Source organism: Streptococcus sp. SM5 (assembly GCF_027497975.1).
In genome coordinates, this window is record NZ_JAJNSC010000020.1 from 1 (window position 1) to 57671 (window position 57671).

Consider the following 57671-nt stretch of genomic DNA (forward strand, 5'->3'; position numbering starts at 1 on the left):
TCCATTGAGCTGTTGTCGCAGCAGATGTGATAGTGATACCACGTTCTTGCTCTTGCTCCATCCAGTCCATTTGTGACGCACCTTCGTGAGTTTCACCGATTTTGTGGATTTTACCAGTGTAGTAAAGAATACGCTCAGTAGTTGTTGTTTTACCAGCATCGACGTGAGCCATGATACCGATATTACGAGTTTTTTCAAGTGAAAATTCGCGTGCCATGAGGTTTGTTTCTCCTATTTATTTTTGATTTCTATTCTATTATAACACGATTTTAATAAAAACGGATAGGCAGGACCTACCCGTTCTCAATGTTTTCATGCTATTGTTGGTTTCAACTTGTAGATTTACAAGTTGAATTGAACTCGGGCTAAAGTTAATTAGCCGATTTGAGCCAGAACGGGATGCTGTGTGAAAAAGATAAACTTCCTTGTATTCGTCGAATACTGCGTCAGTTTCCTATTTTCACCTTGCATCCTTATCGTTCCTAGCATCATGATTTAGTTGAGCTCAAGCTAAAAGTCTGGAGAAAAAGATGAATCTCATTGGTTGCAATCGCAACCTGCTTTGATTCCCTATTTTCTCTGGGACTTTCTTAACGCTTTCGCATCCTATATTACCAACGGAAGTGTGCGAATGCACGGTTAGCTTCAGCCATACGGTGAGTGTCTTCACGTTTCTTAACTGCTGCACCAGTGTTGTTAGCAGCATCCAAGATTTCTTTTGCAAGACGGTCTTGCATTGTGTGTTCACCACGAAGACGAGCGATTGTTACCAACCAACGAAGTCCAAGTGTTGTACGACGTTCTGGACGAACTTCAACTGGAACTTGGTAGTTAGATCCACCAACACGACGTGCACGTACTTCAAGTACAGGCATGATGTTTTCCATAGCTGTTTCAAATACTTCAAGTGCATCGTTGCCAGTAGCTTCTTTGATTTGCTCAAAAGCACCGTAAACGATTGAAGCAGCTGTACCACGTTTACCGTCAAGCATAACGCGGTTGATAAGACGAGTAACTAATTGTGAATTGTAAAGCGGATCTGGCAATACGTCACGTTTTGGAGCTCTATTTTTACGACTCATTTCTCTTTATCCCCTTTCCTTATGCTTTTGGACGTTTAGTACCGTATTTAGAACGGCCTTGTTTACGATCGTTAACACCTGCAGTATCAAGTGCACCACGGACAATATGGTAACGTACCCCTGGAAGGTCTTTTACACGTCCACCACGAAGAAGCACCACGCTGTGCTCTTGCAAGTTGTGTCCGATACCTGGGATGTAGGCAGTAACTTCGATAAGGTTGCTCAAACGTACACGAGCGAATTTACGAAGGGCTGAGTTAGGTTTTTTAGGTGTCATTGTTCCAACACGAGTTGCAACACCACGTTTTTGTGGTGAAGAAACGTTTGTTTGAACTTTTTTATGACTGTTGTAACCAACGTTCAAAGCTGGTGATTTAGATTTTTCTACTTTTGATTTACGCGGTTTGCGAACCAATTGGTTAATTGTAGGCATCTACATTCTCCTGTGTTTTTTTATTTTTGGTGATGATACACTTGGTGACAGCTATCATCTGTGTGTACTTTTGCAACATTTGTCAGCACGTCCCTGTACACTCTTGAGAGACCAAAAGTAAAAAGTACCGTCTATTATTGTAACAAATTTTTCCCTTGCTTGTCAAGATATTTTTCTTTTTTATTGTTAATTTTAGCTCTTTTGTACTGCCCCCAAAAGAAAGAAAAGGAGGAATAAATCCCTCCTAAAGTTAGGTATTGTTTCATTCAATCCCATCATTTTTAACACATAATGTTCAGAAAAATATTATATCATCACAACCAACCAGATTCTTTCGCGATATTAGCTGCATCTGTTCGATTACTAGCATCTAGTTTCGAAAGAATATTGGTGACATAATTTCGGACGGTTCCGTTTGATAAATAAAGTTGATCTGCAATTTCTTTATTGGATAAACCCTTAGCAACTCCCTTTAAAACTGCGATTTCTTGCTCTGTTAATGGATTAGGATGCGTCATCACCACTTCCATCAATTCAGGCGAATACTCCTTGCGTCCTTCGAGGACAGTATGCAAAGTTTGCATGAGGTCTGCAATGCTTCTTTCTTTCAAGACATATGCATCCACTCCAGCCTTGATCGCACGTTCAAAATAACCAGGGCGCTTGAAGGTCGTTACCACAACCACCTTTGTTTCTAGCTTTTCTACTCGTACCCATTCCAGCACTTCGAGACCTGTCTTAACGGGCATCTCTACGTCAAGGATGGCGATATCCACAGACTCCTTTTCTAATAGTTGGATTGCTTCTTGCCCATTCTTGGCTTGAAAAACAGACTCTACATCCGGTTGAAGCGTGAGCAACTGGCACATGGCATCTCGCAACATACTTTGATCTTCTGCGACTAATACTTTCATCTACTTTCTCTCCTTATAAGGTAGTCGAACCTGCACTTCCGTTGGATGTTTCTGACTGATTACACTTACTTCTCCTGAAAATGGAAGAACACGATCTCGGACTGTATGGAGGTCATCCCCCTTTATAGAAGTAAAGCCACAGCCATCATCACTTACTGTTAAAATGAGTTCCTTCTCTGTCCGTCCTAATTTTAAGTAAACTTTAGACGCTTTGGCATGTTTGATGATATTGGTCACCAACTCAAGCAAAATCATGGAAGCCGTTGACTCCAATTCCTGAGTAAGGCTAGCAGTATCTAGTTGGTTATCCGTTTCCACCTCAATTCCAGCAATTTCTAACATCTTTTTCACAGTCTCTAGTTCGGATGTCAAAGTTCTAGACTTAAGATTTTCCACAATGGTTCGCACTTCATTCATGGAATCCTTACTGATCTGGTGAATTTCTTTTAATTCCTTTTCCACCTGTGGATAAGCCTCCATCTGAAACAACTGCAAGGCTAAATCTGTCTTGACACTCAACATAGCAAAGGTATGTCCCAAGCTATCATGCAAATCTTGACCGATACGACTGCGTTCATTTTCAGCAAGCAATAGATTTATCTTGGCATTTTGCTTAGTCTGCGCTTCTTTCAAATCCTCCACAATCCGAATCCGAACCAATCCAAAAGTCATTAAATCGACAAAAGCAAGAATTACAAGTAGATAGAATAGAAACTCAACTTCGATTCTCTGAAAAATCAACAGTTGGCCCACAACAAGGACTTGAGCAAGAAGAAAAGTCCGGACATGTAAAGAATTAAAACTACGTACGCCGAAATGATAAATTAAGAGATTGGCAAGGAAAAAGAAGAACCAGATATAATTTACACCAACAAAGGCGGTATTCCCAGCTACATAGGCTAGCATGATAACCCAACAGAGCCAGGATAAGCGCTGACTCTTGGTGGTTAAAACGCCTAAGTAAGCCACCACAAATAGAATATCAATCAACAAATGCCAGCTAGGTAGCTCCCCAGTCACTACAGGAACGATGGGAAAAACCATAAAAATCAAACTGGCCCAATACATATAGTCTATGCTTTTCAGTCTTTCAAGCATTAAGAATTCTCCTTATGATCTTGAAGGTAAATAGTCAAACCAAATAAAACTGCTGAAAAAACAAGTAAATATACTGTCGCTGATAGATTAATGCCACCCTCATTTAAGAAGGTCTTGATTAATTCCATCAACTGATAGCTTGGTAGACGCTTCCCGATTGCTTGCATCCAGTCTGGAAATAAAGAGATGGGCATCCAGAGTCCGCCTAAAACAGCCAAGCCAAAGTAAAGAAGATTGCCCACGACAGACATCAGCTGACTAGTCGGCAAGAGAGTCAAGGTCAAGCCAAGCGCTACAAAAGCAATACTTCCCGCAATCAGCAAAATCGCAGCTCCAACCCAGCTTCCTAGAGGCATGTCCACACCTCTGACTAAGTGCCCGACTGAGAATACAACTAGGATTGAGACCAAATAATCAACCATCATACTTGTTATCTTTGATAGATAATATTCTACCATATTTACAGGGCTATGACGTAATGTTTTCTGCCAGTTGTTAATCTTGTCAGTATGTAAGACAGCTGGAAATGAAAACATAGCAGTCGACATCATGGAAAAAGCCGTCATGGAGATGAGGTAATCACGCATAAAATTAGCTGGCCCACCTGGTGTGTCCTGATACATGCCTGAAAAGAATAAATAGAAGGCCGTCGGCATCCCTACTGACAATAGATAAGTTACTAATTGTCGTTTGGTCAATAGAAATTCTATCTTGTTTAGTGCGATCAATCGTTTCATCTTAGTCATCTCCCTTTTGTGTTTCTTCAAAGATTGTATCCAGCAAACTGCGATTATTGACTTCAATTTCTTGAATCCTACATCCTGCTCTGACTAACAGTTCCCAGAAAGCATCTGCTTCGCGTGTGACTACTTGCAGGGCATCTTGTTTTTGTGACCAGTTTTCAACCAAGTTAGACTGTTCGACAACTTCCTTGTAAGCCAGAGGTAGGATAAAGTGCTTTTCAATCTCCTCACTGCGCATGGCTAGAGGTGTCGTATCACGAACCAACTCTCCCTTATTTAAGACCAAAATGCGATCTGCGGTGTGTTCTACTTCCTCAATATAATGGGACGAATAAAGAATGGTGGCTCCTTGCGCTTTTAACTCCTGAATAATCTCCCAAAAACGTTGACGAGTTGAGGTATCCATGGCCGAAGTAGGTTCATCTAAAAAGACTAACTTTGGTCGCCCAATTAGAGTTAAGACAAAAGAGAAAAGACGCTTTTGACCGCCTGATAATTTTTCTGCCAACTGTTCTTTTTGTTGCTTGTCAAACTGCAATAGTTGATCAATTTCCTGCACACTCAAAGGATTTGGATAAATACTTTGAAAGAAAGCAATCAACTCCTTAACCTTTAATTTCTGTACAATCACATTCTCTTGAGGAAGGTAAGCCCTAGTATAATCTAACTTAGAACTCGTCACTGGTAAACCTTGAATAGATACTTGACCGCTTGTGACCAGTTTATCTCCGAGCAAACATGCCAAAAGTGTCGTCTTCCCAGCACCATTGGGACCAATCAAGGCAACACATTCACCATCGTTGATTTCAAAAGAGATGTTCCGCAAGATCTCCTTGTCTTTTATTTTCTTACACAATTTCTCAACTTTAATCACAGTCATGAGATTCTCCTTTCAACCACTCCATTCCCATAGGGAAAACGACGAAAATCATAAATCCAACCCCCAAAGCACCACGAATAAATTGGCGAAGTAAGTTTTGGTCAAACCAACCTGTAAACATTTCTACCAACCATACCACTAGTGATAGTCCAATAAAAAGATAGAGAAACGCTTTTTTCATTTTTCAAACTCCTTTTTCACATCTGAGACTAATTTCAAACCTTCTCGGATAAGCCAGGACATCATTCCAAATCCTGCAAATAGCTCCCAAGGAAAATGATAGAAATCTTCATCCAATCCTGAGAACATGAGATAAGTCATGACTCCTGCTGCTACTAAACTCATTGCGACAATTACTTTATGTTTCATTTTTTCTTCCTCCACTTGATGCATCTAGTATAATTCTTTGAAGGTAGAATCACTAGAAGCTTCTGTCATGAGGAGATATGACAAATGTCATAAAAAAAAGAAAGTTGCAAAATCAACTTTCTTTTTAATCTATTAAATTTTTATTCCACACTAAATAAGTATGGGTAAACTGGTTGTTGGCCTTGGTGAATCTCTACTTCAACATCTTCGAATTCTTCTGCGATTTCTTGGGCAATTTCATTGGCAAGTTCTTCGCTTCCGTCTTCACCAACATAGAAGGTTACAATTTCACTATCTTCATCCAACATATGTTTCAAGGTTTCAGTCAAGGTTTGGTGCATATCAGGGTTTGACACGAGGATTTTCCCATCCACCATACCTAGATTATCGTTTTCATGGATTTCTAAACCATCAATGGTTGTATCACGCACAGCTGTTGTAACGCTTCCGCTAACGACATCGCTAAGAGCAGCTGTCATACGCTCTTGGTTTTCTTCGATTGACTTGCTTGGATCAAAGGCAAGAAGACTTGTCAAACCTTGAGGGAGAGTGCGAGCTTCCACCACTACTGCTGGTTGTTCCAAAACTTCTGCTGCAGATTGAGCTGCCATGAAGATGTTCTTGTTGTTTGGTAGGAAGATAATGTTACGAGCGTTGACCTGCTCAACAGCCTTGATAAAGTCTTCTGTTGAAGGGTTCATAGTTTGACCGCCTTCGATAACATAATCCACACCTTGAGAACGGAAGATATCTGCTAGACCTTTACCAGCCACTACAGCAATCAAAGCATACTCTTTTTCTTCAGCAGGCTTGCTAACTTGGGCAGCTTCTTTTTCAACCTGTGCTTCGTGTTGGTTGCGCATATTGTCAACTTTCACCTTGACCAAGCTACCATATTTAAGACCTTCTTGCATAACAAGTCCTGGATCTTCTGTATGGACATGGACTTTGACAATTTCATCATCGTTGACAACAAGGAGAGAATCCCCGAGTTCATTCAAGTAGTTACGGAATTCGTCGTAGTCAAAATCTTTGGCATAGGTTGGACCTTGCTTAAGAGCTACCATGATTTCAGTACAGTAACCAAACTTGATGTCCTCAGTCGCCACATGACCAGCCACAGACTTATGATGCTCTGCATTGATCATCTCACTCATGTTGGCAGGAGTCGCTACAAAGTCCTCAGATGCAATATATTCACCAGTAAGGGCTGAAAGGAAACCTTCGTAAATGAAGACCAGTCCTTGACCACCCGAGTCCACAACGCCAACTTCCTTCAAGACTGGAAGCATGTCTGGCGTTTTAGCTAGTGCTGTTTTAGCACCTTCCAAGGCTGCGCGCATGACTTCAACAGCGTCATCTGTTTGCTCAGCTTTTTTCTTAGCGCCGATAGCAGCCCCACGAGAAACTGTCAAAATCGTTCCTTCAACTGGTTTCATAACGGCCTTATAGGCAACTTCCACACCTGATTGAAAGGCAAGAGCCAAATCTTGACCTGTTAACTCGTCTTTATCTTTGATGGCTTGTGAAAATCCGCGGAAAAGCTGAGAAGTAATAACTCCTGAGTTCCCACGCGCACCCATCAAAAGACCTTTTGCAAGAATGCTTGCTACCTCTCCAACAGTAGAAGCTGGCTTGTCTGCAACTTCCTTAGCTCCATTTTCAATGGTCATTCCCATATTTGTACCAGTATCTCCATCTGGAACTGGGAAGACGTTTAATGAATTGACATATTCAGCTTGCTTATTCAAGCGAGTTGATGCAGCCTGCACCATTTCTTGAAATAAGCTAGTAGTAATTTTTGACACGGTTATTCTCCTACAACTTTGATATTTTGAATGTAGACATTTACAGTCTGAGCAGTAATTCCAAGTTGGTTTTCCAAACTAAAACGAACACGCTCTTGAATGTTTTTGGACACTTCGCTAATCTTTGTTCCGTAGCTCAACACGGTATATACATCAACTGCAATGCTGCCATCTTCGGCCGCCTTTACGACGACACCTTTGGAATAATTTTCCTTACCTAGAAGGGCTTGGAAATTATCTTTGAGGGCATTTTTACTAGCCATACCGACCACACCAAAAATCTCAGTTGCTGCTCCACCTACGACGGTTGCAATCACTTCATCTGTTAGTTCGATTTGACCATCTTTTGTATTAATTTTTACAGTCATCCTTTTTACCTCAACTAGTTGATACTCTATTTTATCATATTTCAGCCCAAGTGTAAAAGCAGAATACTGTATCAGCGGATATTTACTCTATTTTTAAAATGATTTTACTCCTACAATAAAAGAAAAAAGACCCTGAGGTCTCCTTACTTTTATTATTAAACGCGTTCAACTTTACCTGATTTCAAAGCACGAGCTGAAGCCCAAACTTTTTTAGGTTTACCATCGATAAGAACAGTAACTTTTTGAAGGTTTGGTTTTACGGCACGTTTTGTTTGGTTCATCGCGTGTGAACGGTTGTTTCCAGATACAGTCTTACGACCTGTAAAGTAACATACTTTAGCCATTGTATTTTCCTCCTATTAGATCTAATATAGCGGATGTGCTAGCACCACATACCGTACTATGTTATCACACTTTCTTCTTTTTTGCAAGGGAATTGGAAGATTTTTTTATTTGACGTAGACAACACCGAGTTTACCAAAAGCCACTTCCCCGCGAATAATCAAGGTTTTGCTTGTTGGCGCTACAGGAGCGTCCGCCTTGGCTGCACCAAAGGATGTTTCTACTTTCAAATCTACACGCCAGTGTTGGGGAACATAGACAGTTGCATTACCAAAAGCTACTTCAATATTTAAAGTTGCAAAATCACCTAACATCTCTGCATTGTCATAATATATTTTAGCATCCCCAAAAGCAACTTCCACTTGATCCTCTACCAATTCTTGCTCTTGCTTATAGAAAGTACCACTACCAAAAGCGACTTCTTTATCCGTGACGACTGTTCGCTCACCGTTGTACCACCATTTTTTCCCATACCAAAACTTACTTGAGTGAGTGAGATAGCCAACACCTAGCACTGCTAAGATACTAGCCCAAAATAGAGACTGATTTGGGATAGGCAGAATGTTATAAAAATGATTTGCAATCATTACTGCTACTAGAGCTGTAAAAACTGCTGATGTCAGGTGACGACGAAGCAAAGATTCAACTGACTGGTAGGCAAAAAAGACGATACCAAGTAAAGGCCATATTTTACCATCCAAAGAAGGAATGCCAAAATTTCCTTGCAACAAAATCCATACTGCTAAAACCAGCAACACAATACCAAATGCTTTCTTTTTCATGTTCTTACCTCATGTTTCTTAGATTTTCTTTTAGGAGGGATTGGTAATGTCGTGAGACATGAACCTCCTTGTGGGTCTGGTAAAAGGAAATGGTGCCTGTTCCTGAAAAGGACTTGTCCACCGAATAAACCTGACGGATATTTGCGATCGTTGACTTGGATACCCGACTAAAATAGCGAGGAAGGATAGCCTCTAATTCATAGAGTTTAAGCCGAACTTCATAGGCATCTTTCTGAGTATGGGCATAAATCTTGTTCCCTTCTGTCTCAAAGAAGAGAATTTCCGACAGATCCAGATAATATTCACCCGTCCCCTTGTAAAAAATTAACCTAGGAGACTTGGACTCTTGCAAGAGTCGCTGTAATTCCGCAATCTCATCTGTCAAAGCTGTCGCCTTGATGACAATTTCAGTTTCCTCTAAATTGCTGTCAATTTCGATTCGTAACTTCATTCCATCTCCTTTCTGACTCTACTATATCAAAGCTAAAATAAGAAAACAAGAGCAAAAAAGCAAGTGGTTACTTTAGCCCCGTAAGTGGTTCTAGGACCCCCTTAACTTACATGTCAAAATAGAAAGAAAATCACACCCCACACAAGTCCGCAAGCATAACCAACCAAGACATCCTTGGGATAATGCACTCCCCCTAAGACTCTCACTAGACCTAGGATGGCTGACAAGAGCAACAAGATAACCCCTACAGCTAGACTAGCATGTAAGCAAGCCATGGAGATAATGGTTGCTGAAAAGACATGACGACTAGGCATAGACTGACCAGGACTATCTCTGTCTAGTAGAGGTACAATTTCCCAAACTTCATAAGGCCTAGGAGCATTGATTTTCTTACGGAGAAAGGACAAAATCACAAAACCTGACGCTGGAATAAACAGGTAGATCCAGACCTGTTTCCCTAGTCCTTCTTGGAGATAGGTAATTACTAACAAGATTAGATAAACTATAGGCATGACTACTGTCATCAACCGATTGAAAGCTCTTAACAAGCTCAGAAGAAAGGGCTTATTTTTAATCTTACCAGCGATGTGGTCATACCATTCTTGATAATTTTTCATATATTTTTCTCATCTCTTACTCAAATTTTGCTTATAGGGAAGCACTTGTCTTCTAGTATAGTGCAGAAAAAGAAGGCCGTCAAGCCTTCTTTGGGTTTATTCTTCTGCTTCGTCTTCTGTAAATTGACTGTTATAAAGGTCAGCGTAGAAGCCTCCTTGTGCCATCAACTCATCATGATTGCCTTGCTCAATGATATTGCCATCTTTCATGACAAGAATCAGATCAGCATTTCGGATAGTAGACAAGCGGTGGGCGATGACAAAGGAAGTTCTTCCCTCCATCAATCGGTCCATGGCTTTCTGGATCAATTCCTCTGTACGGGTATCAACCGAAGAGGTCGCCTCATCCAAAATTAGGAGTGGCGCATCTTTCAGCAAAGCACGAGCAATGGTCAAGAGTTGTTTTTGTCCGACAGACAAGGTCACTGTATCATCCAAGACGGTATCGTAACCATCTGGTAGAGTCATGATAAAGTGGTGAATCCCTACAGCCTTGCTGGCTTCAATCACACGCTCATCACTAATCCCCTTTTGGTTATAGATGAGATTGTCACGAATGGTTCCTTCAAAGAGCCAAGTATCCTGCAAGACCATTGAAAAGGCATCGTGTACTTCCGAGCGCTTCATCTCCTTGGTATCCACACCATCAATGCGGATACTTCCCTTATCAATCTCATAAAACTTCATCAAAAGATTGACAATGGTTGTCTTACCAGCTCCTGTCGGCCCGACAATGGCAACCTTTTGACCTGCATGAGCAGTTGCAGAAAAGTCATGGATAATGGTTCGCTCTGGTGTATAGCCAAAGGAAACTCGATCAAAGACCACTTGACCTTTCATGTCGCTCAATTGTCTTTCTTTATGAGATTCATCTTCCATTTCCTCTTCACCTAAGAATTCGAAGACACGCCCCATGGCTGCGCTAGCCTGCTGCAAACTAGTAATCCCTTGAGCAATTTGCGAAAGGGGCTGAGAAAAGATACGAACGTAGGCCATAAAGGCAACGATAATCCCGATACTAATCTGCCCATTCAAGGCCAAGGCTGCACCGACGATAATCACTAAGGCATAGCTAAAGTTCCCAATAAACATCATTATCGGCATCATAATCCCTGAAATAAATTGAGATTTCCAGATACTATCATACAGACGATTGTTTAATTTCGCAAATTCTTCTTTGGTGCTCTCGATAGCATTGTAACTGGTCACCACATTATGGCCAGAGTACATTTCCTCCACATAGCCATTGACAGCCGCCAAATCCTGTTGCTGACTCTTAAAGAATCCCTGCGATTTGCCCATAAAGACGGATACGAAGGCAAAGCCAACAAGAGTTGACACAACCGTCACCAAGGCTAAAATCCAGTTCATCCCAAACATGGTTACCAAGACGGCCACGACCAGTAAAGTGGATGAAAGAACTGTTCCCAGACTTTGATTGAGGGACTGGGCTGCAGTGTCAACGTCATTGGTTACACGAGACAAGGTATCTCCTTGAGAATGTCCATCAAAATACCCCAATGGAAGACGATTAATTTTCTCTGCAATCGCTGTTCTCAAACGCTCTGAAAAACGTTGTATGGCTGTTGTAAACAGAAAGGCTTGCAAATAATTTGATAGAAGCCCAATCACATAGATGACGGCCAAAAAACTACCAATAGCTGCAACCGCCGCGACATCCACACTTGTTTCCAAACCACTGGCAATAATATTAGTCATTTCCTTGATGCGGGTTGGACCATAAACAGTAATGATATTGGATAAGATTGTTGCTAGAAAGGCTATAAGAAGGGCAAACTGGAGACCTGCAAGATAGGGTTTACTCTGTTTCCAAAGAGACATTTTCTTATTTTCCATGTTCCAATTCCTCCTTCGATAGTTGTGAATAGGCAATTTCTTGGTAAACTTCGTTATTAGCTAGAAGTTCCTTGTGGGTGCCTTGTCCCACTACTTTTCCTTGATCCAAGACCAAAATCAAATCTGCATCCATAATGGTTGAAATGCGCTGTGCAACGATAAGCTTGGTCATAGACTTGGTTTTCTCTGCTAGCTCTTGGCGTAGGACACGGTCTGTCTTGTAGTCCAAGGCTGAGAAGGAGTCATCAAAGATGAGGATTTCTGGCCTCCGAGCCAAGGCACGCGCAATGGCCAGACGCTGTCTTTGGCCGCCTGAGAAGTTGGTTCCTCCTTGGGCCACTTCTGACGATAAGCCCGCTTCCTTGTCTTCGATAAAGTTTTTAGACTGGGCCAATTCCAGAGCCTGCCACATAGCCTGCTCACTAAGCGGTGTTTCTTGACTCTGTCCAAAGTCTAAATTGCCTTTGACATCACCTGAAAAGAGAACCGCTTTCTGAGAAATATAACCAACCTTGTTGCGCAAATCTTCCAAGTCATAGTCTTGAACATTAACTCCGTCCACTAGAATTTCTCCTGCTGATACGTCATAAAAACGTGGAATCAGATTGACCAGAGTTGATTTACCAGAACCTGTTGACCCTATAAAGGCCACTGTTTGACCAGCTTCCGCTCTAAAGCTAACATGCTCGATAACTGGCTCCGAATTTGCCGCATAGCGGAAAGTCACATCCTTAAATTCGACCTGACCTTTGAGATTTTCATCAGCCAACTGCACTTGAGCAGGATTTTGGATAGAAGAATGCAAATCTAGAACCTGATTAATCCGCTTGGCAGAGACCATAGTTCGGGGAAGAACGATGAAGAGCGCCCCCATGAGAAGGAAGCCCATAACAACCTGCATGGCATAAGACATGAAAACAACCATGTCACTAAAGAGAGGCAGACGCGCTGTCGGAGCAGCATCGTTAATCACATAGGCACCAATCCAGTAAATCGCCACACTCAAACCACTTGAAATCCCCATCATGATGGGATTCAAAATGGCCATGAGACGATTGACAAACAAATTCAAGCGTGTCAGTTCATCATTTGCTGCTGCAAATTTTTCATCTTGGTACTTTTCAGCATTGTAGGCACGAACAACGCGAATACCTGTTAAACTCTCGCGAGTGATACTGTTCAGTTTATCAGTCAGACTTTGAATCAAGGACTGTTTTGGAAAGGCTAGTGTCATCAAAACGGTCGTCATCAAAACGTTGACAATCACTGCCACAAGTACAGCCCAGAGCCAGTATTCTGAATGACCTAAAATCTTCCCGATAGCCCAGATAGCCATAATTGGACCACGCGTAACCACTTGCAAGCCCATGGTGATCAGCATCTGAACTTGAGTAATATCATTAGTGGTACGAGTTAGGAGACTGGGAATAGAGAATTTCTTAATCTCTGTCTGTGAGTAGTCTAAAACTCGGTTAAAAATATCACTTCTCAGCCTACTAGTGTAAGAAGCAGCCACTCTGGATGCAAAAAATCCAACTGCGACTGCGGATAAGAAGGCTAGAAAGGACATGCCCACCATCATACCTGCTGGTTGCCATAACTCATCCAAATTGGTAGCCTGAGTTCCCAGTAAATCCGTGATTTTAGAGATATAGGTCGGCACTTCCAACTCTAGATAAACCGAAAAGCAGGTAAAGAGAATGGCTAGTAAAATCATCCCCCATTCTTTTCTACTAATTCGTTTGGCTAATTTCTTCATTATCTCCTCCTATTCTCTTGATATTTTCCTGTAGTTGATTGAGGACTTTCTCAAAAATCAGTAATTCATCTCCATCAATGTCTGCCATCAACTGGTTGTCAATGCGTTCAAAGAAGGCTTTAACCTGCTTCATTCGAGAACGCGATTTGTCCGTCAGACGAACAAACTTGGCCCGCTTATCGCTAGAACTCGCCTCCAATTCTACCAGACCATTTTGCACCATACGCTTGACCAAGTTACTAGCAACAGACTTGCTAATATTGAGTTCCTTCTCAATATCTTTAATCAAGACCAAGTCTTGGTTTTCCTCACGGATATCCAAAAAACGTACAACCTGACCTTGCGGTCCACCCATAAATTCAATACCACAACGTTTTGCTTCCCTTTGTACCATCAGATGAATCTGATGACTAAAACGCTTAAAGACCAACATCGGTTTATCCATAATTGCTCCTTTCTAACCCTTGTATTTAGTTCTCCTAGGAACTAAATAAGTTTTCATGAGAACTATTTTACCATTTTCAGAAAAGATGTCAAGAAAAAAGTTTTCATGAGAACTATCTTAGTTTAAATTGACATTAGGCAATATCTTTTATATAATAAGCGCTAACTACTGTGGATAGAAATCCATTCACTCAATGAAGGGAGAAAACTTTCAAATGAAACCAGAAGAAGAAAGAGTTTTAGGAATCTTAGCAACCATTTTTGGAGCCATCGCACTTTTAGGATCCTGGATCCCGTTTATTAACTATCCATCGTTGTTCATCGGCATCGTCGCATTTATCTTGGGGATTATCGGCCTTATCGTCAACCTCAAAAAACGGAAAACAATGGCTATTATCGGAACATCCCTGGCAGTTGCCTCTGTTGTACTTTTCTTTACGAGTCAGGCACTATACGCTGATGTCTACAAAGAGTATGCCAAGGAGTTTAACCGTTCCTACATGGATACGAGTGCCTCAATGGAACGCGAAGAAAAAAGCGGCTTGACAGACGATACCTTCGTCTGGACCCAAGAACAGTTCGACGCCTTAATCGAAGGCGACCTTGACAACAAAGGAAAAGGTGGTACCAACTACGAGGATATTATCTACAAACACGGAAAGCCAGATTCCGAGTTTGACTTCACTCTTGGGGGTTACAATACGAAAAAAATCACCTATATCTCTATTGGAGACAAGACTAAGACTGTTACCTTAACTTTTGCAAAACAGGACAATGGACAGCTCTTGCTCGTCCAAAAACATGCAGTCGTCTAGGTCTAGAAAAAAGCAAGCAACAAAACGATTCTTAAACCTGAGTCTAAGTTCAAATATCAAAAAAACGAACAGCTAGTAAAACTGTTCGTTTTTCTATTAGAATCCATCTACGTTTGTGTAGATCTTTTGTACGTCTTCGTCGTCCTCAAGAACGCTGTAAAGTTTTTCAAAGGTTTCAAGGTCATCCCCTGACAATTCTACTTCTGACTGAGGAATCATTTCCAATTCTGTCACTTGGAATTCTTCGACACCTGACTCACGAAGGGCAACAATAGCCTTGTGAAGGTCTGTTGGAGCTGTGTAAACAGTGATTGTTCCTTCTTCTGCTTCTACATCATCCACATCAACATCTGCTTCAAGCAATTGCTCAAAGACTGCATCGGCATCTTCACCTGCAAATACGATAACACCCTTGTTATCGAAGAGGTATGAAACCGAACCTGAAGCGCCCATGTTTCCGCCGTTTTTACCAAAGGCTGCACGGACGTTGGCCGCTGTACGGTTGACATTTGAAGTCAAAGTATCAACAATCAGCATAGAACCATTTGGTCCAAAACCTTCGTAACGTCCTTCTGTAAAGGTTTCATCTGTGTTTCCTTTTGCTTTATCAATCGCTTTATCGATAACGTGTTTTGGCACTTGGGCTTGTTTAGCACGGTCGATAACGAATTTCAAAGCTGAGTTTGATTCTGGATCTGGATCACCTTTTTTAGCTGCTACATAGATTTCTACACCAAATTTTGCATATACCTTAGAGTTAGCTCCATCTTTAGCCGTTTTCTTGGCTACGATATTGGCCCATTTACGTCCCATTAGGAATCTCCTTTTTTCACATTTTAATCTTTCTTATTATAACACAAGTTTTTTCGATTTTCACTAGAGGAAATGGATTTTATTCAGCAAATCCAACTAGGATGACACTTTTGTTGCCAAGATGGCCTTGCCTTCTTTTATCAGGGGGTGACGAAACAGTGAGAAATACAGTTGAATGGTCATGGCAACCCAGATTAAGGGTTCGCAAAGGATAACTCCCTTATAACCTGCCCAAGGTATAATCAAAACAACAAAAGCGATTTTCCCGATTAGTTCGATAAAGCTAGAAACCAGAGGAAGGACTTTTTGCCCCAAGCCCTGCAAGCAATTGCGATAAATCAACAAGAGGCTCAAAATAGGATAAAAGGCTGAGCTGATTTGCAAGTAGAGACTACCATTTTCTACCAAGTAGCCATCCGTTGAACTGGCCAAGAAGGAAACCAAGGCAGGACTGGCAAAAAAGAGGAAGGCACAAACAAACACTGCCCAGGACATACTTAGACGACTGCCGATTCGAAGGCCTTGAACAATGCGGTCTGGTCGCTTGGCACCAAGATTCTGAGAAGCAAAGGTCGTCATTGACGCAGAAATAGCAGTCATAGGAAGAAGGGCGAAGGCCATAATGCGTCGAGCCGCCGTCTGGGCACTAATAATCACGGCACCAAAGGTATTAACAGAAGACTGTAAAATCACACTACCGATGGACACAATCGAACTCATCAAACCCATAGCCAAACCTTGCTCCAAGAGATCGGCGTATAAGGCCTTGTCCCATTTGAAATGCTTGAGTTGAGGCAAAAGTTCTGGCACACTCTTACGGATATAATAAAAGCAGAGAACAACTGATAAGCCTTGCGAAATGATGGTAGCAAGGCCCGCAGATTGAACTCCCAGATGCAGTTGCGTAATAAAATAGAGATCCAGAGCTACATTGACCAAGGCAGAAAAAATCAGAAAACCAAGGGCTGCTAGACTGTCCCCAATAGACCGCAACAAACCTGCAAAGAGGTTATAGGCAAAGCTGACACCAACACAAGTCACAATCATAGAAATATATTGATAGGACTGGGGGAGGATTTCAGCAGGAGTATCTAGGTATTGCAAGAGAGGATACAAACCAAGAAAGCCCAGTAGCATCACTACAACACTCAAAATTGCACCTAAAATCCAGGTGGCCGCTACCGCTTCCTTGATTTTAGTAAAATTCCGAGCCCCATAATAGCGGGCAATGACAATCCCCATACCATTTCCGACACCAAGTGTAAAGCCTATAATCAGATCAAAAATGGCAGTTGTCGCCCCTACTGCAGCCAAGGAATCTTGACCAAGGAAACGCCCAACAATCAAGACATCAGCAGTGTTATAGAGCTGTTGAAAAATATTGGATAGCAAGATCGGAAAAGCGAAGCTTAAGAGCGAGGGAAGAATCGGACCATGAATCAGGTCCACTGTTCGTTTTTTATTCATAAGGCTATTATATCAGCTTTATAGAGGAGCGACAAGAAACAGCAAACTATAGGCAATCTGAAATATTTAACAAATAATCGAAAAAGCAGTGGATTCCTCCACTACTTTGACAGCTTATTCTTCAATTTCGATTTCAAGCTCATCGCCTAGGTCAAGAGTTACTTCTTCATTCACAGAATCTGCTTGAACTGCTTCATCTTTTTTGCTTTCAGCAGCTTCTTCTCCATCAATCAAACCAAATTGAACACGGACTTGATGGTCAATCTCATCAAAGACTTCTGGGTTTTCTGCCAAGTATTTCTTAGCATTTTCAGAACCTTGCCCGATTTTCTCATCCTTGTAAGAGTACCAAGCTCCTGCTTTTTTGATGATATCCAAATCGCTTGCGATCTTCAAAAGCTCACCAGTCTTAGAAATCCCTTCTCCGTACATGATTTCAACGAAGGCTTCCTTAAATGGTGGAGCCACCTTGTTTTTCACGACCTTGATCTTAGTTTCTTTACCGACATTGGTGTCTTTTTGGTCACCAGTTCCCTTGATTTGTGTGCTTCCACGAACATCCAAACGGACTGATGCGTAGAATTTCAGAGCACGTCCACCAGGAGTTGTTTCTGGATTTCCAAACATAACCCCAACTTTTTCACGCAATTGGTTGATAAAGATGGCAATTGTTTTGGTTTTATTGATAGAAGCACCAAGTTTACGCATAGCCTGGCTCATCATACGAGCCTGCAAACCAACGTGGCTGTCTCCGATATCTCCATCAATTTCCGCACGAGGGACAAGAGCCGCAACGGAGTCAACTACGACAAGGTCCACAGCACCTGAGTCAATCAATTTTCCTGCAATTTCAAGACCTTGCTCTCCTGAGTCTGGTTGAGACAAGAGCAACTCATCAATGTTGACCCCAAGAGCAGCAGCATAAGCTGGATCAAGGGCATGCTCCGCATCGATAAAGGCTGCAATCCCACCTTCTTTTTGCGCTTGCGCAACTGCATGAAGGGCAACTGTTGTCTTACCAGATGACTCTGGTCCATAAATTTCAATGATACGTCCCTTAGGATAACCACCTGAACCAAGGGCAATGTCAAGAGCCAAAGAACCTGAGCTCATCACTTGCACCTTTTGCTCTGCACGTTCACCCAAACGCATGATTGAACCCTTACCAAAGTCTTTCTCAATCAATTTAAGAGCGTCATTCAAGGCTTTTTCACGTTCTGCCCCGAATTTTTTTGAAATTTCATCTAATTTTTTTGGTTTTTTCGCCATTCTATTCTCCTACATTCTAATGGTCCTTAGACCTATCTACTATTATATCAAAAGTTAGTCACTTAATAAAGCCTTGCGAACTTGGTTAAAGGCATGCATAACCGCAATGTGGCGTACATCTGCTCGACTTCTGCCTCCAATATTGACCTTGATGACCTCAGTTCCATGCTCCTGTGCCAAGCCTATAAAGACTGTCCCAGCTGGGTGCCCTTCTAGGCTATCTGGTCCTGCCACTCCAGTCAAGCTAATGCCAAAATCTGACTGGGTCTTGCTTCGTACCTGTTCAGCCATCTTCTGAGCTGTATATTCAGACACCACACCCTGTTCTTCCAAATCCTTGACAGGAATATCCAACATCTTTGATTTTTCCTCCAAGCTATAGGTTACAAAACCACCCTTAAATATACTTGAAGCACCCGAAAAATCCGCTACCTTAGCTTGGAAAAGACCAGCCGTCAAACTCTCAGCAGCCGTGATGGTTTTCCCCTGCCTTTTCAGTTCTTCTACCACAATGCTAGCTAAACTAGTTTCTTCCCCATAACCATAACAAAGGTCTCGTAAAGAAAGGCCTTCAAAGGTCTGGCGACCTAAGATTTGATTTTCCAAGATATCCAGCGCTTGAGTCGCCTCTTCTTGTCTGCTAGCCTTTATTGACAAACGCAGAGTGACTTCTCCTGTCTTGGCATAAGGCGCTAAGGTCGGATCTGTTTGATTGTCAATCAAATCAGCCAAAATGGTCACTAGCTGACTTTCGCCAATTCCAAAGAAACGAAGAACTCGGGAATACAGCTTGCTCCCTGTCATCAACTTGGGTAGAAGTTGGTTTAAGACCATGGGTTTCAATTCACTTGGTGGACCAGGAAGAACGACGTAGGTCACTCCATCAACTTCTAAGATTCCTCCAACAGCCAATCCTGTTTCGTTTGGCAGTGGAGTCGCTCCTTCTACAATTTGAGCTTGTCTTTCATTATTCGGTGTTCGGGCATAGTCTGGTCTCTGGGCAAAAAAGACATCCAACTTCTCCTGTGCCTGAGGATCAAAAACTAATTCTTTTCCTAAAAATTTAGCCAACGTTTGCTTGGTCAAATCGTCCTCGGTTGGCCCTAAACCACCTGTCAAAATCACCAGACTGCTACGTTGACTGGCAATCTCAAGCAAAGACAAGAGACGAGCTTCATTGTCTCCTACAGCCGTCTGAAAATAAACATCTACCCCAATCTCTGCTAGTTTTTCCGATAAAAACTGAGCATTGGTATTGACAATCTGTCCTGTCAAAATCTCTGTTCCAACAGCAATGATTTCTGCTTTCATGTTTCCTCCTACCTATCTATTCGTACTTTTTTGAAAAAATCGCAGGAAATTTCCCACGATTTCATTATTAATTTTGTTCTATTTCTACACTTGAAGCATTCGTTGGTGTAGCAGTTCTTCCAAGAGCTGCTTCGTATAACACAGCATTGGTTTCTACTTCAGTTACTTCCTCTTTACCTAGTGAACGACGTAAGAGATTTTGCATTTCTAACATATGCTCAGTTGTAACAATCTGGTAAGAAATGCCCTGCAGTTCAGCATCTTCTCCTCGCAATTGATATGTTTCAATATTCTTGAAGGAATCTTGATAACCAAGTAATTGTGGAATACTTTTCGCTGACAAATCAACGTTTGTTTGCATATTGTCAGTCAAAGCTTTTAAAATCCCTTGATAATGACTCACACTGTTCAGACTCAAGACCTTCTCAACAATTTTTTGAATGACTTCACGCTGACGTTTTTGACGACCATAGTCTCCTTCAGGATCTTGATAACGCATACGAGAATAAACAAGCGCTTCCTCACCATTTAAAGTCTGTTGTCCAACACCAATAGAAATAGTATTAAATTCCTCTTGGTCACTAATAGAAATCGGGAAGCCCAGCGTGTTATTGACAGTTATACCACCCACTGCATCGACTAATTGTTGTAATCCGTGCATATTGACCATAATATAGCGGTCAATATGGATGTTCATCATCTTCTGAATGGTTGAGATAGCTAATTCTGCACCTCCACCCGCATAGGCGGCATTCAGTTTCGCTTCTTCAATACTACCATCTTTATGCTGAATTTTAGTCAGGATATCACGTTCCAAACTCAACATCATGGTCTTTTTCGTGTGCGGATTAACTGTCAAAAGAATCATGGAATCACTATTTCCCTCCCAAGGGTCCGTTCGTTCTTCGTTTCCAGTATCAACCCCCATTAAAAGGATCGTTAAGGGTTCAGTAGCCTCAATAACATTGGTTTCTTCCCCAATCTTTTTATAGGTTTTTGATAAGGTTTCTGTACCTTGCTGATAAATAGTATAAGCAAAAACACCCACACCTAAAACTGTCACAGCTAGAAAAGCTAGCACCATTCCAATAATTTTTTTAACCATATTTCTATCAATCTATCAGTCTACCCATCAGGTAAACATCTATAAATTTCCCTTCTTCTATGTACGCACCGCGCTCTTGTCTACCTTCAATTACAAAGCCATGCTGTTGATATAAATGAACTGCACCCTGATTGCGAGTTTGGACAGTTAGTTGAAGTCGACGAAGAATGCCACTAGCCTGTGCCCATTCTACGACTTCTTCAAGTAACAAACTCCCCAGTCCATTATTCCAATACTTCTGACCAATCACAATAAAGAGATCTCCAATATGACGAACTCTCTTGCGTTGATCAGCTGTGATATTCACAAGACCAGCAATTTCATCATTCAGCAAGGCCAGTAAAGTGATTTGATTTTCAGAGTGAGCCTGTTTATCCAAAAACAACTCCATCTCAGTATCTGTCATCAAAATGCCATTCCTGTCCAGACTGGTAAAATCTGTTTCTACACTGACACGATTTAAAAATGATACTAATTCAGCCGCATCTTCAACTTCTGCTTCCCTAATGAGCAACTCATACTCCATGTTGAAGCTCCTCTAAAAGCTTTTCTGCACGCAAACCTTTTGCTTGAAAATTCAGTCTGCGACCCTCTTCTTCTTTTAGAATTTCCAATTCTAAATAAGTATCTGGCAAGGCATCACCTAAAAGATGCCCCCACTCGATGACAGTTACCCCACCACCAAAGAGAAACTCATCTAAATCAATAGAATCAGCATCCCCCTCTATACGATAAACATCTAGGTGGTAAAGTGGAAGACGACCTTCATACTCTCTTACGATAGTGTAGGTTGGACTCTTAATCATCTGAGAAATATGTAATCCTTTAGCAAGACCTTTTGTAAATGTCGTTTTGCCTGCTCCAAGTTCACCAGTTAAAATTAAGACATCATTCTTTTCTAATAAATAGCCCAAACGTTCACCTAAGGACTGTAACTCTTCTTCGTTTTTAGTGTACATGTTTCTATTATACCAAAAAGTTGTCCTTTGTCTAGGTATTATCTATGAATTCCATATTATAAATTGTAAAACTAGAACTATCTCTTTTTTTGTTCTTAAAATAGAAACAGTAAGAAGACAACTAACAAGATATCTCTCATCAAATGACTGTAAAATGAAACTTCCCAGCGAATGACTTTTGGCACCAACAGTCCTAGAAATAGCATCCCCAAGGCAATATAAAAGGTCATGGACAATAGCATCCAAGGATTTCTGAGAAAGATTAGAATAGCTAGTCCACTAATAAAACAGATTTCCTTCTTTCCCAAAAACTTTTTCACTCCATTTACATACTTCTGAATCGGCAGAAAAACTAACAAATCAATCCCAAATAAGAAAAAGAAACTCGGTAGAAAGGCTTCCACAAATCCTTCTACGGATGTATTTCCTGCAAGGATATGTTCTATGACAATTAAAGCTAAACCCAAAATATTTACTAAGAGCAAGAGACTATACAAGAATTGTTGCTTATCTTCCTTAAAAACTGAATAATGTTGATTTCCCTGCCCTCTATAATAGTTTAGCCCTGCACCAATACTGGCAAGAAGCAACATGCCAACTAAATAATAGAAGCAGTTTTGATTTAACATCAAGGCCCAAGTAGATAAACTTAAACAAGAACAGCTGCTAAGACCAAAAACTGTCAGCAATAACAAAACTCGAATTTGCTTTTTCATTTTTTCCATCATTCTTCCTCCATACTTGCTCTTATTATATGCTAGAAAGCCTCACCCTTGCTAGAATATTTCTCAACTGTCAGTTTTCTACTCTAAAATGCAAAAAAATTTGATGCAAGTAACCCTTACATCAAACTTTTACTATTTCTCTTCAAACCAAAGTGCAATTTCTCGCTTAGCTGACTCTTCTGAATCTGAACCATGCACAACATTTTGAATAGCTTGGTTTTCTCCAGCAGCTTTTGCAAAATCACCTCGAATAGTTCCTGGTAAAGCTTCTTCTGGACGAGTAGCACCCATCATGGTCCGCCAAGTTTCAATTACTTTGGGACCAGAAATTATACCTACAAGAACCGGTCCTGAAGTCATAAATTCACGAATCGGTGTGTAAAAACTTTGACCAACCAAGTCCTGATAGTGCTGGTCAATCAACTCTTCTGAAACCTGTGAACGCAACTCCAATTTTTCGATTGTAAATCCACGTTGTTCAATGCGTTTCAACACCTCACCCACTAATCCTCTTTTTACACCGTCTGGTTTAATGATAAAAAATGTTTGTTCCATACCCGTCTCCTTTGTCAGCTTCTTTCTTTTATTTTACCACATTGCATGGAAATATGGAGAAAATTTTCAGAAAAGAGAAAGAGAACCCGAGGGTTCTCTCATTCTCTCTTATTCTACTGTTTCTTCCACAGTTTCAACGGCAGTATCCACAACTACTTCTGTTGTTTCTTCATTTCCTTCTTCCTCTACTGGAGGGTTAAGGTATTCTTCTTCGTTGACAGCATGTGGTTCAAGGTTACGGTAACGAGCCATACCAGTACCTGCTGGGATGATCTTACCGATGATAACATTTTCTTTAAGTCCAAGGAGATGGTCTTTCTTACCACGGATAGCTGCGTCAGTAAGGACACGAGTTGTTTCCTGGAAGGAAGCCGCTGACAAGAAACTGTTTGTTTCAAGTGAGGCTTTGGTAATTCCCATAAGAACTGGGCGACCTGTCGCTGGAACTCCACCTGCGATAAGAACATCTTTGTTGGCATCTGTAAAGTCATTGATATCCATGAGGGTACCCATGAGAAGATCTGTGTCACCTGGATCCATGACACGAACTTTACGGATCATTTGACGAACCATTACCTCGATGTGTTTGTCACCGATTTCTACCCCTTGGCTACGGTAAACTTTTTGTACTTCGCCGAGAAGATAAGTTTCAACTGACAAGACATCACGGACTGCAAGGAGACGTTTTGGTTGGATAGAACCTTCTGTAAGAGCAGCACCACGCGCTACTTGGTCCCCAACTTCAACACGCATACGAGCTGTAAATGGAACGACGTATTCACCTTCGCCAGTTTCACCCTTAACAAAGACTTTCTTAGTACGAGTTGATGCATCTTCTTCGATAGCAGTAACTTGTCCTTTAACCTCTGTGATAACCGCTTCCCCTTTAGGATTGCGGGCTTCAAAGATTTCTTGAACACGAGGAAGACCCTGAGTGATATCGGTATTTGAGGCAACCCCACCCGTGTGGAAGGTACGCATTGTAAGCTGTGTACCAGGTTCCCCGATAGATTGGGCAGCGATTGTACCAACTGCTTCACCAACTTCAACCGCATCACCAGTCGCTAAGTTGATACCGTAACAATGACGGCAGACACCATGACGAGTGTTACATGTAAATACAGAGCGGATAGTCACTTCTTCCACACCAGCGTTGACAATTTCACGCGCCTTGTCTTCTGTAATCAACTCATTTGGACCAATGATCACTGCACCAGTTTCTGGATGTTTAACAGTTTTCTTAGTGTAACGACCATTGAGACGCTCTTCGAGTGATTCGATCATCTCTTTTCCTTCTGCGATAGAGCGGATCAAGAGACCACGATCTGTTCCACAGTCGTCCTCACGGATGATAACGTCTTGGGCAACGTCAACCAAACGACGAGTCAAGTAACCTGAGTCGGCTGTCTTAAGGGCCGTATCGGTCATACCTTTACGGGCACCGTGAGTTGAGAAGAACATTTCGAGTACTGACAAACCTTCACGGAAGTTTGAAAGGATTGGCAATTCCATGATACGTCCGTTCGGAGCTGCCATCAGACCACGCATACCGGCAAGCTGTGAGAAGTTTGAGATATTACCACGGGCTCCAGAGTCCATCATCATAACGATTGGGTTCTTAGGATCTTGGTTGGCAATCAAACGTTTCTCTAGTTTTTCACGGGCAGCACGCCATTCAGCTGTAACAGCATTGTAACGCTCGTCGTCTGTGATCATACCACGACGGAATTGTTTTGTGATTTGTTCTACACGTTTGTGTGATTCTTCAATGATTTCAGCCTTGTCATCAACGACTGGGATATCGGCAATACCCACTGTCAATCCTGCAAGAGTTGAGTGGTGGTAACCGAGGTTCTTCATACGGTCAAGTAGGGCAGAAGTTTCTGTCGTACGGAAACGTTTGAAGATTTCAGCAATGATATTTCCAAGATTTTTCTTCTTGAATGGAGGGTTGAGTTCAAGTTTGCTGATTGCTTCCTTGATATCTCCACCAAGTGGCAAGAAGTATTTAGCTGGGACACCTTCTGTTAAGTTGGCATTGTTTGGTTCTTGCAAGTATGGTAGACCCTCTGGCATGATGTCGTTGAAGAGGATTTTACCAACTGTTGTAAGCAAGACCTTGTGTTTTTGCTCTTCTGTCCAAGGCTTGTTGAGGCTGTCTGTTGCGATACCAACACGTGAGTGAAGGTGAACATAACCATTACGGTAAGCCATAACCGCTTCGTCACGGTCTTTGAAGACCATTCCTTCACCTTCACGACCAGCTTCTTCCATAGTCAAGTAGTAGTTACCCAAAACCATGTCCTGAGATGGAGTAACAACTGGTTTACCATCTTTCGGGTTCAAGATGTGCTCAGCAGCTAGCATCAAGATACGAGCTTCTGCTTGGGCTTCTTCTGAAAGCGGTACGTGGATGGCCATTTGGTCCCCGTCAAAGTCGGCATTGTAGGCTTCACAGACAAGCGGGTGCAAGCGAAGTGCCTTACCATCAATCAAGACGGGTTCGAAGGCTTGGATACCCAAACGGTGAAGGGTCGGTGCGCGGTTCAAAAGAACTGGATGTTCTTTGATCACTTCTTCAAGAATATCCCAGATACGCTCATCTCCGCGTTCCACCAAGCGTTTAGCTGCTTTGACGTTTTGCACGATATCACGGGCAACGATTTCACGCATCACGAATGGTTTAAAGAGCTCGATAGCCATTTCACGTGGCACACCACATTGGTACATCTTAAGAGTTGGACCAACTGCGATAACGGAACGTCCTGAGAAGTCAACACGTTTACCGAGCAAGTTTTGACGGAAGCGTCCTTGTTTACCTTTAAGCATGTGGCTCAATGATTTCAGTGGACGGCTACCTGGTCCTGTGATTGGACGACCACGACGACCATTGTCAATCAAAGCGTCAACCGCTTCTTGAAGCATACGCTTCTCATTTTGAACGATAATACCTGGTGCATTCAACTCGAGCAAACGAGCCAAACGGTTGTTACGGTTGATAACACGGCGGTAAAGGTCATTCAAGTCAGATGAGGCAAAACGGCCACCATCCAACTGCAACATTGGACGAAGATCTGGTGGAATAACCGGAAGGATGTTGAGAATCATCCATTCAGGTTTGTTTCCAGACTTGTAAAAGGCATCCAAAACATCCAAACGACGGATAGCTTTGACACGTTTTTGTCCAGTAGCTGTTTTCAATTCTTCTTTGAGTTCAGCAATTTCTTTTTCAAGATCTACTTGTTTTAAAAGGTCTTGGATGGCTTCGGCACCCATCTTGGCAACGAATGATCCATAACCATATTCACGCAAGCGCTCACGGTATTCGCGCTCAGTCATGATAGACTTGTGCTCAAGTGGTGTATCCTTAGGATCAATCACCACATAAGCCGCAAAGTAGATAACTTCCTCGAGAGCACGAGGGCTCATATCAAGGGTCAAGCCCATACGGCTTGGAATCCCCTTGAAGTACCAGATGTGAGATACAGGAGCTTTCAACTCAATGTGCCCCATACGCTCACGACGAACTTTCGTACGCGTTACTTCAACCCCACAGCGGTCACAAACAATCCCTCTATAACGAATGCGTTTGTACTTACCACAAGCACATTCCCAGTCTTTTGTAGGACCAAAGATAACTTCATCAAAAAGTCCTTCACGTTCTGGTTTCAAGGTACGGTAATTGATTGTTTCAGGTTTTTTGACTTCTCCATAAGACCATGAACGGACTTTACTTGGAGAAGCTAGGGTGATTTGCATACTTTTAAAACGATTTACATCAACCACTATTTCTTCCCTTTCTATTCTAAGTGAACTGCTTATTCTTCTTCAGCAGCTTCTTCTGTTGCTTCCGCTTTTGTTGCTTTCTCAGCTTCTTCAGCTTCAAAGGCTGCTTTAGCCTCTTGGGCTGCTTTTTCGCGGGCTTTTTCAAGGTCATCTACGTGGATGACATCTTCGTCCATTCCTTCATCCAAGTCGCGAAGTTCCACTTCTTGGTCATCTTCGTCTAGGACACGCATGTCAAGACCAAGAGATTGCAATTCTTTGACAAGAACTCGGAAGGATTCTGGAACACCTGGTTTTGGAATTGGTTTTCCTTTTGTAATAGCTTCATAGGCTTTCAAACGTCCGTTGATATCGTCAGACTTGTAAGTCAAGATTTCTTGAAGAACATTTGACGCACCGTAGGCTTCAAGAGCCCAAACCTCCATCTCACCGAAACGTTGTCCACCAAACTGAGCTTTACCTCCGAGTGGTTGTTGGGTAACAGTTGAGTAAGGTCCGACTGAACGAGCGTGCAATTTATCATCAACCATGTGGTGGAGTTTGATCATGTACATGACTCCGACAGAAACACGGTTATCAAACGGTTCCCCAGTACGTCCATCGTAAAGGATTGTTTTGGCATCGCTATCCATACCAGCTTCTTTAACAGTTGACCAAAGGTCTTCAGAACTTGCTCCGTCAAAGACAGGTGTTGCGATGTGAATACCAAGAGTACGAGCAGCCATACCAAGGTGGAGCTCCATAACCTGACCGATATTCATACGTGATGGCACCCCAAGTGGGTTCAACATGATATCGACTGGAGTTCCATCTGGAAGGTAAGGCATGTCTTCTACAGGAACGATACGAGAGACAACCCCTTTATTTCCGTGACGTCCGGCCATCTTATCTCCGACCTTGATCTTGCGTTTTTGAGCGATGTAGACGCGAACCAGCATGTTGACACCTGATTGCAACTCATCTCCATTTGCACGTGTAAAGATTTTAACATCACGAACGACACCATCGGCACCGTGTGGTACACGAAGAGAAGTATCACGCACTTCACGAGATTTATCTCCGAAGATAGCGTGCAAGAGCCGTTCTTCAGCTGAAAGGTCTTTCTCCCCCTTAGGTGTTACTTTACCTACAAGGATATCGCCTTCTTTAACCTCAGCACCGATACGGATAATACCCATTTCGTCAAGGTCTTTGAGGGCATCTTCACCAACGTTTGGAATTTCGCGAGTGATTTCTTCAGGCCCAAGCTTTGTATCGCGTGTTTCTGATTCGTATTCTTCAAGGTGGACAGATGTGTAGACATCATCTTTCACCAAGCGTTCGCTCATGATAACAGCATCCTCGAAGTTGTAACCTTCCCAAGTCATGTAGGCAACGATTGGGTTTTGTCCAAGCGCCATTTCTCCATTTTCCATAGAAGGTCCGTCAGCGATGAAATCGCCTTTTTCAACGGCATCACCAACTTTTACAAGAGTGCGTTGGTTGTAAGCAGTACCTGAGTTTGAACGACGGAATTTTTGGATGTGGTAAACATCCAATGAACCATCTTCACGACGAACTTCTACCTTGTCAGCATCTGCATAGGTAACTTTACCGTCGTACTGAGCAATCACAGCAGCTCCTGAATCGTGGGCTGCTTGGTATTCCATACCAGTACCAACGTAAGGTGCTTTTGGATTAATCAATGGCACAGCCTGACGTTGCATGTTGGCTCCCATGAGGGCACGGTTGGAGTCATCGTTTTCCAAGAAAGGAATACATGCTGTCGCAACGGCAACTACCTGTTTTGGTGATACGTCCATGTAGTCAACAACATTAGCTGGATACTCTTGGTTGACCCCTTGGTGACGTCCCATAACAACTTTCTCAGCAAATGTTCCATCTTCATTCAGACGAGAATTAGCCTGTGCTACAGTAAATTCATCTTCTTCATCGGCTGTCAACCAAACGATTTCGTTTGTGACAACACCTGTTTCACGGTCAACCTTACGGTATGGTGTTTGAACAAAACCATATTTGTTCAAGTGTCCATAAGATGACAAGTTATTGATCAAACCGATGTTAGGTCCTTCAGGTGTCTCGATTGGACACATACGGCCGTAGTGAGTGTAGTGCACGTCACGTACTTCATATCCAGCGCGGTCACGTGTCAAACCACCAGGCCCTAAGGCTGACAAACGGCGTTTGTGAGACAACTCAGAAAGTGGGTTGTGTTGGTCCATGAACTGTGACAACTGTGATGAACCAAAGAATTCTTTAACTGCAGCTGTTACAGGGCGGATGTTGATAATTTGTTGTGGTGTCAAGACTTCATTGTCCTGAACAGACATACGTTCACGGACATTACGTTCCATACGAGAAAGTCCAAGACGTACTTGGTTGGCAAGCAATTCACCAACCGCACGGATACGACGGTTTCCAAGGTGGTCGATATCATCTACACGACCAAGTCCTTCAGCCAAATTGAGGAAGTAGCTCATTTCAGCAAGGATATCTGCAGGAGTGACGATACGAACCTTGTCATCTGGATTAGCATTACCGATGATCGTTACAACACGGTCTGGATCAGTTGGAGCAACAACCTTGAATTTTTGAAGAACAACTGGCTCAGTCACAACCGCTGCATCATTTGGAATGTAAACAATCTTGTTCAAGTCGCCATCCAAATGGCTTTCAATGCTTTCAATCACGCTACGAGTCATGACTGTTCCAGCTTCTACCAAGATTTCGCCTGTTTCAGGGTCTACCAATGGCTCAGCAATAGTTTGGTTAAGCAAGCGTGTTTTAACATTGAGTTTTTTATTGATTTTGTAACGACCGACAGCTGCCAAGTCATAACGACGTGGGTCAAAGAAACGAGCTACAAGCAAGCTACGTGAGCTTTCAGCAGTCTTAGGCTCACCTGGACGAAGACGTTCGTAAATTTCTTTCAAAGCTTCGTCGGTACGAGAGTCCATTGGGTTCTTATGGATATCTTTTTCAACAGTGTTGCGAACCAATTCACTATCACCAAAGATATCAAAAATTTCATCATCACCTGAGAAACCAAGCGCACGAACCAATGTCGTAAATGGAATCTTACGAGTACGGTCGATACGAGTGTAGGCGATATCTTTTGAGTCACTTTCAAGTTCCAACCAAGCTCCACGGTTAGGGATAACAGTTGAACCGTAGCCCACTTTACCGTTTTTATCAACTTTATCGTTAAAGTAAACACCCGGCGAGCGGACCAACTGAGATACGATGATACGTTCACCACCATTGATGATGAAAGTACCCATTTCTGTCATGATTGGGAAATCACCAAAGAAAACTTCTTGGGTTTTGATTTCGCCTGTTTCTTTATTGATCAAGCGGAAGGTTACAAAAATTGGTGCTGAGTAGCTAGCATCGTGAATACGAGCTTCTTCTAGCGTATATTTTGGTTCCTTGATTTCATATCCAACAAATTCCAACTCCATTGTGTCTGTGAAGTTTGAAATTGGCAATACATCTTCAAACACTTCCTTAAGACCATGGTCTAGGAAATCTTTGAATGAGTCAGTTTGAATTTCAATCAAATTTGGTAAGTCAAGAACTTCTTTGATTCTTGAAAAACTACGACGGGTACGATGTTTCCCGTATTGAACGTCATGTCCTGCCAAGATGATTCTCCTTTGTAAATAAATTCCAAGCCTTGTCAATCAGGCTTTTCTAATCGTCATATGGTTTTTAAAACCCCTATCACCGTGTCCTTTTGATGAATTTTCAGAATCTTTAAGTCTTTGTTACAAACACGCGAAATCCTGAAAAAAAGCACAAAAAGAGCAGCTAAATCTGACTTTTTCAGAAGATTTAACTGCTGTGAGCCTTGTCTGGACAATATTTCAGACAAAACCTACGACAAATGATTATTCATATTATACCCTATTTAGCTAGATTTTTCAAGGGGATTGACGAATTTTTGACAAAATCTTTTCCTTTAAGAAATACTGGCTGAATCGTAACAAAATTTGTTGCTATTTTTTCTTTTAGTTTAATTTTAGGAAAACGCTTGCATATTCTTTTACTAAGTGCTATACTGATATAGAAATTTATTGATTGGAGAATCATTATGAGAAAAACACCATCTCACACTGAGAAAAAAATGGTTTACAGCATCCGTTCCCTCAAAAATGGAACTGGTTCTGTCCTTATTGGAGCAAGCCTTGTTCTGCTTGCCATGGCTACACCAACTATTTCAGCCAACGAAAATACTACAAGCAATAAGGGAACTAGTAATGAAACCACTACTGCCCTTGCACAGCCTCTTACTGATACAGCAACGAGCTCTGGTAAGAAGGAAAGTGATATTTCTTCGCCAAAAAATGCAAACGCTTCCCTAGAGAAAAAAGAAGAAAAACAACCTGCAACAGAGGCACCCACTCCGGCTGCAACTCCCGCCGATTCCGCACCACAAACCGGGCAAGAACGTTCCAATGAGCCAACTACTTCTACGAGTCCAGTAACGACTGAAACTAAGGCAGAAGAGCCAATAGAAGACAACTACTTCCGTATCCATGTCAAAAAGCTTCCTGAAGAAAACAAGGATGCTCAAGGACTATGGACTTGGGACGATGTTGAAAAACCATCTGAAAATTGGCCTAACGGAGCCTTATCCTTCAAGGATGCCAAAAAAGATGACTACGGCTACTACCTAGATGTCAAATTAAAGGGAGAACAAGCCAAGAAAATTAGCTTCCTCATCAATAATACAGCTGGGAAAAATCTAACCGGCGATAAATCGGTAGAGAAACTGGCACCAAAAATGAATGAGGCTTGGTTGGACCAAGATCACAAGGTTTTCTCTTACGAGCCACAACCTGCAGGAACTATTCGCGTCAACTACTACCGTACAGATGGCAACTATGACAAGAAATCTCTCTGGTACTGGGGAGATGTGAAAAATCCAAGTAGTGGTGAATGGCCTAACGGAACAGACTTTACGGCTACAGGCAAATATGGTCGCTATATTGATATTCCACTCAAAGATGCAGCTAAAGATCTTGGATTTTTATTATTAGACAGAAACAAACAAGGAGACGATGTGAAAATCCGTAAAGAAGATTATAAGTTCACAGATTTGAAAAATCATAGCCAAATTTTCCTAAAAGATGATGACGAAACCATCTACACCAACCCCTACTATGTGCACGATATCCGCATGACAGGAGCTCAACACGTGGCTAAATCTCGTATCGAAAGCAGTTTTTCTACCCTCGTTGGAGCTAAGAAAGACGATATCCTCAAACACTCCAGCATCACTGATTACCAAGGGAATAAAGTAGCTATCACAGACGTGGAAGTGGATGAAGCAGGTAAAAAAGTAACCTACATCGGCAACTTCTCTGACACTCAACACCCGTACACTGTCAGTTACAATTCAGACCGATTTACCACACGTTCAAGCTGGCGCCTCAAGGATGAGTCCTACAGTTACGATGGTCCACTCGGCGCAACTCTAAAAGAAGATGGCAAGCGTGTTGACCTCACCCTTTGGTCACCAAGTGCTGATAAGGTTTCTGTCGTTGTCTACGACAAGAATGACCCTGAAAAAGTAGTTGGAACTGTCGCTCTTGAAAAAGGGGAAAGAGGAACTTGGAAGCAAACTCTGAATGAAAACTCTGGTCTCGGTATCAGCAACTACACTGGCTACTACTACCACTACCAAATCGAGCGCCAAGGTAAAACTGTTCTTGCACTCGATCCTTACGCTAAATCCCTCGCTGCTTGGAATAGTGACGAAGCCAAGATTGACGATGCCCATAAAGTTGCTAAAGCTGCCTTTGTAGATCCAGCTAAACTAGGACCTCAAGACTTGACTTATGGTAAGATTCGCAACTTCAAATCGCGCGAAGATGCTGTCATCTATGAAGCTCATGTGCGTGACTTCACTTCAGATCCTGCCATCGCAAAAGATTTGACTAAGCCATTTGGTACCTTTGAAGCCTTTATCGAAAAACTAGACTACCTCAAAAACTTGGGTGTAACCCACATCCAGCTCCTTCCAGTCTTGTCTTACTACTTTGTCAATGAGTTGAAGAACCACGAACGCTTATCTGACTATGCTTCAAGCAACAGCAACTACAACTGGGGATATGACCCTCAAAACTACTTCTCCTTGACTGGTATGTATTCAAGCGATCCTAAGAATCCAGAAAAACGAATCGCAGAATTTAAAAACCTCATCAACGAGATCCACAAACGTGGCATGGGAGCTATCCTGGATGTAGTGTATAACCATACAGCTAAAGTCGATATCTTTGAAGATTTAGAGCCAAACTACTACCACTTTATGGATGCTGATGGGACACCTCGCACTAGCTTTGGTGGTGGACGCTTGGGGACAACCCACCATATGACCAAACGCCTCCTAGTTGACTCTATCAAATATCTAGTTGATACCTACAAAGTAGATGGATTCCGCTTCGATATGATGGGAGACCATGATGCAGCTTCTGTCGAAGAAGCATACAAGGCTGCACGCACCCTCAATCCAAATCTAATCATGCTGGGTGAAGGTTGGAGAACCTATGCCGGTGATGAAAACATGCCTACTAAAGCTGCTGACCAAGATTGGATGAAACATACCGATACTGTCGCAGTCTTCTCAGACGACATCCGTAACAACCTCAAGTCTGGTTATCCAAACGAAGGGCAACCTGCCTTTATCACAGGCGGCAAGCGTGATATCAACACTATCTTCAAAAATCTCATTGCTCAACCAACCAACTTTGAAGCAGATAGTCCTGGAGATGTCATCCAATACATCGCAGCCCATGATAACTTGACCCTCTTTGACATCATCGCCCAATCTATCAAAAAAGATCCAAGCAAAGCTGAGAACTATGCTGAAATTCACCGTCGTTTGCGACTTGGAAACCTCATGGTCTTGACAGCTCAAGGAACTCCATTTATCCACTCTGGTCAGGAATATGGTCGCACCAAACAATTCCGTGACCCAGCCTACAAGACTCCAGTAGCAGAGGACAAACAACCAAACAAATCTCACTTGTTGCGTGATAAGGACGGCAATCCATTTGACTATCCTTACTTCATCCATGACTCTTACGATTCGAGTGATGCTATTAACAAGTTTGACTGGACTAAGGCTACAGATGGAAAAGCATATCCTGAAAATGTCAAGAGCCGTGACTATATGAAAGGGTTGATTGCCCTTCGTCAATCTACAGATGCCTTCCGACTTAAGAGTCTTCAAGATATCAAAGACCGTATTCGCCTCATCACTGTCCCAGGTCAAAATGGTGTGGAGAAAGAGGATGTAGTGATCGGTTACCAAATCACTGCTCCAAACGGTGATATCTACGCAGTCTTTGTCAATGCGGACGAAAAAGCTCGCGAATTTAATTTGGGAACTGCCTTCGACCACCTCAGAAATGCTGAAGTTTTGGCAGATGAAAACCAAGCAGGACCAGTAGGAATTGCCAACCCTCAAGGCCTTGAATGGACTGAAAAAGGATTGAAATTAAATGCCCTTACTGCCACTGTTCTTCGAATCGCTCAAGGCGGTGCCATCGTTGCCCCAGCTGTGGAAGAAAAACCAGAATTTGACCTTTCTAGCTTAAAACAAGAACAAGAGCAAAATAACAGCCAAGACAATATGTCAAACCGAGTAGTCAAACCGGAACAGCAAACTCCAGCTCCACAAACTAAACCTGATTCTGCAAAACCAGATACAAAAGTAGCTGATGCAGAAAATAAACCTAACCAAGCTACAGCTGATTCACAAGCTGAACTACCAAATACAGGAACCAAAAATGATCACAAACTCCTGTTTGCAGGAATTAGTCTCCTTGCTCTTCTAGGTCTCGGGTTCTTGCTAAAAAACAAAAAAGAGAACTAAACTAGCCCTCCTATAGAACTATCCCCCAAGCCTTAACGCTCGGGGGATTGATTTTTATACAATATTTGTCGTCCTAATAAGCTTGATTAGGATTTTTTATTTAGCCTCTTTCATGGCAAAGTAAGCCCGAACTTTTGGTGCAACTTGAGTGCCAAAAAGTTCGATGGCTCTCAGAACTTGTTCATGTGGCATAGAACCAAGCGGTAGGTGCAACATAAAGCGGTCCAAGCCTAAATCCTCAATCATGCGAATCAATTTTTCTGCTACCTGATCAGGATTACCCACAAACATGGCTCCATTTGGTCCAACTTGCTCCAAATATTGTTCATAACGCAATTCCTGCCAGTGTGGACGGTCTTTGGAAATAGCATCCACTACTTGCTTGGTCGGATGGAAATAATCTTTCACAGCCTGCTCGCCATCCTCAGCAATCCAACCCCAAGAATGGGCTCCGACCTTCAGCTCATGACTGGCATGGCCCGCTTCGCTCCCAATCTCACGATAGGCCTGAATCAACTTTTTAAAATAACGCGGATTGCCACCAATAATAGCATAGACAATCGGCAGCCCCGCCTGAGCAATCTTCACTGTTGATTCAACATGACCACCTGTCGCTATCCACAAGGGCAATTTGTCCTGAACTGGACGAGGATAAACTTCTTTGCCAGAGATTGTTTGGGTCAATCGACCTTGCCAATCTAGTTTTATCTTTTCATTGACTAATTGAAGCAAGTCTAATTTCTCATCAAAAAGAGCTTCGTAGTCTTTCAAATCATAGCCAAACAAGGGAAAAGATTCCGTGAAAGAACCCCTTCCGGCCATAATCTCCGCACGTCCATTTGACAAAGCATCGATAGTGGCATATTGTTGGAACAATCGAATCGGATCCATACTTGAGAGAATGCTGACTGCACTGGTCAAACGAATCTTCTTGGTATTGACTGCCCCAGCTGCCAGAACAATCTCTGGCGCAGATATCGCAAAATCCGCTCGATGGTGCTCACCAATCCCATACACATCCAAACCAACCTTGTCAGCCAGTTCAATCTCTGCCAGCAACTGGCGAATGCGTTCAGCATGACTGTAAGTTTGCCCAGTCCCTTCAAGCTCCGTTGTTTCTCCAAATGTTGAAATTCCCAATTCTACCACAGTGATTCTCCTTGTCTATTCCGGTCCTTCATTTTGAAAAATTATTCTAACACGAATCTTGAGTACAAGCAACCGATTTGCTCACAAGAAAAAGCCTAGATAACTAGACTTTTTAAGCTTATTCTACCGTTACTGACTTAGCAAGGTTACGTGGTTTGTCCACATCAAGCCCACGGTGGAGTGTTGCAAAGTAAGCGACTAATTGCGTTGGCACGACCATTGAAATTGGTGAGAGGTAAGGGTGTACAGTCGTAAGGACGATATCATCTGTATCTTTGGCAACATTTTCTTCTGCAATAGTGAGAACCTTGGCACCACGGGCTGCCACCTCTTGGATATTTCCACGAGTGTGGTTGGCAAGGACTGGATCTGACAAGAGAGCCAAAACAGGCGTTCCTTCTTCAATCAAGGCAATAGTTCCGTGCTTGAGTTCTCCTGCCGCAAAGCCTTCACACTGGATATAAGAAATCTCTTTGAGTTTAAGGCTTGCTTCCATAGCTACGTAGTAATCTTGACCACGCCCAATATAAAAGGCGTTGCGAGTTGTTTCAAGAAGCTCACGAACCTTGGCTTCAATGGTTTCTTTCTCTGAAAGAGTTGATTCGATAGACTGAGCTACGATTGACAACTCATGAACCAAGTCAAAGACTTGCGCTTTAGCATTGCCATTTGCTTCTCCTACTGCTTTTGCAAGAAAAGCAAGGGCTGCAATTTGTGCTGTATAAGCCTTTGTTGATGCTACGGCAATTTCAGGACCTGCATGAAGGAGCATGGTATGATTGGCTTCACGTGAAAGAGTTGAACCTGGTACGTTTGTCACTGTCAAGCTTGGGATTCCCATTTCATTAGCCTTGACCAAAACCTGACGGCTATCCGCCGTTTCACCAGACTGACTGATAAAGATGAAGAGTGGTTTCTTGCTGAGAAGTGGCATACCGTAACCCCACTCAGATGAAATTCCAAGTTCAACTGGTGTATCTGTCAATTCTTCCAACATTTTCTTAGAAGCAAATCCTGCGTGGTAAGATGTCCCAGCTGCAAGGATGTAGATACGGTCTGCGTCTTGAACAGCCTGGATGATAGCTGGGTCTACTACTACTTGACCAGCCTCATCTGTGTAGGCTTGGATGAGTTTACGCATAACAGTTGGTTGCTCGTCAATTTCCTTAAGCATGTAGTAAGGGTAAGTTCCTTTACCGATATCTGACAAGTCTAGCTCAGCAGTGTAGCTAGCACGCTCACGACGATTTCCATCATAGTCTTGAACTTCCACACTATCAGCCTTGACGATTACCAACTCTTGGTCATGAATTTCCATGTATTGGTTGGTTTCACGAATCATAGCCATAGCATCTGAGCAGACCATGTTATATCCTTCCCCAAGACCAATCAAAAGTGGTGATTTATTCTTAGCTACGTAGATAACTTCAGGATCTTGTGAGTCAACCAAGGCAAAGGCATAAGAACCACGGATGATGTGAAGAGCTTTTTTGAAGGCTTCAAGAACTGACAAGCTATCTTCTTCTGCAAATTTTCCAATCAAGTGAACGGCGATTTCCGTATCTGTTTGCCCTTTGAAGTGGTGACCTGCAAGGTATTCTTCCTTGATTTCAAGGTAGTTCTCAATCACCCCATTGTGCACCAAAACAAAACGTTCTGTCTCAGAGCGGTGTGGGTGAGCATTGTCTTCCGTTGGTTTCCCGTGAGTCGCCCAACGAGTATGTCCGATACCAGTTGTTCCCTCAACACCAGCTGTCTTGGCAGACAATTCTGCTATACGACCAACAGCCTTGACTAGATGGTTTTCAGCACCACCTAGAACAAAAATCCCCGCAGAATCATAGCCACGGTATTCGAGCTTTTCAAGTCCTTGAATCAAAATATCAGTTGCATTTGTGTTCCCAACAACACCAACAATTCCACACATAGTATATACGACACAGACCAGCTGTGCTTTCTCCTTAAAATTGGTATAGTCTAATTCCTCTTTTATAGAATCAGCAAAAACAGTATATACTTGTTTCTTTCACTTGTCAAGAGTAAAAATTGGTATAGTTCATATCAACTTCTTATAAATAAAAAACTCTGACCAATTAGGATAATCAGTCAGAGTCCTTTTTAAAATCCATTATTATCGCTTAATTCCTTGAACCAATGCCCTGATTTTTTCAGACGACGTTCTTGCGTTTCCAAGTCTAATTCGACCAAACCATAGCGATTTTTATAACTGTTGAGCCATGACCAGCAGTCAACAAAGGTCCAAATCAAGTAGCCCTTACAGTTGGCTCCATCTTCAATGGCACGGTGCAGTTCACGAAGATGACCTTTTACAAAGTCAATACGGTAATCATCTTGAATCATTCCATCTTGACGGAATTTTTCTTCCCCTTCAACACCCATGCCATTCTCAGTCAACATCCACTCGATATTGCCATAATTTTCCTTGATATTTTGGGCAATATCATAAATCCCTTGCTCATAAATCTCCCAGCCACGATGAGGATTGATTTTACGTCCAGGCATCACATAAGGCTCGTAAAAATGTTCTGGTAAGAGTGGACTCTCTGGATGCTTAGCAAATCGAGGCGCCATAACACGCAAAGGTTGATAGTAGTTGACACCAAGGAAGTCCACTGTATTGTCACGAATGAGCTTCAACTCCTCCTCTGTAGCATCAGGCAAGAGACCGTATTCATGTAAGATTTCTACCAACTCCTGTGGATAAGTCCCCAAAACAGACGGATCTAAGAAAGATTGGGCCTGAAAAAGATCCGCAATGCGAGCAGCCTTGACATCAGCAGGATGCTGGCTACGTGGATAAGCCGGTGTCAAGTTGAGGACAATCCCAATCTTGGAATCAGGCAAGAGTTCATGACAGGCCTTAACCGCCCGACTGCTGGCCAATTGTGTATGATAAGCTACTTTAACGGCTGCCTCTGCATCCACCTTATGTGGATAATGGGCATCGTAAAAATATCCAAATTCTACTGGAACAATTGGCTCGTTAAAGGTAATCCATTGATCCACTAAATCTCCATAAGTCTCAAAACAAAAACGAGCATAGTCTTCATAGGCTGAGACAGTCGCCTTATTTTCCCAACCATCACCATCCTCTTGAAGGACAAAAGGCAAATCAAAATGATAAAGATTGACTAAAAGACGAATCCCTTTGGCCTTAATAGCCTCAAAAACCTTACGGTAAAAATCTACACCCTGATAATTGACTTTTCCACTCCCTTGTGGAAAAATCCGTGACCACTGAATAGAAGTTCGAAAGGCCGTGTGACCAGTTTCTAACAAGAGCTCGATATCCTGTTCCCAGTTTTCATAAAAAGTCGATGTCTTATCTGGACCAATTCCATTATAGTAACGATTTGGCTCCACTTGGTACCAATAATCCCAGAGATTATCTCCCTTACCGTCACCAGCTACACGTCCTTCTGTTTGTGGTCCAGAAGTAGAGGATCCCCAGACAAAATCCTTTGGAAATCTTAGCATACATTTACCTCTTTATCTACTCATTTTTCCTATTATACAGAAAAAACAAGGTAAAAACTAGTTACATTTTTTCCTTGTTTTTCTTCTGATTATAGTTTTTATTTCTTGCTAAGGATTTCAAGCGTTTCAAGCACGTTATCTGCATGAACTTCGATGGTATCACCAGTCGCTTTAATCTTCACTTCTACGATGCCATCGGCTGCTTTTTTACCAACAGTGATACGGATTGGCAATCCAATCAAGTCGCTATCACTGAATTTCACTCCAACACGTTCGTTACGGTCATCCGTCAAGACTTCGTAACCAGCTCCCATCAAGCTTGCCTCAAGCTTTTCTGTCAAAGTCTGGGCTTCTTCATCCTTAACATTGACAGTGATCAAGTGCACATCAAATGGTGCCAATTCTTTAGGGAAGTTGATTCCCCAAGCGTAACGGTATTCACCTTTTGGCGTTTTGTTAACAAAGAGGCGAGCGTGTTGCTCCATCACTGCTGAAAGGAGACGACTGACACCGATACCGTAACATCCCATGATAATTGGCACAGCACGGCCATTTTCATCCAAAACATCTGCTCCCATGCTTGCTGAATAGCGAGTGCCGAGTTTGAAGATGTGACCAATTTCGATACCACGCGCAAAGTTAAGGACTCCTTGCCCGTCTGGGGAAATTTCACCCTCACGAACTTCACGGATATCCACATATTCTGCAGTAAAATCACGACCTGGGTTCACACCAGTCAAGTGGTAGCCATCTTCATTAGCTCCCACAACTGCATTGCGAACATCTTGCACCTTACGGTCTGCGATGATTTTAACATTATCTGGCAAACCAACTGGGCCAAGTGAACCAAATCCTGCTTGCACAACACTTGCCACTTCTTCTTCGCTAGCAACGTCAAAGAAATCTGCTCCCAAGTGGTTTTTCAACTTGACTTCGTTAAGTTGATCATTTCCAACTAGAAGGGCTGCAACAAGCTCTCCATCTGCCATGTAGAAGAGGGTTTTGATCGTTTGCTCTTCTGGAACGTTGAGGAAGGCTGCAACTTCATCGATTGATTTAACATCTGGTGTTGCAACACGAGTCACTTCTTCTTCAGCAACGACACGGTTGCTTGGTTTGTACTCGTTTGTTGCCATTTCCAAGTTAGCCGCATAGCTAGATTCACTTGAGTAAGCAATGGTATCTTCACCAGAGACCATCCATTTAAGCAATTCTGCCTTGATTTCTTCTTGCACTTCCGCAGGAATTTCGTCAAATGAGGCAACTGACTTGTCCAAGACAACCCATCGATCAAGGTCTGTACGAGCAGGTGTAATAGCCATAAATTCTTGGCTGTCCTTACCACCCATGGCTCCACCGTCACCGATGATAGCCTTGAAATCTAAACCACTACGAGTGAAAATACGCTCATAAGCAGCCTTGTACTCATCGTAAACACTGTCCAAGCTATCATAGTTAGCGTGGAAACTGTAAGCATCCTTCATGATGAACTCACGTGTACGAAGAAGTCCATTACGTGGGCGTTTTTCATCACGATACTTAGGCTGGATTTGATAAAGGTTAAGTGGCAACTGCTTGTAAGACTTAACAGAATCACGGACAATAGCTGTAAATGTTTCTTCGTGAGTTGGACCTAGGATAAAGTCTGATTTTTCACGGTTTTTTAGTTTGTAAAGGTCTTCACCATAAGTTTCATAACGACCTGATTCGCGCCACAGTTCTGCACTGAGAAGGGCTGGAGCCAACATCTCAACCGCACCAATCTTGTCGAATTCTTGGCGCATGATATTTTTGGCTTTTTCAATCACACGGTTGGCAAGTGGTAGATAAGAATAAACACCTGCTGAAACTTGGCGAACATAACCAGCTCGCAACATAAGAGCGTGGCTGATAACTTGGGCATCGCTTGGCATTTCGCGAAGCGTTGGGATAGGCATTTTACTTTGTTTCATAATATTCCTCGATTATCTAAAAAAGAGTCGCATGATGTCATTCCAGGTCACAGCAATCATCAAGACAACCATGATGACCACTCCGGCCAAAGTGACATAGGTTTCAATTTCTTGTTTCAATGGTTTGCGGCGGATAGCTTCTAGGATATTGAGCACAATCTTACCACCATCCAAGGCTGGAATCGGAATCAGATTAAAAATCCCAATATTGATAGAAATTATTGCCAAGAAGTACAAGACATTTTCAATTCCATTTTTAGCAGCATCACTACTTGCCTTAAAGATGGCAACAGGGCCACCTAGCTTGTTCAAATCCGGTTGGAAAATCAGATCTTTCAGAGCTGATAGAATTCGGAGAGCTGAGTCAGCAGCAGTTGTAAAACCACCTACAAACATGGACAGAAAATCTGACTTAATCCCCGGTTGAACACCTAGAAGGTAACGACCTTGACTTTCTTCTGGGGTAACCGTTACTTGTTTGTCACTACCATTTTCAGAAATAGTCACATCCAAGGTCGGGGCCGTCTTATCTTTGGTTTCTGATTCCACAGCCTGAATCAAACTTTCCCAGTTGCTAACCTCATGTGAGCCAATCTTGGTAATTTGTGCCGTTTCTGGTACTCCTACCTTAGCCAAAGCCCCTTGAGGCATAATATGGAACTGGTTGGTATCGACATCTCTGACACCACCCTGCATGAAGATTAAAATCCAGAAAACAACGACACCTAAGATAAAGTTGTTCATGGGGCCTGCAAAGTTAGTAATGAGTTTCCCCCAGATAGTCGCATTTTGATATTGAACATCTAAAGGTGCAATCCGAACCTCAGTTCCATCTGCTTCCACAACCGTTGCGTCGTGATCCACTGCAAATGTTTTTTCTTCTTCCAGAACCAGTCCTTTGATAAAGAGCTTGTCTTCAAAGTCAAATTGGGTCACCTGCATAGGAAGAGCTGTTTGATCCAATTTTTTACCTGAGAGATTGATGCGTTTAACCTTACCATCATCAGTAAGCGTCAAACTGACAGGAGTTCCTGTCTTGATTTCAGTTGTATCATCACCCCAACCGGCCATGCGAACGTAGCCTCCCAGAGGCAAGATGCGAATGGTATATGCAGTTCCATCCTTGCCAATATGAGCAAAGATCTTGGGTCCCATGCCAATGGCAAATTCACGCACTAGAATCCCTGATTTCTTGGCAAAGTAGAAGTGTCCGAACTCGTGCACCACTACAATAATCCCAAAAACCAGAATAAAGGTTAAAATTCCGAGCATAGTATTTCCTCCGTCTTCTGGTTAAAAGAGTCCAAATAAGTGCATGATTGGAAATACAAGCAACATACTATCGAAACGATCCAAAACACCACCATGTCCAGGGATAAATTTCCCAGAATCCTTGACACCAAAGTGACGCTTAATCGAACTTTCTAGTAAATCACCAAATTGTCCAGCAATGCTAAAGAAAATAGCAAAGACGGACATCTTGTAAACTCCATACGGAAGAGCAACTGTACTGTCAACTATCATAAAGATAATGGTTACTAAAATAGCTCCTAAAATACCACCCAAGGCCCCCTCAAAGGTTTTATTAGGAGAAACCGTTGGAGCTAGTTTTCGTTTACCATAGTTCATCCCAGCAAGATAAGCACCACTATCAGTCGCCCAGACGATACACAAGGCTAAGAGAGCCTTATCCAAACCTGCGACACGAGCATCTAGTAAGGCATTGAATCCAAAGCCCACGTAAAAGCTCATAGCCAGAGGGAAAACAGCATCCTCAATCGTATAAGACTTGCTAAAAACAGTCGTTCCTAACATGATTGAAATTAACACACTATAAGCAACCACATTCCCATCAACTGGCAAAAAAGTCAAGTAATTCTCCAAGGGAATGGTCAAAGCAAAGGTTGCAAAGAGGGTCAAGAGCCCCTCCATCGTCATGGTCTCTAGACCTCTCATCTTCAAAAGTTCATGCATGGCTAGCATGGCTATGATTCCAATTGCTATCTGAAGCAAGAGTCCCCCAATCATTAAAATCGGTAGGAAAATAGCCAGTGCAATCCCTGCAAACAAGGTTCTTTTCTGTAAATCCTGTGTCATATTTCCTCCTAAACTCCTCCAAATCGGCGTTGTCGACGATTGTAGGCAAGAATGGCTTCCTGCAAGGCTACTTCGTCAAAATCAGGCCACAAGGTATCCGTAAAATAGAGCTCACTATAGGCTCCCTGCCATGGAAGAAAATTACTCAAACGCAATTCTCCACTAGTACGGATAATCAAGTCTGGATCTCGTACTTCCTTAGGCAAATGCTGGGTAAAGAGATAGTTGCCAATCAATTCCTCTGTGATGTCACCTGGGTTGATTTTAGCATCTAACACATCCTGGGAAATCAACTTAAGTGCCTGTGTAATCTCAGCACGTCCACCATAGTTAAGAGCAAAGTTAAGAATCAAACCTGTATTGTTCTTAGTCAATTCCTCAGCCTTGGTTAAAGCTTCAAAGGTTTGCTTAGGCAGGCGGTCCGTCTCCCCAATCATTTGAATCTTAACATTATTCGCATGCAGTTCAGGGACATAATTGTCATAAAACTCTACGGGCAAGTTCATGATAAACTTGACCTCCTGATCGGGGCGGGTCCAGTTTTCCGTAGAAAAAGCATAGACCGTAATAACCTTAACGCCCAGTTTGTTTGCTGCCTTGGTCACAGTTTGTAATGCTTCCATACCCGCCTTGTGTCCAAAAACTCGCGGTTGCATACGTTTTTTAGCCCAACGGCCGTTCCCATCCATGATGATGCCGATATGAGCAGGAACCTGTGTCGGAACTTCTACTTCCACAGCCTTATCTTTCTTAAAAAATCCAAACATGATCTTATTCCTATTCAAAAATCTATCGTTTCATTATACCATATTTCCCTATTTTCTTCTATCACTAAGCTATTTATTCTCAGGCACCAAGCCCATTTTTCAAAAAAAATAAGTCGCCTGATTGGGCGACTCTATTTTTTATAGGGAGATTATTATGAAAAAGTTTTAGGAGTTTAAGTTAAGGTCTTCTTAACTTATGAAATAAGTATACACTTCCTAACTTAAAGTTTCCTTAAGTATTTTTAAAAATCAAATTTTTCCATTTCTCCTGCCAATTTTTCTTAGATAGCCGTATTTGATAGAGAGCCATTCGATCTTCATTTTCTAAAAAATGAGGAGTTGGGCGAACTTGAAAAGTCAAAATATCCTCTAGTCCATAAGGAGTAAATAATTCTAAAGCGGAGTCTTCATGCAAGCGAAGCCCAACCGCCGTACACCGTTCTGGATACTTACTCATAGCATCACGAGAGCTGGTATAGGGCGCAGTATGAGGACTGTGCTGGTGCATATAGACCTGATTTTTCAATTCCCACTGGTACTGAGAAAAATCCGCTCTCAACTTGTTCTCTATAGCCAGCGTTTCTTCATAACTCACATCTGGGTCAAAGAAAATCACATCCACATCTGTTTCACGGTCAAAAGCTGGTCTGTCTGACAAGAGATTCCAGATGAAATTTCGTACCGAACCTGCTGCCAACCAGGAATCTGTCAACTCCAGTTTTCGGATGATAGTCAGAATAGCCATCATATCCTGATTTTCTCTAAAAGCATCTAGAATTTCTTGCTCATTTTTCATTGTATTCATACCCTAAATGTTCATATGCCTTGGCCGTTGCCACCCGTCCAGAACGTGTTCGCATGATAAAACCTTTCTGGATTAGGTAAGGTTCGTACATATCCTCAACCGTCTCACGCTCTTCAGCGATATTCACAGAAAGTGTTCCTAGTCCGACAGGACCACCATCATACATCTCAATCATGGTACGAAGGATTTTTTGGTCCACATAGTCCAAACCTTCATGGTCAACATCCAGCATAGTCAGAGCCTTATCGGTAATAAGATCATCAATAACCCCATTCCCCATAATCTGGGCAAAATCGCGCACGCGCTTGAGGAGACGATTGGCAATACGAGGGGTTCCACGACTACGCAAGGATAACTCAGATGCTGCCTCATGAGTAATTTCCATCTCAAAAATATCTGCTGTCCGCTCAACAATTTCTGTCAAATCAGCATGGGCATAGTATTCCATATGACCTGTAATCCCAAAACGTGCCCGTAGCGGATTTGAGAGCATACCAGCCCGAGTCGTCGCACCAATCAAGGTAAAAGGTGGCAACTCCAAATGAACACTGCGACTGCCTTCACCAGCCCCAATCATGATATCAATGTAGAAATCCTCCATAGCACTATAAAGCACCTCTTCCACTGACATGGGCAAGCGATGAATCTCATCAATAAAGAGAACGTCTCCAGGCTCCAAATCATTCAAAATCGCTACCAGATCCCCCGCTTTTTCGATAATAGGCCCTGACGTTTGCTTGAGATTGACTCCCAGTTCATTAGCAATGACAAAAGCCATGGTTGTTTTCCCAAGTCCTGGAGGGCCAAATAAGAGTACATGGTCCAGCGCTTCATCCCGCATTTTAGCAGCTTCGATAAAGATTTGAAGCTGGTCCTTGACCTTGTCCTGCCCAATATATTCACGTAAATACTGAGGACGGAGCGTGCGTTCCACTAACTCCTCATCCCCCATAATCTCATTGTCTAAAATTCTACTCATGGCTCTATTATATCAAAAATCCAGCCCGCAAACAAAAAAGCCACCTAATTAGGCGACTTCCGACTTTAGCACGTATGTGGTATAATATTGTTCGGCACTGCTACACCGCCTACGAAAGGAGGTGAGATAGCCCATGATGGAATTAGTACTCAAAACTATCATCGGACCAATTGTGGTCGGTGTCGTTCTTCGATTAGTCGATAAATGGCTAAACAAGGACAAATAGTGTCAAAAAAGACCTCAAGCTTAATGTGGAAGTTAGCTTGAGGTCTTTTCTAGTCCATGATATAGAACTAGTACTCAATTCCTTTTTATTATCCCACAGTTCACAAAATTTGTCAAAGGTTTATATCCTCAGCTTCTCAAGCTTTAACCGTTTTACAACAAGACTTTCAAGTTTAAGAGAAAGTTAGGGATTCTATCAATTTCATAGAAATTTTGATTTAGTAAACGAAGAGACAATCTTACATGTCACTCCTCATTTAATACGCCACTACTAGACAAGCAAAATCATTATTACAGCAGTTCCAGTCCTTCAATTAACAGTCACTTACAATCAAATTGAGGTTGAAGTAGCTGAAGCGACAACAGACCTATTTCTTAGTCATATTTCCTAAAAAAGTCCCCGCCAATTTCCCGACCAAAATCCGAAAAATATCGGAAAATGATTTTTAGAATGGTCCCCAAAAGCCTGAAATAGAGCCAAAAAACTCCACCTGATTGGGTGGAGTTAAGGGAGATTATTATGAAAAAGAAAAGTTTAGGTTTTATTAAATAAAGTTAGGAGGTCTTTATTTAATGACTATATGATACAAGACGAAGCTTAAAACTAGCTTAACTTTTCTCAAATTCTACCATTTTTCAAAAAATTACTATCACCATCACCTCGTTCCACAAAAAAGCCACCTGATTGGGTGACTTCATTAGGAGATTATGATGAAAAAAAGTTTTAGGATTTCATTAAATAAAATTAGGAGGTCTTTATTTAATGACTATATGATACTAGACCATCCTTAAACTTTGCTTAAGAAAAAACTAGTGTTGTTATTTTTCTCGATTTACCCAAGTCATCCCTATACAATTATAGGTGGATAAGATTTCAAAACCCATAGAACGATAAAATCTCAAGGTTCTTTCTGTCTGTTCTGTCACCAGCTGGACTTGATAGACATCTTTGTAATCCTCTAAAGCCTCTTTCATTAGGGCACTACCAATCCCTTGACGCTGATAGATAGGTAAAACGATTAAATCCTGAACCAATACTGATGAAAAACCATCACCAATCAAACGAATCAAGCCAACTATTTTCTCTCCATCAAATGCTAAATACATAGCAAGCGAATGAGATAAGGCCTGCTCCAGCATCTCTGATTGATCGGTATAATTTGTCCAACCGACAGCCTGATAGAGATGCAAAACATCCTCTAACTTGACAATTTCTTGCTTTTTAATAGCAATCATATCAACACCTCTTAAAACTCTCTCAAGCTCTTGTACTGTCGTCCATTTTTACCAAAATTTTCAGGAGCCAACCATGTTTCTAAACGAGCTTTGACTTGAGGCCAGTCGTTATCAATCATAGACAACCAATCCGTATCCCTCGTACGCCCCTTATAAACGACTGCCTGACGGAAGGTTCCTTCATAGACAAATCCCAAACGCTCCGCAGCTCGTCTGGATGGTAGATTAAGAGAATCACATTTCCACTCATAGCGACGATAGTGAAGTTCTTCAAAAACATAGCGCGCCAATAGATACTGAGCTTCTGTCCCTATTCGTGTTCCCCTGAGTTCTGGAGAAAAAGTGACTGCTCCCACTTCTATTACTCGGTTATTCTGGTCAATACGCATGAGTGAAAAAGTTCCCAAGGCCTTACCAGTTTCCTTGTCTACAATCGCATAGTAAAAGCGATCCTTACGAGCCAACATCTGATTTAAAACGGCAACCAGCTCCTCCATATCCGCCACTGGTTCCTGAAAGAGGTAAGTCCACATCTCCCGCGGAGTATCTGGACCATAAACAGCTAATAAATCCTTCGCATGCTTTTCCACCGAAAGAGCCTCTATCCGGGCATAACGCCCTTCTAAGAAATCAATAGAAGGCAGTGCACCAGGTGTATAACCTTCCATTGACTCCCCAATCATTTGACCATATTCATTTACTGGCATAACTTTCTCCTTGTTTCGCTTTTCAAACTTTATAGTTGCCCATAGTATACCATACTTTCATAAAAAGATTCAAAAAATCCCCCAGATTCTACTCTGAAGGATTCTTATCTTATTTCACAACGATATTAACAAGCTTGTTAGGTACACTAATCACTTTCACGATTTCCTTGCCATCAATCTCTGCTTTGACTTTTTCATCAGCCAGAGCGATTTCTTGCAATTCTTCGCGTGATAGGTCTTTGGCTACCATCAATTTGGCACGGACTTTACCTTTGATTTGGACGATGATTTCGATTTCGTCTTCAACCAATTTGCTTTCGTCCCATGTTGGCCAAGCTACGTAAGAGATTGATTCACCTGTTGCTGCAACTGTTTGCCAGAGTTCTTCTGCCAAGTGAGGTGCAAATGGAGCAATCAATTGGATAAAACCTTTGGCATAGTCCACATAGAGCTTGTCTTCCTTGTTAGCAGCGTTGACAAAGACCATAAGTTGGGCAATAGCTGTGTTGAATTTCATAGACTCGATTTGCTCTGTGACAGCTTTAACGGTTTCATTGTAGACCTTGTCAAGAGCGCCCTTGTTTTCCACAACAATTTCCTTACTTGTAATCAAACGGTAAACACGGTCAAGGAATTTACGACTTCCTTCCAGACCTTCTTCTGACCAAGCGATAGAAGCATCGAGTGGGCCCATGAACATTTCATAAACACGAAGGGTATCGGCACCGTATTGTTCCACCACATCGTCTGGGTTGACAACGTTCTTAAGAGATTTAGACATCTTGGCTGGTGCTTGCTCCAACTCTTCTCCTGTTTCCACATGGAAGAAGGAACCATCACGTTTTTCAACCTTGTCGGTTGCCACAAGCGCACCACGATGGTCACGGTAACTTGTCCCCAAAATCATCCCTTGGTTAAAGAGTTTTTGGAATGGCTCCTTAGTTGGAACAACACCAAGGTCGTAAAGGAATTTGTGCCAGAAGCGAGCGTAAAGCAAGTGAAGAACGGCGTGTTCTGCACCACCCACGTAGATATCTACCGGCAACCATTGTTTGAGGAGGTCCTCATCAGCCAATTTCTCAGTATTGTGCGGGTCAATATAGCGGAGGTAGTACCAGCTTGAACCAGCCCACTGTGGCATGGTGTTTGTTTCACGGCGACCCTTGACGCCATCTTCACGGGTCACTTCAAGCCAGTCGGTCAAGTTAGCTAGCGGACTTTCACCAGTACCTGAAGGACGGATATCCTTGGTTACAGGCAAGACAAGTGGCAATTCGCTTTCAGGAACAGCTGTTGAAGTTCCATCTTCCCAATGAATGATTGGAATTGGCTCACCCCAGTAACGTTGACGACTAAAGAGCCAGTCGCGGAGACGGTAGGTAACCTTCTCTTGTCCACAGCCTTTTTCTTCCAACCAAGCCACAATCTTAGCAATAGCATCTTCTTTGTTCAATCCATCTAGGAAGTCTGAATTGACGTGAAGGCCGTCTTCTGTGTAAGCAGCTTCTTCAACGTTTCCACCTTCAAGTACTTCTACGATTGGAAGGTCAAATTGGTTGGCAAATTCCCAGTCACGTTGGTCGTGGGCAGGAACAGCCATTACCGCACCTGTTCCATAACTAGCAAGAACATAGTCCGCAATCCAGATTGGGATTTCCTTGCCATTGACAGGGTTGATGGCATAAGCACCAGTCCAAACCCCTGTTTTTTCCTTGGCAAGGTCTGTACGAGCCAAGTCAGACTTGAGACTAGCTTGGTGTTTGTAGTCTGCTACAGCCTCTGCTTGCTCCGGACTTGTGATAGCGTCAACCAAGTCATGCTCAGGAGCCAAGACAGTGAAAGTCGCACCGAAAAGGGTGTCAGGACGAGTGGTAAAGACTGTGAATTCCTTGTCTGTTCCCTTAACTTTGAAGGTTACATTGGCACCAGTTGATTTACCAATCCAGTTGCGTTGCATGTCCTTAATAGACTCTGGCCAGTCAAGTTCATCTAAATCGTTAAGCAGACGTTCTGCATAGGCAGTGATTTTGAGCATCCATTGGCGCATTGGTTTGCGGACAACTGGATAGCCTCCACGTTCAGAAGTTCCGTCAGGAAGAACCTCTTCGTTGGCGATGGCAGTTCCCAATTCTTCAACCCAGTTTACTGGCACTTCCGCTTCATAGGCCAAGCCCTTTTCGTAAAGCTTGGTGAAGATCCATTGTGTCCACTTGTAGTAGTTTGGATCTGTTGTATTGACTTCACGATCCCAGTCGTAAGAGAACCCAAGCGCATTGATTTGGCGTTTGAAATTGGCAATATTTTCCGCTGTAAATTCTGCTGGGTCATTCCCCGTATCCATAGCGTATTGCTCTGCAGGTAAACCAAAGGCATCCCAGCCCATTGGGTGAAGGACATTGTAGCCTTGCGCACGTTTGTAACGGCTGAGGATATCGGTTGCAGTATAACCTTCTGGGTGTCCTACGTGCAGACCCGCTCCAGACGGATAAGGGAACATATCGAGAGCATAAAACTTCGGTTTCGATGTATCTGTTCCAGTCTTAAATGTATGATGTTCTGCCCAGTAGCCCTGCCACTTAGGCTCAATTTCTTTATGATTGTAAAAACTCATGGTCTCTCTCCAATTTTGTGATGTTACTATTATACCATTTTTGAGGGAATTTGAAAGATGAGAAATGTTCTTTTGGACTTGGATGACAAGAAAGACTGATTCGCAAATCCAGCTTATATAACAGTATAAAAAATTAGCCCCCATTTGGAGCTAACTTCTATTAACTATTTGTCTCTTCCATCTTCTCCCGTCCTAGTTCTCGGTAACTACGGTCACCAACAACCTCAACGCTAAACTGGCCGTCCTCATATTCAAGGATTGTCACGCTACCATTATCTAGACCATGCGGATGCATGCCATTGATCAGATAAACAATGGTTCCAATAGTCATTCCGTGGCTGACAACGAGGGCATTGCCCCCACCTTGTTCTTCCATTTCTTTGGCAATCGCTTCAAAGCCTTCCTTGATTCGGCCACTGAGTTTTTCCCAACCTTCAGCCCAACCAGCTGTATCGACCTCTACCAAGCCCTCAGCCAGTTCAGCATAAGACAATTGGTGAACGTGGTCCACATTAAAGATACGAGGAATAATGCCCATAAAAAGATCACCATCATAAGCCCCGTCAAAACTACCGAAACACCATTCTCTGATACGCTTGTCCATGCGATAAGGGATTTTCCCCTGCAAGCCAAGTTCATCAAGAATGATTCCCATCGTCTGAATGGTGCGCCCTGAATCACTGGAATAAGCGCGTTCAAACTGCAAACCAGATTCTCGCAAACCGATTCCTAATTCTTGAATTCCTCGTTCACCTTCAGCAGTTAAAGGAGTATCGCTCCAACCTTGCGCGCGACCAATCGTGTTAAACATAGTCTTGCCATGACGTACCAAATACAATCGTACTTTTACCATTTTCCGTCCTCCGTTTGCTTCTATTATATCATGGATGATAAAACAAAAGCCACCCAGACAGGCGACTTTTGCAGGAGATTATTATGAAAAAGTTTAGGAGTTCATTAAATAAAGATATTAGATGAAAATCAAATTCAAACTAAATCAGTGTTATCTGTTTCAAATAATATTAGGAGGTCTTTATTTAATGATTATAGTATACACATCCAACCTTAAATAGAACTTAAAATTTCTCCTATTTTCTTAATTTTTAAAACTATGAATTGGTGCTGGGATTTGGCCTCCACGAGAAATGAAATCGACAGACGAAGCTCCATTGACTTTCATTACTGGAGCTGTACCAAGAAGACCACCAAATTCAATCATATCGCCTTCTTTTCCTTTTGGAATGATACGAACAGCTGTTGTTTTCATGTTAATGACACCAATTGCCGCTTCATCTGCAATCATAGCCGCAATGGTTTCAGCAGGTGTATCCTCCGGAATGGCAATCATATCCAAACCAACGGAACAGATAGCTGTCATAGCTTCTAGTTTTTCCAGATTAAGAGAGCCATTTTGCACTGCAGCAATCATTCCTTCATCCTCTGAAACAGGGATAAAGGCACCAGACAAACCACCAACTTGATTGCAGGCCATAACTCCGCCCTTCTTAACTTGGTCATTCAAGAGAGCCAAGGCAGCCGTCGTTCCATGCGTACCAACTGTTTCTAGCCCCATTTCTTCAAGGACACGTGCAACAGAATCTCCAACCGCAGGAGTTGGCGCCAAACTCAAGTCCACAATACCAAACTCCACACCTAGTCTCTCACTGGCCATTTGACCAACCAATTGACCGATACGAGTGATTTTAAAGGCAGTTTTCTTAACTGTTTCGGCTACTACATCAAAGCTCTGTCCACGAACTTTTTCCAAGGCACGTTTCACCACACCAGGACCAGAAACCCCGACATTGATGATGACATCTGCTTCCCCAACACCATGAAAGGCACCCGCCATAAACGGATTGTCCTCAACAGCATTAGCAAATACAACCAACTTGGCTGCTCCCATATCTGATAGAGTTGCCGTTTCCTTGATAACCCGTCCCATATCTGCGACAGCCGTCATATTGATACCAGACTTGGTTGAGCCGATATTGACTGACGAGCAGACCTTATCCGTTTCAGCCAAAGCACGAGGAATAGAATTGATGAGAATCTCATCTCCCTTTTGGTACCCCTTTTGTACCAAGGCAGAGAAACCACCAATAAAATCCACACCGATTTCTTTCGCAGCCTTATCAAGCGCTTTTGCCAGAACAACGTAATCCGTCGCATCTGTCGCAGCCCCAATCAAAGAGATAGGAGTCACCGATACACGCTTATTAACGATTGGAATCCCCAACTCAGCCGCAATTTCATCGCCAACAGCCACTAAATTAGCTGCCTTGGTCGTAATCTTTTGATAAATTTTCTCCGCAGCACGATTGATATCTGGATCGATACAGTCCAAAAGGGAAATCCCTATGGTAATAGTTCTGATATCGAAGTTCTGCTCCTCAATCATAGCAATGGTTTCAGTAACTTGTCTAATATCCATGATAACCTCCTAGATATTATACATAGCTTCGAAAATCGCTGCACTCTGAATATTGATTTTCACATTCAAAGTTTGCCCAAAAGCTTCAAATTCATTACGAAGATAGGTAAAATCTTGCTTTTTATCACTAGAGACGACAGCCATCATCGTGAAATATTCATCCAAGACAGTTTGAGAGATATCATCAATATTCAAACCCAATTCTGCAATTTTACCAGAAACACCTGCAACAATTCCAGATTTATCTTTACCAACAACAGTTATAATCGCTTTCATTAGCAAACTCCAATTCTTCTTTTAATAGGAAACCTGAACATTAAACAGGATTCTTTTCAAATAGTATAGCATAATTCTAACTAAAATACTCAAAAACGCCTGCTTACGAAGTTGTTCTTACATGAAAAACAATTTCGTAAACAAGCGTCTACTATCCCAACTTATGATGAGTGTTCCCGCTAGGACCGAAATCCTAGCGGTAGACCAGAGCTAGACTAAGAGCACAAGACTCCATCATCATAACACTCAACAAAATTGATGATTTTATACTAATTCGATAATCGCCATTGGCGCTGCATCACCACGACGTGGTTCAGTTTTAAGGATACGAGTGTATCCACCGTTACGTTCAGCATAACGAGGTGCGATTTCTGAGAACAATTTTTGAAGTGCTGTAGTAGAAGTGTACTTATCAGTTGCTTCATCATAGTTTTCAGATGCGATTTCATTACGTACGAAAGCAGCTGCTTGACGACGTGCATGCAAATCACCACGTTTACCTAGAGTAATCATTTTTTCAACAGTTTTACGGATTTCTTTAGCACGAGCTTCAGTTGTCACGATTGATTCGTTGATCAAAAGGTCAGTTGTCAAATCGCGAAGCATTGCTTTACGTTGTGAGCTAGTGCGTCCTAGTTTACGGTAAGCCATGTATTCCTCCTTTATTTATCTTTTAATCCAAGACCCAAATCAATAAGTTTAAGTTTCACTTCTTCCAAACTCTTGCGTCCAAGATTTCGTACTTTCATCATCTCTGCTTCAGATTTTTCTGTCAAATCATGCACAGTATTGATACCGGCACGTTTCAAACAGTTGTATGAACGCACAGACAAGTCCAGTTCCTCAATCGTACGATCCAAAATACGATCGTCAGATTCAGTGTCAGCTTCTTTCATCACTTCAGTTGACTTAGCAATCTCAGTAAGATTTGTAAACAAATCAAGATGTTCTGTCAAAATACGTGCTGAAAGCCCTAAAGCATCTTCTGGAATAATTGTTCCATTTGTCAAGATTTCAAGGGTTAATTTGTCAAATCCATCATTGCTACCTACACGAGCAGGTTCCACTTGATAGTTGACTTTGGTAACTGGTGTATAAATAGAATCTACAGCAAGTGTCCCAACTGGTGCATTATCCTTTTTATTTTCATCAGCAGGTACATATCCACGACCACTGTTAACAGTCATAGTCGCTTTTAGCGAAGAACCTTCACCGATTGTAAAGAGATAATGATCTGGATTTACAATTTCAATATCGCTATCTGTCAAAATGTCACCAGCTGTTATTTCAGCAGGACCTTCAACATCTAGTTCGATGATTTTTTCGTCTTCAACGTACGATTTCACTGCAATTCCTTTAATGTTCAGAATGATTTGCATCACATCTTCACGAACACCTGGAACTGTGTCAAACTCATGTAACACACCATCAATGTTGATAGATGTCACAGCTGCTCCTGGTAGAGAAGCTAGAAGTACACGACGAAGAGAGTTACCAAGAGTTGTACCGTAGCCACGTTCAAGTGGTTCGATTACAAACTTGCCATAATCTTTATTTTCATCAATTTTTGTTATATTTGGTTTTTCAAACTCGATCATTTAGTTACTCCCTCTTAAACGAAAAGCAGTGTAATGCGATGATTATACACGGCGACGTTTTGGAGGACGAGCACCATTGTGTGGCACTGGAGTCACATCACGAATTGCTGTTACTTCAAGACCAGCGGCAGCAAGCGCACGAATAGCTGACTCACGACCAGAACCTGGACCTTTTACAGTAACTTCAACTGATTTAAGACCGTGTTCTTGTGCAGATTTAGCAGCAGCTTCAGAAGCCATTTGAGCAGCGAATGGTGTAGATTTACGAGAACCTTTGAAACCAAGAGCACCAGCTGATGACCAAGCAATTGCATTACCATGCACATCAGTAATCATAACAATAGTGTTATTAAATGTAGCGTGAATATGAGCAATACCAGATTCGATATTCTTTTTCACACGACGTTTACGTGTTGGTTTAGCCAAGACTTTTACCTCCTATATTATTTTTTCTTACCAGCAATCGCAACAGCTTTACCTTTACGAGTGCGAGCGTTGTTTTTAGTGTTTTGTCCACGGACAGGAAGTCCACGACGGTGACGGATACCACGGTATGAACCGATTTCCATCAAACGTTTGATGTTCAAGTTTACTTCACGACGAAGGTCACCTTCAACTTTGATTGCATCCACTTCACGACGGATAGCATCTTCTTGATCTGATGTAAGATCACGTACACGAACATCTTCTGAGATTCCAGCAGCAGCCAAAATTTTCTTAGATGTTGCAAGTCCGATACCATAAACATAAGTCAATGAGATTACTACGCGTTTGTCATTTGGAATGTCAACTCCAGCAATACGAGCCATGTTTTCTCCTTTCTATCTTATCCTTGACGTTGTTTGTGTTTTGGATTTGCTGGGCAAATTACCATAACACGACCATTACGACGAATAACTTTACAGTATTCGCAAATTGGTTTGACCGATGGTCTTACTTTCATTTCTTATCCCTCCAAGTTTTTCGATTATTTAAAGCGGTAAGTGATACGTCCACGTGTCAAGTCATATGGACTCATTTCGACAGTAACACGATCTCCCGCTAAAATACGAATATAGTTTTTACGAATTTTACCAGAAACTGTTGCTAAAATCTGATGTCCATTTTCAAGTTCAACCGTAAACATTGCATTCGGCATTGTATCAACTACTTTGCCTTCAACTTCAATCACATCGTCTTTTGCCACGCAAAAGCACCTCCATAAATTTCGATTCGATGCCTCTAGACACAGAGACAACAATTATAAGTCAGACTATCTTAGTATAACATTTGTAGCGGATTTTTGCAAGTGTGAAAAACGCTTTATTTCAAATTTGTCAATACTTTTTCGATATCTGAGAAGACATCATTGATATCTTGATTACCTTCGATGTCATGAACCAAACCTTTGGCACGGTAGTGAGCAATGATTGGTTCTCCTTGAGAAATATTCACATCCAAACGACGTTTGACTGTCTCAGGCTTATCATCTTCACGTTGGTAGTAATCTTCTTCTTTATAGTCAACTGGTGGGTTAAAGACCTTGTGGAAAGTTTCTCCAGTTACGCGGTGGATGATACGGCCACTCAAACGTTCCAAGAGGCTATCTGGATTCACTTCAATATTGATGACACCTTCTAGTTCAATGCCAAGTTCAGCCAATGTTTTATCCAAGGCATGAGCTTGTTCGATTGTACGTGGGTAACCATCCAACAAGAATCCTGTTTCTTTAATATCATCTTGTGAAAGACGTTCTTTTACGATTCCATTTGTAACTTCGTCAGGAACCAATTCACCCTTGTCAATGTATGACTTAGCAAGAACACCCATTTCAGTTTGATTTGCCATAGCAGCACGGAACATATCACCTGTTGAGATATGTGCAACATGGAATTGTTCTACGATTTTTGCTGCTTGAGTTCCCTTACCTGCACCAGGTAAGCCCATAATCAAAAGATTCATGATTTGATCTCCTTATTTTATTTTTAAATAGAAGCAAAAAGTCTTTTCACCCCTATTTAAAAACAAAATAGAAGAGGGGAGACCAAACTCTCACTAATGTTAGAGTTAAACCTCCACTCCCTCAGCATTTACTGACTCAGTAAATACTTTTATTCTGTTCTGTCCATGAAACCAACATACTTACGTTTCAATAGGTAACCTTCCAATTGTTTGATTCCTTCAATACCTGTAGAGATAATGATCAAAAGACTGGTTCCTCCAAAAGCAACTGCTTCTGAAAGTCCGAAAACATCTTTTGCTACGATCGGTAAAATAGAAATCACACCAAGGAAGAGAGAACCAACAGTTGCAAGTCGACGAAGAAGTTTAGACATATATTCTTCTGTACCTTTACCAGGACGAACTCCGTGGATATAGGCTCCGCTCTTTTGTAGGTTTTCTGCCGCTTTTTCAGGATTAATCTGTACAAACGTATAGAAGAATGTAAAGAGAATAATCAATAAAGCATACATGGCAATACCAGTTGGTGAAGTTGTTGCCAGCATTTCTTGTGCTGTTCTTACCCAAGCCCAATCATGACCTGTAGCGCTCAAAAACTGAAGAATAGCCGCAGGCGCTGCAGTAATCGAACTTGCAAAGATAACAGGGATAACTCCAGCAGGGTTTACCTTCAAAGGAAGGTAAGAGCTAGATGGAGCACCTTGTGCAACCTTAGTATATTGGATTGGAATTTTGTATTCTGCTTGTTGAACATAAGTTGTA

Annotated in this window: 54 protein-coding genes and 1 pseudogene (1 of these 55 running past the window's edge); 3 read left to right on the top strand and 52 right to left on the bottom strand. The window is 42.2% G+C overall.

Annotated features, from left to right (window positions below; all coding sequences use genetic code 11):
* The 18 genes from PAN07_RS13255 to PAN07_RS13340 all read right to left on the bottom strand — a co-directional run.
* On the bottom strand, nucleotides 1–217 hold a 217-nt coding region (locus tag PAN07_RS13255), incomplete at its 3' end, for a GTP-binding protein (protein WP_269798107.1).
* Between the two features lie 394 nt (nucleotides 218–611).
* On the bottom strand, nucleotides 612–1082 hold the full coding sequence (gene rpsG, locus PAN07_RS13260; protein ID WP_000087873.1) for a 30S ribosomal protein S7: 471 nt from the start codon (nucleotides 1080–1082) through the stop codon (nucleotides 612–614).
* Between the two features lie 19 nt (nucleotides 1083–1101).
* Nucleotides 1102–1515, bottom strand: coding sequence for a 30S ribosomal protein S12 (gene rpsL, locus PAN07_RS13265; RefSeq protein WP_001142332.1), 414 nt, complete (start codon nucleotides 1513–1515; stop codon nucleotides 1102–1104).
* 314 nt (nucleotides 1516–1829) lie between these two features.
* Nucleotides 1830–2429, bottom strand: coding sequence for a response regulator transcription factor (locus PAN07_RS13270; RefSeq protein ID WP_084861563.1), 600 nt, complete (start codon nucleotides 2427–2429; stop codon nucleotides 1830–1832).
* Nucleotides 2430–3527 (bottom strand): sensor histidine kinase, encoded by a 1098-nt coding sequence (locus PAN07_RS13275; protein ID WP_084861562.1) that lies wholly within the window; start codon nucleotides 3525–3527, stop codon nucleotides 2430–2432.
* Nucleotides 3527–4264 (bottom strand): ABC transporter permease, encoded by a 738-nt coding sequence (locus PAN07_RS13280; protein WP_084861560.1) that lies wholly within the window; start codon nucleotides 4262–4264, stop codon nucleotides 3527–3529. Before PAN07_RS13280 ends, PAN07_RS13275 begins: the two co-directional genes overlap by 1 nt.
* 1 nt (nucleotide 4265) lies before the next feature.
* On the bottom strand, nucleotides 4266–5150 hold the full coding sequence (locus PAN07_RS13285) for an ABC transporter ATP-binding protein (RefSeq protein ID WP_084861558.1): 885 nt from the start codon (nucleotides 5148–5150) through the stop codon (nucleotides 4266–4268).
* Nucleotides 5137–5331 (bottom strand): hypothetical protein, encoded by a 195-nt coding sequence (locus PAN07_RS13290; protein ID WP_084861556.1) that lies wholly within the window; start codon nucleotides 5329–5331, stop codon nucleotides 5137–5139. Before PAN07_RS13290 ends, PAN07_RS13285 begins: the two co-directional genes overlap by 14 nt.
* Entirely contained in the window at nucleotides 5328–5519 is a 192-nt protein-coding gene (locus tag PAN07_RS13295) for a hypothetical protein (protein WP_012972435.1), read from the bottom strand. The genes PAN07_RS13290 and PAN07_RS13295 overlap by 4 nt, the downstream gene beginning before the upstream one ends.
* A gap of 140 nt (nucleotides 5520–5659) precedes the next feature.
* Nucleotides 5660–7327 carry a DAK2 domain-containing protein gene (locus PAN07_RS13300; protein ID WP_269798108.1) on the bottom strand — a complete coding sequence of 556 codons (1668 nt, stop codon included), beginning with the start codon at nucleotides 7325–7327 and terminating at the stop codon, nucleotides 5660–5662.
* Between the two features lie 2 nt (nucleotides 7328–7329).
* Entirely contained in the window at nucleotides 7330–7695 is a 366-nt protein-coding gene (locus tag PAN07_RS13305) for an Asp23/Gls24 family envelope stress response protein (RefSeq protein ID WP_000216437.1), read from the bottom strand.
* 155 nt (nucleotides 7696–7850) lie between these two features.
* The gene (gene rpmB, locus PAN07_RS13310; RefSeq protein WP_001140948.1) at nucleotides 7851–8039 is read right to left on the bottom strand and encodes a 50S ribosomal protein L28; all 189 of its coding nucleotides are present in this window, start codon (nucleotides 8037–8039) and stop codon (nucleotides 7851–7853) included.
* A 105-nt stretch (nucleotides 8040–8144) separates the two neighbouring features.
* The gene (locus PAN07_RS13315) at nucleotides 8145–8819 is read right to left on the bottom strand and encodes a hypothetical protein (RefSeq protein ID WP_269798109.1); all 675 of its coding nucleotides are present in this window, start codon (nucleotides 8817–8819) and stop codon (nucleotides 8145–8147) included.
* A gap of 4 nt (nucleotides 8820–8823) precedes the next feature.
* Nucleotides 8824–9270 (bottom strand): LytTR family DNA-binding domain-containing protein, encoded by a 447-nt coding sequence (locus PAN07_RS13320; RefSeq protein WP_070479980.1) that lies wholly within the window; start codon nucleotides 9268–9270, stop codon nucleotides 8824–8826.
* Between the two features lie 113 nt (nucleotides 9271–9383).
* Nucleotides 9384–9887 carry a phosphatase PAP2 family protein gene (locus tag PAN07_RS13325; protein ID WP_084861552.1) on the bottom strand — a complete coding sequence of 168 codons (504 nt, stop codon included), beginning with the start codon at nucleotides 9885–9887 and terminating at the stop codon, nucleotides 9384–9386.
* A gap of 96 nt (nucleotides 9888–9983) precedes the next feature.
* Nucleotides 9984–11744, bottom strand: a complete 1761-nt coding sequence (locus PAN07_RS13330; protein ID WP_269798110.1) for an ABC transporter ATP-binding protein — start codon at nucleotides 11742–11744, stop codon at nucleotides 9984–9986.
* Nucleotides 11734–13503: an ABC transporter ATP-binding protein gene (locus PAN07_RS13335; RefSeq protein WP_061589593.1), complete on the bottom strand. Its 1770-nt coding sequence runs from the start codon at nucleotides 13501–13503 to the stop codon at nucleotides 11734–11736. The genes PAN07_RS13330 and PAN07_RS13335 overlap by 11 nt, the downstream gene beginning before the upstream one ends.
* Nucleotides 13478–13948 (bottom strand): MarR family winged helix-turn-helix transcriptional regulator, encoded by a 471-nt coding sequence (locus PAN07_RS13340; protein WP_269798111.1) that lies wholly within the window; start codon nucleotides 13946–13948, stop codon nucleotides 13478–13480. Before PAN07_RS13340 ends, PAN07_RS13335 begins: the two co-directional genes overlap by 26 nt.
* A 214-nt stretch (nucleotides 13949–14162) precedes the next feature.
* On the opposite strand from PAN07_RS13340, the pseudogene PAN07_RS13345 reads away from it, so the two are divergent.
* Nucleotides 14163–14797: pseudogene (locus PAN07_RS13345) on the top strand (DUF4190 domain-containing protein).
* Between the two features lie 61 nt (nucleotides 14798–14858).
* On the opposite strand, the gene PAN07_RS13350 reads toward PAN07_RS13345, so the two are convergent.
* From PAN07_RS13350 to rpoB, 11 genes are all read right to left on the bottom strand, one after another.
* Nucleotides 14859–15575: a YebC/PmpR family DNA-binding transcriptional regulator gene (locus PAN07_RS13350; RefSeq protein WP_000532879.1), complete on the bottom strand. Its 717-nt coding sequence runs from the start codon at nucleotides 15573–15575 to the stop codon at nucleotides 14859–14861.
* A 96-nt stretch (nucleotides 15576–15671) separates the two neighbouring features.
* A complete protein-coding gene (locus tag PAN07_RS13355) occupies nucleotides 15672–17042 on the bottom strand; it encodes an MATE family efflux transporter (RefSeq protein WP_269798112.1) in 1371 nt (456 codons plus the stop codon).
* A 114-nt stretch (nucleotides 17043–17156) separates the two neighbouring features.
* On the bottom strand, nucleotides 17157–18311 hold the full coding sequence (gene recA, locus PAN07_RS13360) for a recombinase RecA (RefSeq protein ID WP_084862809.1): 1155 nt from the start codon (nucleotides 18309–18311) through the stop codon (nucleotides 17157–17159).
* A 54-nt stretch (nucleotides 18312–18365) separates the two neighbouring features.
* The gene (locus tag PAN07_RS13365) at nucleotides 18366–19622 is read right to left on the bottom strand and encodes a competence/damage-inducible protein A (RefSeq protein WP_084862807.1); all 1257 of its coding nucleotides are present in this window, start codon (nucleotides 19620–19622) and stop codon (nucleotides 18366–18368) included.
* Nucleotides 19623–19689: 67 nt separating this feature from the next.
* Complete coding sequence (locus PAN07_RS13370; RefSeq protein WP_269798113.1) at nucleotides 19690–20727, bottom strand: LCP family protein; 1038 nt, start codon at nucleotides 20725–20727, stop codon at nucleotides 19690–19692.
* A 7-nt stretch (nucleotides 20728–20734) separates the two neighbouring features.
* Nucleotides 20735–21253 (bottom strand): GNAT family N-acetyltransferase, encoded by a 519-nt coding sequence (locus tag PAN07_RS13375; RefSeq protein WP_000455549.1) that lies wholly within the window; start codon nucleotides 21251–21253, stop codon nucleotides 20735–20737.
* Nucleotides 21243–21686, bottom strand: a complete 444-nt coding sequence (gene tsaE / locus PAN07_RS13380) for a tRNA (adenosine(37)-N6)-threonylcarbamoyltransferase complex ATPase subunit type 1 TsaE (protein WP_000288249.1) — start codon at nucleotides 21684–21686, stop codon at nucleotides 21243–21245. The genes PAN07_RS13375 and tsaE overlap by 11 nt, the downstream gene beginning before the upstream one ends.
* A 95-nt stretch (nucleotides 21687–21781) precedes the next feature.
* Entirely contained in the window at nucleotides 21782–22414 is a 633-nt protein-coding gene (locus PAN07_RS13385) for a hypothetical protein (protein ID WP_000970273.1), read from the bottom strand.
* A gap of 129 nt (nucleotides 22415–22543) precedes the next feature.
* Nucleotides 22544–22966: a nucleoside-diphosphate kinase gene (gene ndk, locus PAN07_RS13390; RefSeq protein WP_269798114.1), complete on the bottom strand. Its 423-nt coding sequence runs from the start codon at nucleotides 22964–22966 to the stop codon at nucleotides 22544–22546.
* Between the two features lie 108 nt (nucleotides 22967–23074).
* Nucleotides 23075–26752 (bottom strand): DNA-directed RNA polymerase subunit beta', encoded by a 3678-nt coding sequence (gene rpoC / locus PAN07_RS13395; protein ID WP_000228741.1) that lies wholly within the window; start codon nucleotides 26750–26752, stop codon nucleotides 23075–23077.
* 32 nt (nucleotides 26753–26784) lie between these two features.
* A complete protein-coding gene (gene rpoB, locus PAN07_RS13400; protein WP_269798115.1) occupies nucleotides 26785–30396 on the bottom strand; it encodes a DNA-directed RNA polymerase subunit beta in 3612 nt (1203 codons plus the stop codon).
* 449 nt (nucleotides 30397–30845) lie between these two features.
* Here rpoB and PAN07_RS13405 point away from each other — a divergent pair, with 449 nt between their 5' ends.
* Nucleotides 30846–34634 carry a pullulanase gene (locus PAN07_RS13405; protein ID WP_269798116.1) on the top strand — a complete coding sequence of 1263 codons (3789 nt, stop codon included), beginning with the start codon at nucleotides 30846–30848 and terminating at the stop codon, nucleotides 34632–34634.
* A gap of 96 nt (nucleotides 34635–34730) precedes the next feature.
* Here the strand turns inward: PAN07_RS13405 and PAN07_RS13410 are convergent, their stop codons facing one another.
* The 9 genes from PAN07_RS13410 to ruvB form a co-directional block, all read right to left on the bottom strand.
* Nucleotides 34731–35783, bottom strand: a complete 1053-nt coding sequence (locus PAN07_RS13410) for an LLM class flavin-dependent oxidoreductase (protein WP_265465062.1) — start codon at nucleotides 35781–35783, stop codon at nucleotides 34731–34733.
* Nucleotides 35784–35901: 118 nt separating this feature from the next.
* On the bottom strand, nucleotides 35902–37710 hold the full coding sequence (glmS, locus tag PAN07_RS13415) for a glutamine--fructose-6-phosphate transaminase (isomerizing) (RefSeq protein WP_269798117.1): 1809 nt from the start codon (nucleotides 37708–37710) through the stop codon (nucleotides 35902–35904).
* A gap of 191 nt (nucleotides 37711–37901) precedes the next feature.
* Nucleotides 37902–39281, bottom strand: a complete 1380-nt coding sequence (gene bglA / locus PAN07_RS13420; RefSeq protein ID WP_000943534.1) for a 6-phospho-beta-glucosidase — start codon at nucleotides 39279–39281, stop codon at nucleotides 37902–37904.
* A gap of 98 nt (nucleotides 39282–39379) precedes the next feature.
* A complete protein-coding gene (locus PAN07_RS13425; protein ID WP_269798118.1) occupies nucleotides 39380–41233 on the bottom strand; it encodes a proline--tRNA ligase in 1854 nt (617 codons plus the stop codon).
* Nucleotides 41234–41245: 12 nt separating this feature from the next.
* Nucleotides 41246–42505, bottom strand: coding sequence for an RIP metalloprotease RseP (gene rseP / locus PAN07_RS13430; protein WP_269798119.1), 1260 nt, complete (start codon nucleotides 42503–42505; stop codon nucleotides 41246–41248).
* A gap of 21 nt (nucleotides 42506–42526) precedes the next feature.
* Nucleotides 42527–43330 carry a phosphatidate cytidylyltransferase gene (locus PAN07_RS13435; RefSeq protein ID WP_265465066.1) on the bottom strand — a complete coding sequence of 268 codons (804 nt, stop codon included), beginning with the start codon at nucleotides 43328–43330 and terminating at the stop codon, nucleotides 42527–42529.
* 8 nt (nucleotides 43331–43338) lie between these two features.
* Nucleotides 43339–44097: an isoprenyl transferase gene (locus PAN07_RS13440; RefSeq protein ID WP_265465067.1), complete on the bottom strand. Its 759-nt coding sequence runs from the start codon at nucleotides 44095–44097 to the stop codon at nucleotides 43339–43341.
* A gap of 232 nt (nucleotides 44098–44329) precedes the next feature.
* Complete coding sequence (locus PAN07_RS13445) at nucleotides 44330–44902, bottom strand: nucleotidyltransferase family protein (RefSeq protein WP_265470793.1); 573 nt, start codon at nucleotides 44900–44902, stop codon at nucleotides 44330–44332.
* Complete coding sequence (ruvB, locus tag PAN07_RS13450) at nucleotides 44883–45881, bottom strand: Holliday junction branch migration DNA helicase RuvB (RefSeq protein WP_346658463.1); 999 nt, start codon at nucleotides 45879–45881, stop codon at nucleotides 44883–44885. The genes PAN07_RS13445 and ruvB overlap by 20 nt, the downstream gene beginning before the upstream one ends.
* Nucleotides 45882–46014: 133 nt before the next feature.
* Between ruvB and PAN07_RS13455 the strand changes: the two genes are divergently transcribed.
* Nucleotides 46015–46107 (top strand): type I toxin-antitoxin system Fst family toxin, encoded by a 93-nt coding sequence (locus tag PAN07_RS13455; RefSeq protein ID WP_000970382.1) that lies wholly within the window; start codon nucleotides 46015–46017, stop codon nucleotides 46105–46107.
* An 818-nt stretch (nucleotides 46108–46925) separates the two neighbouring features.
* On the opposite strand, the gene PAN07_RS13460 is transcribed toward PAN07_RS13455, so the two are convergent.
* The 14 genes from PAN07_RS13460 to secY form a co-directional block, all read right to left on the bottom strand.
* Complete coding sequence (locus tag PAN07_RS13460; RefSeq protein WP_265465418.1) at nucleotides 46926–47342, bottom strand: GNAT family N-acetyltransferase; 417 nt, start codon at nucleotides 47340–47342, stop codon at nucleotides 46926–46928.
* 11 nt (nucleotides 47343–47353) lie between these two features.
* Entirely contained in the window at nucleotides 47354–48049 is a 696-nt protein-coding gene (locus PAN07_RS13465) for a GNAT family protein (protein WP_265465419.1), read from the bottom strand.
* Between the two features lie 109 nt (nucleotides 48050–48158).
* Complete coding sequence (gene leuS / locus PAN07_RS13470) at nucleotides 48159–50660, bottom strand: leucine--tRNA ligase (protein WP_265465421.1); 2502 nt, start codon at nucleotides 50658–50660, stop codon at nucleotides 48159–48161.
* A 160-nt stretch (nucleotides 50661–50820) separates the two neighbouring features.
* Complete coding sequence (locus PAN07_RS13475) at nucleotides 50821–51513, bottom strand: histidine phosphatase family protein (protein ID WP_049543955.1); 693 nt, start codon at nucleotides 51511–51513, stop codon at nucleotides 50821–50823.
* A gap of 243 nt (nucleotides 51514–51756) precedes the next feature.
* The gene (locus PAN07_RS13480) at nucleotides 51757–53094 is read right to left on the bottom strand and encodes a PFL family protein (RefSeq protein WP_265465077.1); all 1338 of its coding nucleotides are present in this window, start codon (nucleotides 53092–53094) and stop codon (nucleotides 51757–51759) included.
* Nucleotides 53095–53103: 9 nt separating this feature from the next.
* Nucleotides 53104–53370: an ACT domain-containing protein gene (locus PAN07_RS13485; protein ID WP_000644130.1), complete on the bottom strand. Its 267-nt coding sequence runs from the start codon at nucleotides 53368–53370 to the stop codon at nucleotides 53104–53106.
* A 264-nt stretch (nucleotides 53371–53634) separates the two neighbouring features.
* Nucleotides 53635–54021: a 50S ribosomal protein L17 gene (rplQ, locus tag PAN07_RS13490; RefSeq protein WP_000331493.1), complete on the bottom strand. Its 387-nt coding sequence runs from the start codon at nucleotides 54019–54021 to the stop codon at nucleotides 53635–53637.
* Between the two features lie 11 nt (nucleotides 54022–54032).
* On the bottom strand, nucleotides 54033–54968 hold the full coding sequence (locus tag PAN07_RS13495; protein WP_000568984.1) for a DNA-directed RNA polymerase subunit alpha: 936 nt from the start codon (nucleotides 54966–54968) through the stop codon (nucleotides 54033–54035).
* 42 nt (nucleotides 54969–55010) lie between these two features.
* Nucleotides 55011–55394 (bottom strand): 30S ribosomal protein S11, encoded by a 384-nt coding sequence (gene rpsK, locus PAN07_RS13500; RefSeq protein WP_001118385.1) that lies wholly within the window; start codon nucleotides 55392–55394, stop codon nucleotides 55011–55013.
* 17 nt (nucleotides 55395–55411) lie between these two features.
* Nucleotides 55412–55777, bottom strand: coding sequence for a 30S ribosomal protein S13 (gene rpsM / locus PAN07_RS13505; RefSeq protein WP_000090781.1), 366 nt, complete (start codon nucleotides 55775–55777; stop codon nucleotides 55412–55414).
* Nucleotides 55778–55794: 17 nt separating this feature from the next.
* Nucleotides 55795–55911 carry a 50S ribosomal protein L36 gene (gene rpmJ / locus PAN07_RS13510; protein WP_001808836.1) on the bottom strand — a complete coding sequence of 39 codons (117 nt, stop codon included), beginning with the start codon at nucleotides 55909–55911 and terminating at the stop codon, nucleotides 55795–55797.
* 24 nt (nucleotides 55912–55935) lie between these two features.
* Nucleotides 55936–56154 (bottom strand): translation initiation factor IF-1, encoded by a 219-nt coding sequence (infA, locus tag PAN07_RS13515; RefSeq protein WP_001029883.1) that lies wholly within the window; start codon nucleotides 56152–56154, stop codon nucleotides 55936–55938.
* A gap of 116 nt (nucleotides 56155–56270) precedes the next feature.
* Nucleotides 56271–56909 (bottom strand): adenylate kinase, encoded by a 639-nt coding sequence (locus PAN07_RS13520; RefSeq protein WP_269798120.1) that lies wholly within the window; start codon nucleotides 56907–56909, stop codon nucleotides 56271–56273.
* A gap of 149 nt (nucleotides 56910–57058) precedes the next feature.
* Nucleotides 57059–57671: the end of a preprotein translocase subunit SecY gene (gene secY, locus PAN07_RS13525; protein WP_000465403.1), read on the bottom strand. Its footprint extends 698 nt past the window's final position; only the last 613 of its 1311 coding nucleotides appear in the window; its start codon lies beyond the right edge, outside the window; it ends in the stop codon at nucleotides 57059–57061.

Coding starts and splice junctions, on each gene's coding strand:
- rpsG (WP_000087873.1), bottom strand. CDS start 1,082: ATGAGTCGTAAAAATAGAGCTCCAAAACGTGACGTATTGCCAGATCCG.
- rpsL (WP_001142332.1), bottom strand. CDS start 1,515: ATGCCTACAATTAACCAATTGGTTCGCAAACCGCGTAAATCAAAAGTA.
- PAN07_RS13270 (WP_084861563.1), bottom strand. CDS start 2,429: ATGAAAGTATTAGTCGCAGAAGATCAAAGTATGTTGCGAGATGCCATG.
- PAN07_RS13275 (WP_084861562.1), bottom strand. CDS start 3,527: ATGCTTGAAAGACTGAAAAGCATAGACTATATGTATTGGGCCAGTTTG.
- PAN07_RS13280 (WP_084861560.1), bottom strand. CDS start 4,264: ATGAAACGATTGATCGCACTAAACAAGATAGAATTTCTATTGACCAAA.
- PAN07_RS13285 (WP_084861558.1), bottom strand. CDS start 5,150: ATGACTGTGATTAAAGTTGAGAAATTGTGTAAGAAAATAAAAGACAAG.
- PAN07_RS13290 (WP_084861556.1), bottom strand. CDS start 5,331: ATGAAAAAAGCGTTTCTCTATCTTTTTATTGGACTATCACTAGTGGTA.
- PAN07_RS13295 (WP_012972435.1), bottom strand. CDS start 5,519: ATGAAACATAAAGTAATTGTCGCAATGAGTTTAGTAGCAGCAGGAGTC.
- PAN07_RS13305 (WP_000216437.1), bottom strand. CDS start 7,695: ATGACTGTAAAAATTAATACAAAAGATGGTCAAATCGAACTAACAGAT.
- rpmB (WP_001140948.1), bottom strand. CDS start 8,039: ATGGCTAAAGTATGTTACTTTACAGGTCGTAAGACTGTATCTGGAAAC.
- PAN07_RS13315 (WP_269798109.1), bottom strand. CDS start 8,819: ATGAAAAAGAAAGCATTTGGTATTGTGTTGCTGGTTTTAGCAGTATGG.
- PAN07_RS13320 (WP_070479980.1), bottom strand. CDS start 9,270: ATGAAGTTACGAATCGAAATTGACAGCAATTTAGAGGAAACTGAAATT.
- PAN07_RS13325 (WP_084861552.1), bottom strand. CDS start 9,887: ATGAAAAATTATCAAGAATGGTATGACCACATCGCTGGTAAGATTAAA.
- PAN07_RS13330 (WP_269798110.1), bottom strand. CDS start 11,744: ATGGAAAATAAGAAAATGTCTCTTTGGAAACAGAGTAAACCCTATCTT.
- PAN07_RS13335 (WP_061589593.1), bottom strand. CDS start 13,503: ATGAAGAAATTAGCCAAACGAATTAGTAGAAAAGAATGGGGGATGATT.
- PAN07_RS13340 (WP_269798111.1), bottom strand. CDS start 13,948: ATGGATAAACCGATGTTGGTCTTTAAGCGTTTTAGTCATCAGATTCAT.
- PAN07_RS13350 (WP_000532879.1), bottom strand. CDS start 15,575: ATGGGACGTAAATGGGCCAATATCGTAGCCAAGAAAACGGCTAAAGAT.
- PAN07_RS13355 (WP_269798112.1), bottom strand. CDS start 17,042: ATGAATAAAAAACGAACAGTGGACCTGATTCATGGTCCGATTCTTCCC.
- recA (WP_084862809.1), bottom strand. CDS start 18,311: ATGGCGAAAAAACCAAAAAAATTAGATGAAATTTCAAAAAAATTCGGG.
- PAN07_RS13365 (WP_084862807.1), bottom strand. CDS start 19,622: ATGAAAGCAGAAATCATTGCTGTTGGAACAGAGATTTTGACAGGACAG.
- PAN07_RS13370 (WP_269798113.1), bottom strand. CDS start 20,727: ATGGTTAAAAAAATTATTGGAATGGTGCTAGCTTTTCTAGCTGTGACA.
- PAN07_RS13375 (WP_000455549.1), bottom strand. CDS start 21,253: ATGGAGTATGAGTTGCTCATTAGGGAAGCAGAAGTTGAAGATGCGGCT.
- tsaE (WP_000288249.1), bottom strand. CDS start 21,686: ATGTACACTAAAAACGAAGAAGAGTTACAGTCCTTAGGTGAACGTTTG.
- PAN07_RS13385 (WP_000970273.1), bottom strand. CDS start 22,414: ATGATGGAAAAAATGAAAAAGCAAATTCGAGTTTTGTTATTGCTGACA.
- ndk (WP_269798114.1), bottom strand. CDS start 22,966: ATGGAACAAACATTTTTTATCATTAAACCAGACGGTGTAAAAAGAGGA.
- PAN07_RS13405 (WP_269798116.1), top strand. CDS start 30,846: ATGAGAAAAACACCATCTCACACTGAGAAAAAAATGGTTTACAGCATC.
- glmS (WP_269798117.1), bottom strand. CDS start 37,710: ATGTGTGGAATTGTTGGTGTTGTTGGGAACACAAATGCAACTGATATT.
- bglA (WP_000943534.1), bottom strand. CDS start 39,281: ATGCTAAGATTTCCAAAGGATTTTGTCTGGGGATCCTCTACTTCTGGA.
- PAN07_RS13425 (WP_269798118.1), bottom strand. CDS start 41,233: ATGAAACAAAGTAAAATGCCTATCCCAACGCTTCGCGAAATGCCAAGC.
- rseP (WP_269798119.1), bottom strand. CDS start 42,505: ATGCTCGGAATTTTAACCTTTATTCTGGTTTTTGGGATTATTGTAGTG.
- PAN07_RS13435 (WP_265465066.1), bottom strand. CDS start 43,330: ATGACACAGGATTTACAGAAAAGAACCTTGTTTGCAGGGATTGCACTG.
- PAN07_RS13440 (WP_265465067.1), bottom strand. CDS start 44,097: ATGTTTGGATTTTTTAAGAAAGATAAGGCTGTGGAAGTAGAAGTTCCG.
- PAN07_RS13445 (WP_265470793.1), bottom strand. CDS start 44,902: ATGAATACAATGAAAAATGAGCAAGAAATTCTAGATGCTTTTAGAGAA.
- ruvB (WP_346658463.1), bottom strand. CDS start 45,881: ATGAGTAGAATTTTAGACAATGAGATTATGGGGGATGAGGAGTTAGTG.
- PAN07_RS13455 (WP_000970382.1), top strand. CDS start 46,015: ATGATGGAATTAGTACTCAAAACTATCATCGGACCAATTGTGGTCGGT.
- PAN07_RS13460 (WP_265465418.1), bottom strand. CDS start 47,342: ATGATTGCTATTAAAAAGCAAGAAATTGTCAAGTTAGAGGATGTTTTG.
- PAN07_RS13465 (WP_265465419.1), bottom strand. CDS start 48,049: ATGCCAGTAAATGAATATGGTCAAATGATTGGGGAGTCAATGGAAGGT.
- leuS (WP_265465421.1), bottom strand. CDS start 50,660: ATGAGTTTTTACAATCATAAAGAAATTGAGCCTAAGTGGCAGGGCTAC.
- PAN07_RS13475 (WP_049543955.1), bottom strand. CDS start 51,513: ATGGTAAAAGTACGATTGTATTTGGTACGTCATGGCAAGACTATGTTT.
- PAN07_RS13480 (WP_265465077.1), bottom strand. CDS start 53,094: ATGGATATTAGACAAGTTACTGAAACCATTGCTATGATTGAGGAGCAG.
- PAN07_RS13485 (WP_000644130.1), bottom strand. CDS start 53,370: ATGAAAGCGATTATAACTGTTGTTGGTAAAGATAAATCTGGAATTGTT.
- rplQ (WP_000331493.1), bottom strand. CDS start 54,021: ATGGCTTACCGTAAACTAGGACGCACTAGCTCACAACGTAAAGCAATG.
- PAN07_RS13495 (WP_000568984.1), bottom strand. CDS start 54,968: ATGATCGAGTTTGAAAAACCAAATATAACAAAAATTGATGAAAATAAA.
- rpsM (WP_000090781.1), bottom strand. CDS start 55,777: ATGGCTCGTATTGCTGGAGTTGACATTCCAAATGACAAACGCGTAGTA.
- rpmJ (WP_001808836.1), bottom strand. CDS start 55,911: ATGAAAGTAAGACCATCGGTCAAACCAATTTGCGAATACTGTAAAGTT.
- PAN07_RS13520 (WP_269798120.1), bottom strand. CDS start 56,909: ATGAATCTTTTGATTATGGGCTTACCTGGTGCAGGTAAGGGAACTCAA.